The sequence below is a fragment of the Escherichia sp. AM3 genome (genome assembly GCF_032029835.1).
GTDB classification, from domain to species: domain Bacteria; phylum Pseudomonadota; class Gammaproteobacteria; order Enterobacterales; family Enterobacteriaceae; genus Escherichia; species Escherichia coli.
Genome location: NZ_JAVUPQ010000021.1, coordinates 1 through 56,269 on the forward strand (window position 1 = coordinate 1; position 56,269 = coordinate 56,269).

The following is a 56,269-nucleotide window of genomic DNA, read 5'->3' on the forward strand; positions in this document are numbered from 1 at the left end:
TTTTTCGTCTTGCGACGTTAAGAATCCGTATCTTCGAGTGCCCACACAGATTGTCTGATAAATTGTTAAAGAGCAGTGCCGCTTCGCTTTTTCTCAGCGGCGCGGGGTGTGCATAATACGCTTTCCCGCTACAGAGTCAAGCATTTATTTTTGCTTTCTCTGCCGGAGTTCTCAGGAGAACCCCGCTGACCCGGCGGCGTGTTTGCCGTTGTTCCGTGTCAGTGGTGGCGCATTATAGGGAGTTATTCCGGCCTGACAAGAGGAAATTTAAAATAATTTTCTGACCGCGCAACATTCAACCAAATCAGCCTAAAACTGCCAGTTTTTCGAGCGTTTCGAAGCCGTAACGCTGTAAAACGGGCAATAATTGTTCAGCTCCTGGCGTCATTGCCATACAAAAGGCAATATTCGCATCGGCAGATTTTGCATCCGGGGCTTCATGTTCTAACAACCAGGCCGTTCGGCGAGCAATCGCTGCGCCAGAATCCACCAGCCGGGTTCCCTCTGGCAGCACTTGTAACAGTTCTTCTTGTAGTAGAGGGAAATGGGTGCAACCCAATACAACGGTATCTGGCGGCTCTTTCATTCTTAACCACGGGCGTAGGATACGTTTTAGTGCATCCAGAGAAACATCTTCGCCATGTAGCTTCGCTTCAGCCAACTCAACCATCTCTGCCGAGCCCAGCATTTCTATCTGGCATTCATTAGCGAAACGCGCGATCAGCTCATGAGTATAAGAACGTTTAACTGTTCCGCGGGTTGCCAGTAATCCGACAATGCCATTTGCCGTCAGACGTGCAGCAGGTTTAATCGCCGGCACGACACCAACAACCGGGAAGTCGAACTTTTCGCGTAATGCAGGAAGTGAAACGGTACTGGCAGTGTTGCAAGCGACCACAGCCAGCGCAAGGGGATAACGTTCTTGCACCGCGGTGACAATTGCCACCACTCGCTCAACAATAAACGCTTCGCTTTTTTCGCCATACGGGAAAGCGACGTTATCGAAAGCATAAATGTAATGGAGATCCGGTAAGAGATGCCGGATCTCGTCATAGACCGACAACCCACCGACGCCGGAGTCAAACACCAGCACGGTGGGACGTGGTTCAGAAGGTGTAGCTGCCAGACAAGGTGTATTCCCGTCCTGCAGTTTGGTAGCCATAGACTGTCTCATAATCTTTGTCGAACAGGTTGGCTATTTTACCACGAACTGTCAGGTGAGAGGTGACCGGATACGCAACCGCAAGATCCCACAAGCTCACACCGCCCATTTTAACGGTTTGATAAGGATAAGATGAGTAATCCTTATCATAGCGAGTGCCTAAATACTGATAAGTAATACCCCAGTCGAAGTCATACAACTGCCAGTCGAGCTGGTATTTCACCTGCTGTTTAGCACGGCGTAACAACGGCGTGTCGGTAATCGCATTGCGCGCATCGACATAATCATAACTCACAGTATGCGTCAGTGGTCCGGTATCAAAATTGGCGGTCGCCTCGACGCCCTTAATCCGCGCTTTCCCTTCGTTGTAATATTTCAGGGTGTGATCATCATAATCGATCAAGTCACTGACATCGTTACGATATCCGGAAATACGCCAGTTCACCCCAGCGGTTAAGCCTTCAAACGCGCCTTCCCACTGTTTGCTTTTCTCCGGGTCCAGATTCGGATTTCCGTAGAAGCCATACAGTTGCCCCAGATTTGGTGCCTTATAAGATGTCCCGTAGGAAGCAATGAAGCGATAACCTTCGATGAATTCCCAACCGGCGCTGGTTTGCCAGGTTCCATGACGACCAAACTGTGAGTTATCGTCGCTGCGTGCTGCGCCTTCAAAGGTAAAATCGCCGACTTGTTGCAGCCCGGTCAGATAGATGCCGGTATTACGTTGATCATATCCATCCTCAACATAACCTGTACCCGGCGTCGTAGTCTGTTTCTGCCAGTCGACACCCGCACCAATACTACCGTGACCAACGATGACATTGTTTGCCCACTGGACGGTGTATTGCTTCATCTCATCGAGCGTCGCCGACGAATCATAACGACCATAATGGGGATCGTAGTTGTAATCTTTGCTATGGCTATAGCTGGTAATGAGTTGTGATTTAATCAGTTCGCCGTTATAGCGCAGCCCGGCGTCCCAACTTTGGCTATAGAGTTTACGGGTATCGAGCAACGGTGAACCGGGAGAATAATACGCGTCATAATTGGTACGGTTATCATAGCCATAGCCGCGCACAAAGCCGCTCCAGGCATCAGTAAAGTTATGCTCCAGCGCGCCATAAAGCGTTTTACTTAAAAAACCATCGTTATCTGTCTGCGCTTGCGTTCCGGTATTACCATAGGCAACAACATCATAACCATGAGTATGGGCATAATCGCCCAACAGCGTTACCCGTGTCTTATCCCCCAGTTGTTGCTGCGTAGAGACATCATAGTTCTGATAACTATTGCTTCCCCACCCTGCTGAAATTTCCGTTCCGGGTTCATCGCGCGTCGTGATGATATTCACCACCCCGCCTATTGCATCGGAACCATAAACAGCGGAGCGCGGCCCACGGATATATTCAACACGCTGGACAAGCGCAATAGGGAACTGGCTAAGGTCGGCAGAACCACTCACCCCCGCCAGATTCAGGCGTACGCCATCAATTAACACCAACACATGACTGGCATTTGTACCGCGAATAAAAATAGATGAGAGCTGACCTGAACCGCCGTTTTGGGTGATATCGACGCCCGGAAGACGGCGCAGCACATCATTGACCGAGGTCGACTGCCAGCGGTCGATATCCTGACGGGTCACAACGGTGGTTGGTGCAAGCACAGTGCTGCGCGGCTGTTCAAAACGGTTAGCAGTAACGACGAGAGTATCCGGGCTGGTATCCTGTGCCCAAGCGGAAAATGCCGTGACGGAACACGCCGTCAGCAGCGAAGCTTTTTTAATCATTGTAAAGCATCCACAATAGAAGAAGGATGCCGCAGGTTTCATCAATATTACGCGATGATGAGAACCAGATGCGACGTTGGCCGGCAGGTCTTCGGGCTTGGAGGGGTATCTAAGATACTAAGAGATGATGACTTCCCACCGGATGGCAGTGTCCGCATAACGCAATCATCGCACCTTTCCTTACCGCTGCGCGTCAGCTCCAGATTCGCACTGGATTCCCTATTAACTCACAGGACCGGCAAGTGGATGCTACAGGTTGTAACAAGTTACTGTCCAGACGTAGCTCACAAATAGGAATTCATCAAGATCTGGACATCTGATGAGCAATCCCTACAATCGCCGCGTACTTTAATTTTTCAGGATACATCATGACCCCCGAACACCTTCCAACAGAACAGTATGAAGCGCAGTTAGCCGAAAAAGTGGTACGTTTGCAAAGTATGATGGCACCGTTTTCTGACCTGGTTCCGGAAGTGTTTCGCTCGCCGGTCAGTCATTACCGGATGCGCGCGGAGTTCCGCATCTGGCACGATGGCGATGACCTGTATCACATCATTTTCGATCAACAAACCAAAAGCCGCATCCGCGTGGATAGCTTCCCCGCCGCCAGTGAACTTATCAACCAGTTGATGACGGCGATGATTGCGGGTGTGCGTAATAATCCCGTTCTGCGCCACAAGTTGTTCCAGATTGATTACCTCACTACGCTGAGTAATCAGGCGGTGGTTTCCCTGCTATACCATAAGAAGCTGGATGATGAGTGGCGTCAGGAAGCGGAGGCCCTGCGCGATGCACTGCGCGCGCAGAATCTGAATGTGCATCTGATTGGTCGGGCAACGAAAACCAAAATCGAGCTGGATCAGGATTACATCGATGAACGTCTGCCGGTCGCAGGGAAAGAGATGATCTACCGTCAGGTAGAAAACAGCTTTACCCAGCCGAACGCGGCGATGAATATTCAGATGCTGGAATGGGCGCTGGACGTAACCAAAGGCTCAAAAGGCGATTTACTGGAGCTGTACTGCGGCAACGGTAACTTTTCATTAGCGCTGGCGCGCAATTTTGATCGGGTATTAGCCACCGAAATCGCTAAGCCGTCGGTTGCTGCTGCGCAATACAACATCGCAGCTAACCATATTGATAACGTACAAATTATTCGTATGGCGGCAGAAGAATTTACTCAGGCGATGAATGGTGTGCGCGAGTTTAACCGCCTGCAAGGGATCGACTTAAAGAGTTATCAGTGCGAAACCATTTTTGTCGACCCACCGCGCAGCGGTCTGGACAGTGAAACCGAGAAAATGGTGCAGGCGTATCCGCGTATTTTGTACATCTCCTGTAACCCGGAAACGTTATGCAAGAATCTGGAAACATTAAGCCAGACGCACAAGGTCGAACGTCTGGCTCTGTTTGATCAGTTCCCCTACACGCACCATATGGAGTGCGGCGTATTACTGACCGCGAAGTAAAACCCATGCCGGATGCGCCAGCATCCGGCATAATACCGATTACTCAGCAACTTCCTGCTTACGGTTACGCATCTTCGCGCCAATCCAGAACACCATAATGACGGAGAGTACTGCCGGGAAGAAGTTAGAGCCGATATCCGGATATTCCGCACGAACTACCGTGCTGTACAGCAGTACGCCGAGAATAAAACAGGCAGCTGCCAGACCCGGCAAGCCTACCGGCATAGTGCGATTAAGATAACGTTGATGCAGGCAGTAAACCGTCAGCACCAGGGAAATAATCGGGAATACAGAAAATGGCACAATGGAGCTAAACAGCGCTGCGAAAGTACCATTAATCGATAAGCCAGCAACTAACGCCAGCAGCAGCGTACCTCTATCTTGATTTGCTTGTTTCATTACTCGTCCTTCACATTTCCCGGAATAATTGCGGTTTTCTCTTGTTCACGGCGATACCAGTAATAAGCCCCTTTCGAAATCATTCGCAGTTGCAGTACCAGTCGCTCTTCTAATTGCCGACGTTGTTCGACGCCGACGTCCAACGCCTCGGCACCCGCACTGAAGACAATTGTCACCATTGCTTCGGCTTGCGCTTCAGTAAACGCACGCGGCATATGGTTTTCGAGTTCCAGATAGTCCGCAAGTTCCGCAATGAAGTGCTGAATTTCACGCGCAACGGCGGCACGAAACGCAGCGGAGGTGCCGGAGCGTTCCCGCAATAATAACCGGAAGGCGTTAGGATTATTACCGATGAACTCCATAAATGTGGAGACCGAGGTGCGGATCACACTCCCGCCTTTGGCGATACGCTGACGCGCCTGGCGCATGAGTTGGCGTAGCATTAAACCGCTCTCATCAACCATGGTCAGACCCAGTTCGTCTACGTCGCGGAAATGCCGATAAAAAGAGGTGGGAGCAATGCCCGCTTCACGCGCCACTTCACGCAAACTCAGGCTGGCGAAGCTGCGTTCAGCACTTAATTGGCTAAATGCGGCTTCCACCAGCGAACGGCGGGTTTTTTCTTTTTGTTGCGCTCTTACGCCCATCACGATGTCTGAATCCTTGCCAAAAGTACTGCTGGCACTATACCAGAGAATGAACATACTGGATTGCTCCAGTATTGTGAATGAACGGTAACGCAATAAAACATATTTACTGCAATTCTTTGGCCGGTTCTTTTACGTACAGCGGAAACCTGCCGCTTAAACGGAGAGTATCGTCGATAAAAATCCAATAAAACGTCAGGGCAAAAGTAAGAAACAGACAAAGCAAAGGCCGCTCAGGATATAGCCAGATAAATGACGGGGATCAATTGGCTTACCCGCGATAAAATGTTACCATTCTGTTGCTTTTATGTATAAGAACAGGTAAGCCCTACCATGCCACATTCCTACGATTACGATGCCATAGTAATAGGTTCCGGCCCCGGCGGCGAAGGCGCTGCAATGGGCCTGGTTAAGCAAGGTGCGCGCGTCGCAGTTATCGAGCGTTATCAAAATGTTGGCGGCGGTTGCACCCACTGGGGCACCATCCCGTCGAAAGCTCTCCGTCACGCCGTCAGCCGCATTATAGAATTCAATCAAAACCCACTATACAGCGACCATTCCCGACTGCTCCGCTCTTCTTTTGCCGATATCCTTAACCATGCCGATAACGTGATTAATCAACAAACGCGCATGCGTCAGGGATTTTACGAACGTAATCACTGTGAAATATTGCAGGGGAACGCTCGCTTTGTTGACGAGCATACGTTGGCGCTGGATTGCCCGGACGGCAGCGTTGAAACACTAACCGCTGAAAAATTTATTATTGCCTGCGGCTCTCGTCCATATCATCCAACAGATGTTGATTTCACCCATCCACGCATTTACGACAGCGACTCAATTCTTAGCATGCACCACGAACCGCGCCATGTACTTATCTATGGTGCTGGAGTGATCGGCTGTGAATATGCGTCGATCTTCCGCGGTATGGATGTAAAAGTGGATCTGATCAACACCCGCGATCGGCTGCTGGCATTTCTCGATCAAGAGATGTCAGATTCTCTCTCCTATCACTTCTGGAACAGTGGCGTAGTGATTCGCCACAACGAAGAGTACGAGAAGATCGAAGGCTGTGACGACGGTGTGATCATGCATCTGAAGTCGGGTAAAAAACTGAAAGCTGACTGCCTGCTCTATGCCAACGGTCGCACCGGTAATACTGATTCGCTGGCGTTACAGAACATTGGGCTGGAAACTGACAGTCGCGGACAGCTGAAGGTCAACAGCATGTATCAGACCGCACAGCCGCACGTTTACGCGGTGGGCGACGTGATTGGTTATCCGAGCCTGGCGTCGGCGGCCTATGACCAGGGGCGCATTGCCGCGCAGGCGCTGGTGAAAGGTGAAGCCACCGCACATCTGATTGAAGATATCCCTACCGGCATTTACACCATCCCGGAAATCAGCTCTGTGGGCAAAACCGAACAGCAGCTGACCGCGATGAAAGTGCCATATGAAGTGGGCCGCGCCCAGTTCAAACATCTGGCACGTGCACAAATCGTCGGCATGAACGTGGGCACGCTGAAAATTTTGTTCCATCGGGAAACAAAAGAGATTCTGGGCATTCACTGCTTTGGCGAGCGCGCTGCCGAAATTATTCATATCGGTCAGGCGATTATGGAACAGAAAGGTGGCGGCAACACTATTGAGTACTTCGTCAACACCACCTTTAACTACCCGACGATGGCGGAAGCCTATCGGGTAGCTGCGCTAAATGGCTTAAACCGCCTGTTTTAACACTTTATCGAAATGGCCATCCATTCTTGCGCGGATGGCCTCTGCCAGCTGCTCATAGCGGCTGCGCAGCGGTGAGCCAGGACGATAAACCAGGCCAATCGTGCGGCGAGGTTCCGGCTTAATACACGGCAAATAAACAACCCCATCGCGTTTGCGCTCCGGCGGCACAGCCAGCGCAGGCAGTAAAGTGATCCCGCTACCTGCCGCCACCATGTTACGCAGTGTCTCCAGGCTGGTCGCGCGGAAGTGTGTATCTTCATCCGCCCCGGCTTCAAAGCAGAAACCCATTGCCTGATCGCGCAAACAGTGACCATCTTCCAGCATCAGCAGTTTTTCCCCTGCCAGATCGGCCATCGGTACGCATTCGCGGTTCGCCCACGGGTGATCTTCATAGATAGCCAGCAACATTGGCTCATCAAACAACGGCACTTCAATGAATGCTTCGCTCTCTTTCACCAGCGCGAGGATCACGCAATCGAGTTTGCCACTGTCCAGTTGCGCCAGTAACTGGTGGGTCTGTGCTTCATGCAGATACATTTCCAGCTTTGGAAAGGTCTGGTGCAGCATCGGGATAATATGCGGTAGCAGGTACGGTCCAACCGTGGGAATCAAACCAATATGCAGCGGTCCGGACATCGTCTCGCCCTGCTGGCTTGCCATCTCTTTAAGGACTTTCACCTCACGCAGCACGGTACGCGCCTGATCCACCAGCAGCATTCCCGCCTGGGTGAACAACACTTTACGGCTGGTCCGCTCCAGCAACATCACGCCCAACTCATCTTCCAGCTTACGAATTTGCCCGCTAAGCGTCGGCTGGCTAACGTGGCAGGAATCTGCCGCACGCCGAAAATGGCGGTGTTCAGCCAATGCCACCAGGTACTCAAGATCACGAATATTCATTATCCATCCTCCATCGCCACGATAGTTCATGGCGATAGGTAGAATAGCAATGAACGATTATCCCTATCAAGCATTCTGACTGATAATTGCTCACAGAAACGGAGCGGCACCTCTTTTAACCCTTGAAGTCACTGCCCGTTTCGAGAGTTTCTCAACTCGAATAACTAAAGCCAACGTGAACTTTTGCGGATCTCCAGGATCCGCTTTTTTTTGCCATAAAAAAGCCCGGCGATAAGCCAGGCTCAAATTTGTACATATAAATGTTCTTACCCCAACCGAGCCTGCGCAAAAGCAATCGCCTGCGCCACCTGCTGCGGTGAGACGCCGCCTTTTGCCGCACGCTTGTCGAGGCACGATTGCAGCGACAGAATCGGATAGACATCTTCGTCAATCACCTGACTGAATTTCTGCAACTCACTGAGCGGCAGATCTTCCAGCGGTTTGCCCTGACGAATGGCTTCCACCACCGCTTCACCAACAATATGGTGCGCCTCGCGGAACGGTACGCCTTTCGCCACCAGATAATCCGCCAGTTCGGTGGCGTTGGCGTAACCCTGCTGAGCCGCTTCCTGGCAACGTGGACGTTTCACCTGAATGCCGTCCAGCACCAGCGCCGCCATATGCAGGCAGTCCAGCCAGGTATCGAGCGCGTCGAACAGACCTTCTTTGTCTTCCTGCATATCTTTGTTGTAAGCCAGCGGCAAACCTTTCAGCGTCATCATCATGCCGGTTAACGCCCCCTGCACCCGACCGCATTTACCGCGAATCAGCTCCAGCGCATCCGGGTTTTTCTTCTGCGGCATTAATGATGAACCGGAAGTCACGCGGTCAGAAAGCTCCACAAACCCCGCTTCGCCGGTGTTAAAGAAAATCAGATCTTCAGCAAAACGCGACAGATGCACCATGCCGATAGCGGCAGCAGAAAGCAGTTCCAACACATGGTCACGGTCAGAAACGCTGTCGAGACTGTTACGGGTCGCCGAAGCAAAGCCCAGCCAGCCTGCTAACTGTTCACGGTCGATTTCATAGGCCGTTCCCGCCAGCGCGCCACAGCCTAGCGGGCTGACATCCAGACGCTTAAGCGCATCCTGCAAACGGCTTTCATCACGCGCCAGCATCTCAACATAGGCCAGGCACCAGTGCGCGAACGTCACCGGCTGGGCGCGTTGCAGGTGAGTGTAACCTGGCATTACCGCGTCCTGATTGTTTTGTGCGGTTTCCACCAGCGCCGATTGCAGCTGCCGGTTAGCCGTCAGTAACTCGCTAACGGTATCTTTGCACCACAGTTTCAGGTCAGTCGCTACCTGATCATTACGGCTACGCCCGGTATGCAGCTTTTTGCCTAACTGGCCCACTTTGTCGATCAGTTTGCCTTCCACCCAGCTATGGATATCTTCGGCGTCGCTTTCAAGGATTTGTTGTGGCCTGGCGCGAACATCTTCCAGCAACACGTTCAGCGCCTCTTCCAGTTGCGCCTGCTCTTCTGCGGTTAACACGCCTACCGTGACCAGGGCTTTGGACCAGGCCACAGAGCCAACAATATCCTGCTCCGCCAGACGGTAATCAAAGCGCAGTGAGTCGTTGAATTGTTTGAACCGTTGATCTGCTGCCTGGGTAAAACGCCCGCCCCAAAGTGCCATAACTCTGTTTCCTTATTTTGAAATTCAATGCCGGAAAGCTGCGCCTCCGGCCAACAAAACTTAAGCTAAAATCCGCGTACCCATCGGCATACCGTTAAACAGTGCCGGAAGCTGCTCCGCATGACGCCAGGAGGCGATATCTACCGGACGGCCCAGCGTGCGGGCCGCATCCAGCGCCGCGTTCACTTTCACTATCATGCCGTCAGTAATAATGCCCTGCTCAATCAGTTGTTCTGCTTTCGCGGCGGTCATTTCGGCAATGCGTTGCCCTTTGCCGTCGAGAATGCCGCTGACGTCGGAGAGCAAAATCAGATCCGCGCCCAGCGTTGCCGCCAGCGCCGTTGCCGCCTGGTCGGCATTGACGTTCATCAGTTGCCCTTCGTCTGTTACGCCAATGGAGCTGACCACCGGCAGATAACCGTTCTCCAGCAAGGAGTTGATAAGCTTAGGCGAACCTGGCTGCGCCAGTCCAACATGACCTAACTCTTCATCAAGCTGGGTCACTTTGACGCTGTCGCCGTCACCGAGAAACAAACCTACGGCCGCAATCTGATGTTTCTTCGCCCATGCCAACAGGGTTTTATTTGCCGTTCCCGCCAGTGCTCCGGTGATAATGTCTATCTGATCAGCAGGCGTCACCCGCAGGCCGTTTTTCTTTTTCACCGGCAGATTCAGCCCTTTCATCAGCTCATCCACCACGCAACCGCCGCCGTGCACAATCACCAGCGGACGCTGATGTGACTCACGATAATTCACCAGTGCGCTAAACAGACGTTCCAGCGCCTCTTCACTATCCAGCAGTACGCCGCCCAGTTTGATAATTAATGGATTCATCATTGCACCCTTAAATAAGAGACTGCGTTTCCGCATAGCCGAAACGAATATTGGCGCACTGTACCGCTTGTGCCGCCGCGCCTTTCAGTAAGTTGTCTTCGGTCGCCACAATAATCAAATGCTCGCCCTGAACGGCAAACCCGATATCGCAAAATGGCAGCCCAACGACATTTTTCAGCGCCGGAACGCCTTTGTCATACAGCCGCACCAGCGGTTTATGGGCATACGCCTGCTGTAACACTTGCGCGACTTGCGCCTGGGTCACACCCGATTTCAGGCGGCAGGTAATGGTTTCGAGAATGCCGCGCGGGAAATTGCCCAGATGTGGGGTGAAGATAACGTCAGCACCGAGGTGTGTGGCGATCTCTGGTTGATGGCGATGAGTAAAGACGCCATACGGTTGCAGGCTAACTTCACAAAAGCTGTTTGAAATGGCCGCTTTACGCCCTGCACCGCTCACGCCGCTGGTGGCGTTGATCACCGGCCACTGATTGAGGTCAAGAAGATCGGCATCAATCAACGGTTTCAGCGCCAGCTGTGCCGCCGTCGGATAACAGCCCGGCACCGCAATCAAATTCGCTTCTTTTAATTTATTACCGCACCACTCCGCCAGACCGTAGGCTGCCTGTTCCAACAGTTCCGGGTATTGATGGGTAAAGCCGTAATATTTTTCATAGAAGGTGGCGTCGTTAACACGAAACGCGCCGGAAAGGTCGAACACCACGCAGCCCGCTTCAAGAAACTGCGGCGCTAAATCGTGGCTAACTTCATGGGCGGTGGCGAGAAACACTACGTCCACCCCTGGGCTAAACTCGCTGATATCCGACATCGGCTGCAACGGCAGATCAACGATGCCTTTTAGCTGCGGATGCAAATCGGAGATTAACTTTCCCGCATCATTGCTTTGCGCTGAAACAGTCAAAGCGGTTATGTTCATATGCGGATGGCGATTTACATAGGTCACTAGCTCTGCGCCAGCGTAGCCGCTGGCACCCACAATCAGCGTATTCAACATCGGGGCTATTCACCTTCTTATGTCTGGTTGCCAGGTTAAACGTAAAACATTCACCTTACGGCTGGTGGGTTTTATTACGCTCAACGTTAGTGTATTTTTATTCATAAATACTGCATGAATATTGATACTATCATGACCAGAGGTGTGTCAACAATGAAAAACAAATTACCGCCATTTATCGAGATTTACCGCGCTCTGATTGCCACACCTTCAATAAGCGCCACGGAAGAGGCACTCGATCAAAGCAATGCAGATTTAATCACTCTGCTGGCGGACTGGTTTAAAGATTTGGGCTTCAATGTGGAAGTGCAGCCTGTTCCAGGAACTCGCAACAAATTCAATATGCTGGCAAGTATCGGACAGGGGGCTGGCGGCTTGTTGCTGGCGGGGCATACCGATACGGTGCCATTTGATGACGGTCGCTGGACGCGCGATCCGTTTACACTGACGGAGCATGACGGCAAGCTTTACGGCTTAGGCACCGCCGACATGAAAGGCTTTTTTGCGTTTATCCTTGATGCGCTACGCGATGTCGACGTCACGAAACTGAAAAAACCGCTCTACATTCTGGCGACTGCTGATGAAGAAACCAGTATGGCCGGAGCGCGTTATTTTGCCGAAACTACCGCCCTGCGCCCGGATTGCGCCATCATTGGCGAACCGACGTCACTACAACCGGTACGCGCACATAAAGGTCATATCTCTAACGCCATCCGTATTCAGGGCCAGTCGGGGCACTCCAGCGATCCAGCACGCGGAGTTAACGCTATCGAACTAATGCACGACGCCATCGGGCATATTTTGCAATTGCGCGATAACCTGAAAGAACGTTATCACTACGAAGCGTTTACCGTGCCATACCCTACGCTCAACCTCGGGCATATTCACGGTGGCGACGCTTCTAACCGTATTTGCGCTTGCTGTGAGTTGCATATGGATATTCGTCCGCTGCCTGGCATGACACTCAATGAACTTAATGGTTTGCTCAACGATGCATTGGCTCCGGTGAGCGAACGCTGGCCGGGTCGTCTGACGGTCGACGAGCTGCATCCGCCGATCCCTGGCTATGAATGCCCACCGAATCATCAACTGGTTGAAGTGGTTGAGAAATTGCTCGGAGCAAAAACCGAAGTGGTGAATTACTGTACCGAAGCGCCGTTTATTCAAACGTTATGCCCTACGCTGGTGCTCGGTCCGGGTTCCATCAATCAAGCTCATCAGCCTGATGAATATCTGGAGACGCGGTTTATTAAACCCACCCGTGAGTTGATTATCCAGGTAATTCACCATTTTTGCTGGCATTAAAACGTAGGCCGGATAAGGCGCTCGCGCCGCATCCGGCACCGTTGCCAAACTCCTGTGCCGCAATAATGTCGGATGCGATGCTTGCGCATCTTATCCGACCTACACCTTTGGTGTTATGTATGGCGATTTTTTAACATTTCCATAAGTTACGCTTATTTAAAGCGTCGTGAATTTAATGGCGTAAATTCCTGCTATTTATTCGTTTGCTGAAGCGATTTCGCAGCATTTGACGTCACCGCTTTTACGTGGCTTTATAAAAGACGACGAAAAGCAAAGCCCGAGCATATTCGCGCCAATGCGACGTGAAGGATACAGGGCTATCAAACGATAAGATGGGGTGTCTGGGGTAATATGAACGAACAATATTCCGCATTGCGTAGTAATGTCAGTATGCTCGGCAAAGTGCTGGGAGAAACCATCAAGGATGCGTTGGGAGAACACATTCTTGAACGCGTAGAAACTATCCGTAAGTTGTCGAAATCTTCACGCGCTGGCAATGATGCTAACCGCCAGGAGTTGCTCACCACCTTACAAAATTTGTCGAACGACGAGCTGCTGCCCGTTGCGCGTGCGTTTAGTCAGTTCCTGAACCTGGCCAACACCGCCGAGCAATACCACAGCATTTCGCCGAAAGGCGAAGCTGCCAGCAACCCGGAAGTGATCGCCCGCACCCTGCGTAAACTGAAAAACCAGCCGGAACTGAGCGAAGACACCATCAAAAAAGCAGTGGAATCGCTGTCGCTGGAACTGGTCCTCACGGCTCACCCAACCGAAATTACCCGTCGTACACTGATCCACAAAATGGTGGAAGTGAACGCCTGTTTAAAACAGCTCGATAACAAAGATATCGCTGACTACGAACACAACCAGCTGATGCGTCGCCTGCGCCAGTTGATCGCCCAGTCATGGCATACCGATGAAATCCGTAAGCTGCGTCCAAGCCCGGTAGATGAAGCCAAATGGGGCTTTGCCGTAGTGGAAAACAGCCTGTGGCAAGGCGTACCAAATTACCTGCGCGAACTGAACGAACAACTGGAAGAGAACCTCGGCTACAAACTGCCCGTCGAATTTGTTCCGGTCCGTTTTACTTCGTGGATGGGCGGCGACCGCGACGGCAACCCGAACGTCACTGCCGATATCACCCGCCACGTCCTGCTACTCAGCCGCTGGAAAGCCACCGATTTGTTCCTGAAAGATATTCAGGTGCTGGTTTCTGAACTGTCGATGGTTGAAGCGACCCCTGAACTGCTGGCGCTGGTTGGCGAAGAAGGTGCCGCAGAACCGTATCGCTATCTGATGAAAAACCTGCGTTCTCGCCTGATGGCGACACAGGCATGGCTGGAAGCGCGCCTGAAAGGCGAAGAACTGCCAAAACCAGAAGGCCTGCTGACACAAAACGAAGAACTGTGGGAACCGCTCTACGCTTGCTACCAGTCACTTCAGGCGTGTGGCATGGGTATTATCGCCAACGGCGATCTGCTCGACACCCTGCGCCGCGTGAAATGTTTCGGCGTACCGCTGGTCCGTATTGATATCCGTCAGGAGAGCACGCGTCATACCGAAGCGCTGGGCGAGCTGACCCGCTACCTCGGTATCGGCGACTACGAAAGCTGGTCAGAGGCCGACAAACAGGCGTTCCTGATCCGCGAACTGAACTCCAAACGTCCGCTTCTGCCGCGCAACTGGCAACCAAGCGCCGAAACGCGCGAAGTGCTCGATACCTGCCAGGTGATTGCCGAAGCACCGCAAGGCTCCATTGCCGCCTACGTGATCTCGATGGCGAAAACGCCGTCCGACGTACTGGCTGTCCACCTGCTGCTGAAAGAAGCGGGTATCGGGTTTGCGATGCCGGTTGCTCCGCTGTTTGAAACCCTCGATGATCTGAACAACGCCAACGATGTCATGACCCAGCTGCTCAATATTGACTGGTATCGTGGCCTGATTCAGGGCAAACAGATGGTGATGATTGGCTATTCCGACTCAGCAAAAGATGCGGGAGTGATGGCAGCTTCCTGGGCGCAATATCAGGCACAGGATGCATTAATCAAAACCTGCGAAAAAGCGGGTATTGAGCTGACGTTGTTCCACGGTCGCGGCGGTTCCATTGGTCGCGGCGGCGCACCTGCTCATGCGGCGCTGCTGTCACAACCGCCAGGAAGCCTGAAAGGTGGCCTGCGCGTGACTGAACAGGGCGAGATGATCCGCTTTAAATATGGTCTGCCAGAAATCACCGTCAGCAGCCTGTCGCTGTACACCGGGGCGATTCTGGAAGCCAACCTGCTGCCACCACCTGAGCCGAAAGAGAGCTGGCGTCGCATTATGGATGAACTGTCAGTCATCTCCTGCGATCTCTACCGTGGCTACGTACGTGAAAACAAAGATTTTGTGCCTTACTTCCGCTCCGCTACGCCGGAACAAGAATTGGGCAAACTGCCGTTGGGTTCACGTCCGGCGAAACGTCGCCCAACCGGCGGCGTCGAGTCACTACGCGCCATTCCGTGGATCTTCGCCTGGACGCAAAACCGTCTGATGCTCCCCGCCTGGCTGGGTGCAGGTACGGCGCTGCAAAAAGTGGTCGAAGACGGCAAACAGAGCGAGCTGGAGGCTATGTGCCGCGATTGGCCATTCTTCTCGACGCGTCTCGGCATGCTGGAGATGGTCTTCGCCAAAGCAGACCTGTGGCTGGCGGAATACTATGACCAACGCCTGGTAGACAAAGCACTGTGGCCGTTAGGTAAAGAGTTACGCAACCTGCAAGAAGAAGACATCAAAGTGGTGCTGGCGATTGCCAACGATTCCCATCTGATGGCCGATCTGCCGTGGATTGCAGAGTCTATTCAGCTACGGAATATTTACACCGACCCGCTGAACGTATTGCAGGCCGAGTTGCTGCACCGCTCCCGCCAGGCAGAAAAAGAAGGCCAGGAACCGGATCCTCGCGTCGAACAAGCGTTAATGGTCACTATTGCCGGGATTGCGGCAGGTATGCGTAATACCGGCTAATCTTCCTCTTCTGCAAACCCTCGTGCTTTTGCGCGAGGGTTTTCTGAAATACTTCTGTTCTAACACCCTCGTTTTCAATATATTTCTGTCTGCATTTTATTCAAATTCTGAATATACCTTCAGATATCCTTAAGGAATTGTCGTTACATTCGGCGATATTTTTTCAAGACAGGTTCTTACTATGCATTCCACAGAAGTCCAGGCTAAACCTCTTTTTAGCTGGAAAGCCCTGGGTTGGGCACTGCTCTACTTTTGGTTTTTCTCTACTCTGCTACAGGCCATTATTTACATCAGTGGTTATAGTGGCACTAACGGCATTCGCGACTCGCTGTTATTCAGTTCGCTGTGGTTGATCCCGGTATTCCTCTTTCCGAAGCGGATTAAAATTATTGCCGCAGTAATCGGCGTGGTGCTATGGGCGGCCTCTCTGGCGGCGCTGTGCTACTACGTCATCTACGGTCAGGAGTTCTCGCAGAGCGTTCTGTTTGTGATGTTCGAAACCAACACCAACGAAGCCAGCGAGTATTTAAGCCAGTATTTCAGCCTGAAAATTGTGCTTATCGCGCTGGCCTATACGGCGGTGGCAGTTCTGCTGTGGACACGCCTGCGCCCGGTCTATATTCCAAAGCCGTGGCGTTATGTTGTCTCTTTTGCCCTGCTTTATGGCTTGATTCTGCATCCGATCGCCATGAATACGTTTATCAAAAACAAGCCGTTTGAGAAAACGTTGGATAACCTGGCCTCGCGTATGGAGCCTGCCGCACCGTGGCAATTCCTGACCGGCTATTATCAGTATCGTCAGCAACTAAACTCGCTAACAAAGCTACTGAATGAAAATAATGCCTTGCCGCCGCTGGCTAATTTCAAAGATGAATCGGGTAACGAACCGCGCACCTTAGTGCTGGTGATTGGCGAGTCAACCCAGCGTGGACGCATGAGTCTGTACGGTTATCCGCGTGAAACCACGCCGGAGCTGGATGCGCTGCATAAAACCGATCCGAATCTGACCGTGTTTAATAACGTGGTTACGTCTCGTCCGTACACCATTGAAATCCTGCAACAGGCGCTGACCTTTGCCAATGAAAAGAACCCGGACCTGTATCTGACGCAGCCGTCGCTGATGAACATGATGAAACAGGCGGGTTATAAAACCTTCTGGATCACCAACCAGCAGACGATGACCGCCCGCAATACCATGCTGACGGTATTTTCGCGCCAGACCGACAAGCAGTACTACATGAACCAGCAACGTACGCAGAGTGCGCGTGAATACGACACCAACGTGCTGAAGCCGTTCCAGGATGTGCTGAATGACCCTGCGCCGAAGAAACTGATCATCGTTCATCTGCTGGGTACGCATATCAAATACAAATACCGCTACCCGGAAAATCAGGGCAAGTTTGATGGCAATACCGATCATGTTCCGCCAGGATTAAGCGCAGAAGAGCTGGAATCATATAACGATTATGACAACGCTAACCTGTATAACGATCATGTGGTTGCCAGCCTGATTAAAGACTTTAAAGCGGCAGACCCGAACGGATTCCTGGTTTACTTCTCTGACCACGGTGAAGAGGTTTACGACACGCCGCCTCATAAAACCCAGGGGCGTAATGAGGACAACCCGACGCGTCATATGTACACCATTCCGTTCCTGCTGTGGACGTCGGAAAAATGGCAAGCGACTCATCCCCGTGATTTCTCACAGGATGTCGATCGTAAATACAGCCTGGCGGAACTGATCCACACCTGGTCAGATTTGGCGGGCTTATCTTACGACGGTTACGATCCAACCCGTTCAGTGGTGAATCCGCAGTTCAAAGAAACTACCCGCTGGATTGGTAACCCGTACAAGAAAAACGCGCTGATCGATTACGACACACTGCCGTATGGCGATCAGGTGGGTAATCAGTAATTATCAGCCAGGCGCTATTTGCCGGATGCGACGCTTGACGCGTCTTATCCGGCCTACAGATCGCGGCGGTAGGCTGGATAAGGCGTTTACGCCACATCCGGCAATACAACTGCCGCAATGTTTACATCGAACTCCCCTCAGGCCACACTTTTCAGGTGGCCTTTTTTAATAATGCCAGTTACTGTTTTCCCGTCTACATACCTAAGGGAATAACATGTATCACGACGTCAGCTATCTGCTCTCCCGCCTGATCAACGGCCCGCTGTCCCTGCGCCAGATTTACTTTGCCAGCAGTAACGGCCCGGTGCCCGATCTTGCGTATCAGGTCGATTTTCCACGGCTGGAAATTGTGCTGGAAGGTGAGTTTGTTGATACCGGCGCTGGAGCAACGTTAGTTCCCGGCGATGTGCTGTACGTTGCCGCTGGTGGCTGGAATTTCCCACAATGGAAAACACCCGCTACCACCTTTAGCGTGCTGTTTGGCAAACAGCAACTCGGCTTCAGCGTCGTGCAATGGGATGGCAAACAATATCAAAATCTGGCGAAGCAACACGTCGCCCGGCGCGGCCCACGCATAGGTTCTTTTCTGCTACAAACGCTCAATGAAATGCAAATGCAGCCGCAGGAGCAGCAAACGGCAAGGCTTATCGTCGCCAGCCTGCTTAGCCACTGCCGCGATTTGCTTGGCAGCCAAATCCAGACCGCCTCACGCAGCCAGGCACTATTTGAAGCTATTCGCGATTATATCGACGAACGCTATGCCTCCGCGCTTACCCGCGAATCTGTTGCGCAGGCGTTTTATATTTCGCCAAATTACCTCTCGCACCTGTTTCAAAAAACGGGGGCCATTGGTTTTAACGAATACCTGAATCACACGCGACTGGAGCACGCTAAGACGTTATTGAAAGGCTATGACCTGAAGGTAAAAGAAGTGGCGCACGCCTGCGGCTTTGTCGACAGCAACTACTTCTGCCGTCTGTTTCGTAAAAACACCGAACGCTCGCCGTCGGAATATCGTCGGCAGTACCACAGCCAACTGACAGAAAAACCGACTACTCCAGAATAAGATGGGTTTGCTGCGGCGCAGAAAGCACTTTGCGCACCGCGCTCATTACCCGCTGCGGCTCACGCAGGAATGCGTAGATGCTGCATTGCACATAGCGGCAATGTTCAAATCGCTCGGCACCGGCAAGCTCGATATCCGTAATCAACAGAGCAACATCCGCCCGACGGATATCCTCGTCCGCTAAACGATTCTCCGTTCCCAGCGCGCCCTGAGTTTCAATGCTGACTCCCCACTTCTCTAACAGGCACAACTTTTCCAGCCGTTCCGCCGCCATATAAGTATGCGCCACGCCACTGACGCAGGCGGTTACTGCCACCAGGTATGCCATTTTAACCTCCCACGGTAACCTGAAATCCGGCCCGTTCTGCCATTTCGCGCATCGTTGTCACATCGGCTGACGACGGCGCAGGCACCTCTTTCATCGACCATGTTTTCCCCAGCAGGCGGTATTTCGGTTCGCCGTACTGATGAAACGGTAACAGATGGATCTGCCTGATTTTCAGCGGGATCAGTACATCCAGCGCCTGCTGCATATTCTCCCGGCTGAGCGTGAAACCAGGGATCAACGGTAAACGCGGGATCACGTTGACACCCTCACTCACCAGCAAACGCAGATTCTCCAGCACGCGTGGCAGGTTCATCTTCACCACATCCCGCGCCTGAGTCGCGTCCATAATTTTTAAATCGAACAGCACTTCATCGCACAATTTCGCCAGCGGTAACAGCTTGCTTGCTGGCGCGTCTCCGGCAGTTTCAATGGCGCATGACACACCCCACAGCCGCAGTCGCTGTAAAAAACGGGTAGCAAACTCCGCCTGCATTAACACTTCGCTGCCAGAAAGCGTGACGCCGCCGCCGGACGTGCGAAAAAAAATGTCATCTTTCATCACTTCCCGTTCCAGAGCGTCAAGGCTGATATCGCGACCAATCCGTTCAAACGCCCCGGAGGGGCATTCATCCGCATCACGCAAACATTTCGCACAGTGCAGACATTTCGCCTCTCTGCGTACCGTCTGGATTTTGCCGGAGATCGACTCCGGATTAGCACACCACGGGCAAAGATGCGGACAGCCTTTAAAAAAGACCACCGTACGAATGCCCTCACCGTCATTCAGTGAATAACGCTGAATGTTGAAAATGCGCGCCACATCATTGCGGCGCGTTTCCACAACGTTACAGCTGATGCGCTGTCCGGCGGATGATGTCATCCTGGATCTCCTTCGACAGTTCGACAAAGAAGGCGCTGTATCCGGCAACGCGCACCACCAGCCCGGCATAATCTTGTGGGCGCTGTTGCGCTTCCCGCAACGTGTCGGCGTTCACCACGTTAAACTGAATATGTTGTAACTTAAGCTGGGTAAACGCCCGTAAGAAGTCGGCCAGTTTGCGTAATCCCGCTTCACCTTCCAGGGTCGCCGGAGTGAATTTCACGTTCAGCAATGTACCGTTAGACAGCAGTGTGTTATCGAGCTTACTGACTGACTTCAGTACCGCCGTTGGCCCTTGTGCGTCCTGACCCAGCATAGGTGACAAGCCGCCGTCTGCCAGCTGTTCTCCGGCAAAACGACCGTCTGGCGTCGCGCCAACCACCGATCCCAACGGAACGTGAGCAGAAACGGTATACGATCCCGGCGTGAAGTAGCCGCCGCGCGGGTTCTGGTATTTTTCCACTTCTTTGCAGTAGTGGCGCAACAGTTCGGCGCTAATGTTATCCACCTCGTCGATATCGTTACCGTATTTCTCAAAGCGGTTAATTAAGCGAGCGCGGACTTTTTCGCCTTCTGGCGTTGCAAAGTTGGCTTTTAATACCGACAGCAATTCGTCAAAACTTAAACGCTGTTGATCAAAAACCATCCCTTTCAACGCATGGAGAGAATCGCTCAGGTTGGCGATACCGATCCCCTGTACGCCGGAGAAGTTATAACGCGCGCCGCCATCGGTAATATCGCGGCCTTTTTCCAGACAATCGCTGATAAAAGACGAGAGCAGCGGTACAGGTGCCCAGTCGCGATGGCCGATATCGCAAATATTACTGCCTTCAACCATCAGGGTGATGTAGTGGCTGATCTTGGCACGGATCTGTTCCAGTAAACCTTCATAAGTCAGCGCGGCATTGCCTTCATTTTCATGCAGGCAGATTTCCATCACTTTCAGCAGGTTAAACATCGCGATGTCATGCAAGCCGTAGGTTCTGCCGGGAATAGATAATTCCACACAGCCCACTACGGAATAGTCGCGCGCATCTTCCAGCGAAACGCCACGGTTGAGGAACGCTGGCACCACCACTTCATCGTTAAAGATTTGCGGAATACCGGTGCCGAGGCGAATGGTTTCGGCGGTTTTCATCAGGAACGGCGTGTCGATCAAGGCGTTAGTGCGCACGCCGAGGTTCGGTTGCGGTAATTGCACGCTTTGATAGGCGTCAAGGCAAAGGAACGAAAGCACGTTCACCGCGCTACGTCCGTTCTCGGTTAACCCGCCGAGCAGTGCGGTATAGCCGGTCGGGAAACCGGCGAAATAACGCGCGCTGCTGGTGGAGCGCAACAGCACGATGTCGTTGCATTTCACCCATAAAGATTCGAGCAGTTCTTTCAGGAACGCCGCATCTTCGCCCTGGGTTAATGATGTCTGATAGAACGGCAACATATACTGGTCGAAGCGCCCCAACGATAGCGAACTGGCGTTGGATTCGTATTGCAGAATGATGTTCATGTACCAGAATAACTGGCACGCCTGCCAGAACGTCTGCGGCTTATGTTGCGCGTTATGGCGGGAGATCTCCGCAATAGTCAGCAGCTCTTCGCGACGCTGGGCATCTGTGCAGTTTGCCGCCATCGTTTCCGCCAGTTCGGCGTAACGCAAAATGTGTTTCTGCGAGGCTTCCAGCAGTAACAGCGCTGCCTGATAAAAGTGATTCTCCGGCTGTTGCTGACAATGTTGCTGCATCTGTGCTACCAGCTCCCCCAGCCCGTGATTCAGCAGGCGTGGGTAATCAATAATAATGTGCCCCTGGCCTTTATCTGTCTGGTTGATGCTGAAAATCTGCGTGCTGGTCGCGGCTTTTACTTCATCTGTCATCTGCCCGTTGATGAAATCTTTCATCGAACGTTTTTCCCAGTACGGGAACAACTCTTCGCGGTAGATACGTTTATCTTCTTCGCTGATAGCAAAGCGGTCCTGCGGACGCGTCGGGAATTGATCCAGCTCTTTCAGCAGCCAGTAAGGGTCCATTTCCGGCGACATAATCCCGGCGCGCGGTTTTACGGTGCGGTTACCGGCAATCAGTTCTTCATCACGAATCGAAATTTCAACATGTTCAAGGATATACGCTGTTGCTTTCGCCCGGCGCAATATCACCGGTTCGCCTTCGGTTTGCCGATGGCTGGCGGTATAAAGCAGCGCCCGCTCCAGCGAGATTTCACGGGTATTGGCAAACAGTGCAGTTTTGAGGCGAGAGATACGATTCGTCATGAGGAACTCCTGTGGGAAAGCGAACCCGCCCTTACGGGCGGGATAAGAACTTAAGCGGTTTGCGCCAGGTGAGCTTCAATTTTGCTCATAATGGCATCAGCACGTTTTACCGCATCGCTGATGTTGACGCGCACGATGGTCTTGCCAGCAAAACGCTCTTCAAACTTGATGCCGATATCTTTAGTCAGAATCACCATATCGGCGCTCGCCACGTCTTCCGCAGTCAGTTCATTTTCCAGACCAATTGAGCCCTGGGTTTCTACTTTCACTTCCCAGCCTTTCGCTTTCGCGGCACTTTCCAGCGCTTCTGCTGCCATATAGGTATGGGCAACACCTGAAGGACATGCGGTTACTGCAATAATTTTCGTCATGGCTTGTTCCTCAATTAATTAATTTCAAAATCCAAATCCAGGTCGTCTTCTTTTTCATCAGTCGAAGACCCATTTTTACGCGCCAGACTTTTCAGCACGTTCACACAAACAGCCGTCACCACTGCTCCGACAGCCACTGCGGCGATATAACCCAGCTTGCCTTCAACCACCGGCAGTACAATCAGACCACCCCAGCCTGCATAGCACTGCGCACCGACCAGCGCCGCAGTTACCGCACCCCATCACCAGCGCCGCTTTACCAGTTTCGCGCTCTTCTGCGGAGAAATTTTTACGACCAATCAGCGTCGCCAGCCCCATCCCCAGCGGTGGAACACAAATCCCAACAGCGGCAATAGCCACCACGGTATAAACACCCTGAGCAACGCAAATCAGCATGAAGGCATAGGCCACTTTGTTAACCGGACCGCCCATATCGAACGCCAGCATCAGACCCATGATCACCGCCAGCATAACAATGCTGCCCTGCTGCATCCCCTGAAGCCACTGAGTCAGGCTGTTGGTCAACGCCCCTACAGGCTCGCCCAAGCCCCACATCATGATGCCTGCGGTAATCAGTGTGCCGACGATAGGAATGATGAAGATAGGCATCACCGAGCGCAGAACTTTATGCACCGGAATTTTCTTCAGGTAATGCACCACGATGCCGCCGATAATCCCGGCGATCAGCGCACCAAAGAAGCCCGCACCAAAGCTGTTACCAACCCAGGCCCCGATAGCGCACGGAGCCAGCGCAGAACGCTCTGCAATGGAGTAACCAATGTAAGCGGCGAGGAAAGGCACCATCAGCGTCAAACCCGCAACGCCGATATCAAACAGTTTTTTCAGATTCGGATCGGCTACGGCATCCGGCACTGCGCCTTTGCCATACAACATGACGGAAACCGCCAGCAAAATACCGCCCGATACCACGAAGGGAATCATGTGTGAAACGCCCGTCATTAAATGCTGACGGGTATTTTTCAGGATCTGCACCAACTCATTCATAAGCTGCTCCCGGGCTTGCAAAAGCCCATGTCCATATTTTTGATGGAGGAAACAATAGGCAATCGCAGGCGGAGCAAACAGTGGATAAAAAGGCCATTTACTGGACTTTTGTAATATCAGTACAAAAATGCGATCCGCCTCATAACTTGCGATAATCCGGAAGCATGCCGCAAAACGGCGTCTTGTGAGACGCGTCGCAAATTGACGGTTACATTACATTTGTCCAGCTTTTGGCAGATTTGTCACATGGCAGGCCGTTGCCGTGCGCTCTTATCCTGTAAACAGAAAACCGTACCGGGAGAGAGGCAATGGCCCTGATTGTGGAATTTATTTGTGAGCTACCTAACGGCGTACATGCACGTCCGGCAAGCCACGTTGAAACGCTGTGTAATACTTTTTCATCACAAATTGAGTGGCATAACCTGCGCACTGACCGTAAAGGCAACGCCAAAAGCGCCCTGGCGCTGATTGGCACCGACACGCTGGTGGGCGATAATTGCCAGTTACTGATTTCCGGGGCCGACGAACAGGAAGCGCACCAGCGTTTAAGCCAATGGCTGCGCGATGAATTCCCCCACTGCGATGCGCCGCTGGCGGAAGTTAAATCTGACGAACTGGAACCACTGCCGGTTTCATTGACCAATCTGAATCCGCAAATTATCCGCGCCCGCACCGTGTGCAGCGGTAGCGCAGGCGGCATTCTGACGCCGATCTCTTCTTTAGATCTCAATGCGCTGAGTAATCTTCCCGCTGCCAAAGGCGTTGACGCCGAACAATCCGCACTGGAAAACGGCCTGACGCTGGTACTGAAAAACATTGAGTTTCGTCTGCTGGATAGCGACGGTGCTACCAGCGCGATTCTGGAAGCGCACCGATCCCTGGCTGGCGATACTTCCCTGCGCGAACATTTACTGGCAGGCGTCAGCGCCGGATTAAGCTGCGCCGAAGCGATTGTCGCCAGTGCGAATCACTTTTGCGAAGAGTTCGCCCGTTCCAGCAGCAGCTACCTGCAAGAACGTGCCCTGGACGTACGCGACGTCTGCTTCCAGTTACTCCAGCAAATCTACGGTGAGCAACGCTTCCCGGCACCGGGCAAACTGACGCAGCCCGCCATTTGTATGGCTGATGAACTGACTCCCAGCCAGTTCCTCGAACTGGATAAAAATCACCTCAAAGGTCTGTTACTGAAAAGTGGCGGCACCACCTCACATACCGTAATTCTTGCCCGTTCGTTCAACATTCCGACACTGGTTGGTGTGGATATTGATGCCCTCACTCCGTGGCAGCATCAAACGATTTATATCGACGGCAACGCTGGGGCGATTGTGGTTGAGCCAGGGGAAGCCGTAGCTCGTTATTATCAGCAAGAAGCCCGCGTACAGGACGCCCTTCGTGAGCAACAGCGTGTCTGGCTGACCCAACAAGCCCGTACCGCTGACGGTATCCGTATTGAAATTGCCGCTAACATCGCTCACTCCGTGGAAGCGCAGGCCGCATTCGGCAATGGTGCGGAAGGCGTTGGTTTGTTCCGCACTGAAATGCTCTATATGGATCGCACCAGTGCACCGGGTGAAAGCGAGCTGTACAACATTTTTTGTCAGGCGCTGGAGTCTGCCAACGGACGCAGCATTATTGTGCGCACTATGGACATTGGCGGTGATAAACCCGTTGATTATCTGAACATTCCGGCAGAAGCTAACCCGTTCCTCGGTTATCGCGCGGTGCGTATTTATGAAGAATACGCGTCGTTGTTTACCACACAACTACGGTCAATCCTGCGCGCCTCTGCTCACGGCAGCCTGAAAATCATGATCCCGATGATCTCCTCAATGGAAGAGATCTTATGGGTGAAAGAAAAACTGGCGGAAGCCAAACAGCAACTGCGTAACGAACACATTCCGTTTGATGAGAAGATCCAGCTCGGCATTATGCTGGAAGTGCCGTCGGTGATGTTCATCATCGATCAATGCTGCGAAGAGATTGATTTCTTTAGTATTGGTAGTAATGACCTGACGCAATATCTGCTGGCGGTGGATCGCGATAACGCTAAGGTTACTCGTCACTACAACAGCCTGAATCCGGCATTCTTGCGGGCGCTCGATTACGCCGTGCAGGCGGTGCATCGCCAGGGCAAATGGATTGGTCTGTGCGGTGAGCTGGGAGCGAAAGGTTCCGTGCTGCCGTTGCTGGTCGGTTTAGGGCTGGATGAACTCAGCATGAGCGCACCGTCAATTCCGGCGGCGAAAGCGCGAATGGCGCAACTTGATAGCCGTGAGTGCCGCCAGTTGCTCAACCAGGCAATGGCCTGCCGTACTTCGCTGGAAGTGGAACATCTGCTGGCGCAATTCCGCATGACCCAACAGGACGCACCGCTGGTCACCGCCGAGTGCATCACGCTGGAAAGTGACTGGCGCAGCAAAGAAGAAGTGCTCAAAGGCATGACCGATAACCTGCTGCTGGCGGGCCGCTGCCGCTATCCGCGTAAACTGGAAGCCGACTTATGGGCGCGCGAGGCCGTTTTCTCTACCGGTCTGGGCTTTAGTTTTGCCATTCCCCACAGCAAATCAGAACACATTGAGCAATCCACCATCAGCGTAGCGCGTCTGCAAGCGCCGGTGCGCTGGGGCGATGATGAAGCGCAATTCATCATTATGTTAACCCTGAACAAACACGCTGCGGGCGATCAGCATATGCGCATTTTCTCGCGCCTCGCTCGCCGCATCATGCACGAAGAATTCCGTAACGCGCTGGTTAACGCCACCTCTGCCGACGCTATCGCCAGCCTGCTGCAACATGAACTGGAACTGTAAAAGGAAACATCATGGAACTGTATCTGGACACCGCTAACGTCGCAGAAGTCGAACGTCTGGCACGCATATTCCCCATTGCCGGGGTGACAACTAACCCGAGCATTATCGCTGCCAGCAAGGAGTCCATCTGGGAAGTGCTGCCGCGTCTGCAAAAAGCGATTGGTGATGAGGGCATTCTGTTTGCTCAGACTATGAGTCGTGACGCGCAGGGTATGGTGGAAGAAGCGAAGCGCCTGCGCGACGCCATTCCGGGCATTGTGGTGAAAATCCCGGTGACTTCCGAAGGTCTGGCCGCCATTAAGTTGCTGAAAAAAGAGGGTATTACTACACTTGGCACCGCTGTATATAGCGCCGCACAAGGGTTATTAGCCGCACTGGCAGGGGCAAAATACGTTGCTCCGTATGTTAACCGCGTAGATGCCCAGGGCGGGGACGGCATTCGTACGGTTCAGGAGCTGCAAACGCTGTTAGAAATGCACGCGCCAGAAAGCATGGTGCTGGCGGCCAGCTTTAAAACGCCGCGTCAGGCGCTGGACTGTTTACTGGCAGGATGTGAATCCATCACCCTGCCCTTAGATGTAGCGCAACAAATGCTCAACACCCCTGCGGTAGAGTCAGCTATAGAGAAGTTCGAACACGACTGGAATGCCGCATTTGGCACTACTCATCTCTAAAGGAGCAATTATGGACCGCATTATTCAATCACCGGGTAAATACATCCAGGGCGCTGATGTGATTAATCGTCTGGGCGAATACCTGAAGCCGCTGGCAGAACGCTGGTTAGTGGTGGGTGACAAATTTGTTTTAGGTTTTGCTCAATCCACTGTCGAGAAAAGCTTTAAAGATGCTGGACTGGTAGTAGAAATTGCGCCGTTTGGCGGTGAATGTTCGCAAAATGAGATCGACCGTCTGCGTGGCATCGCGGAGACTGCGCAGTGTGGCGCAATTCTCGGTATCGGTGGCGGAAAAACCCTCGATACTGCCAAAGCACTGGCACATTTCATGGGTGTTCCGGTAGCGATCGCACCGACTATCGCCTCTACCGATGCACCGTGCAGCGCATTGTCTGTTATCTACACCGATGAGGGTGAGTTTGACCGCTATCTGCTGTTGCCAAATAACCCGAATATGGTCATTGTCGACACCAAAATCGTCGCTGGCGCACCTGCACGTCTGTTAGCGGCGGGTATCGGCGATGCGCTGGCAACCTGGTTTGAAGCACGCGCCTGTTCCCGTAGCGGCGCTACCACTATGGCGGGCGGCAAGTGTACCCAGGCGGCGCTGGCACTGGCAGAACTGTGCTACAACACTCTGCTGGAAGAAGGCGAAAAAGCGATGCTTGCTGCCGAACAGCATGTAGTGACTCCGGCGCTGGAGCGCGTGATTGAAGCGAACACCTATTTAAGCGGTGTAGGCTTTGAAAGTGGTGGTCTGGCTGCGGCGCACGCAGTGCATAACGGCCTGACCGCTATCCCGGACGCGCATCACTATTATCACGGTGAAAAAGTGGCATTTGGTACGCTGACGCAGCTGGTTCTGGAAAACGCACCGGTTGAGGAAATCGAAACCGTAGCTGCACTTAGCCATGCGGTAGGTTTGCCAATAACTCTCGCTCAACTGGATATTAAAGAAGATGTCCCGGCGAAAATGCGAATTGTGGCAGAAGCGGCATGTGCAGAAGGTGAAACCATCCACAACATGCCTGGCGGCGCGACGCCAGATCAGGTTTACGCCGCTCTGCTGGTAGCCGACCAGTACGGTCAGCGTTTCCTGCAAGAGTGGGAATAACCTACTCCAAACTCCCGGCTTGTCCGGGAGTTTGAACGCAAAATTGCCTGATGCGCTACGCTTATCAGGCCTACGCAATCTCTGCAATATATTGAATTTGCGTGCTTTTGTAGGCCGGATAAGGCGTTCACTCCGCATCCGGCACTCTGTGCCAGTAATCTGAAACTCCCACGTTGTTCAGGAATTTTTTATCCGCTTCTGGACATTTTCTCTACAGAACAATCGTTAGCCCGGAAGGTCGAATCTGTGACTCTTATTTTCACGGACGAACCAGATGAAAGCTTCACTGGCGCTGCTCAGCCTGCTAACGGCATTTACCAGCCACTCCTTAAAATCTCCCGCCGTTCCACCAACCGTGGTACAAATCCAGGCCAATACCAACCTTGCCATCGCAGACGGTGCCAGACAGCAAATTGGCAGCACGCTATTTTACGATCCGGCGTATGTGCAGCTTACTTATCCTGGCGGTGATGTTCCGCAAGAACGCGGTGTATGTTCCGATGTGGTGATCCGCGCATTGCGCAGCCAGAAGGTCGATTTGCAGAAACTGGTTCACGAAGATATGGCGAAGAATTTTGCTGAGTACCCGCAAAAATGGAAGTTAAAGCGCCCGGACAGCAACATCGATCACCGTCGGGTGCCTAATCTGGAAACCTGGTTTAGCCGCCATGATAAAACACGCCCCACCAGCAAGAACCCCAGTGACTATCAAGCGGGCGATATTGTCTCCTGGCGACTGGATAACGGGCTGGCACATATTGGGGTGGTTTCAGATGGCTTCGCCCGCGACGGTACGCCGCTGGTGATACATAACATTGGCGCAGGCGCGCAGGAAGAAGATGTGCTGTTTAACTGGCGGATGGTGGGGCATTATCGTTATTTTGTTAAATAAGAGATCGCCCCACATGAAGAAAAAATTCAGATCCTTTTTACACTGACGGCTTCTTTTTTCTTACGGCTCACCAGCGCCAGTGCCAGCACAATCAGCACAATACCGCTACCTTCAACGGCCCCCGGATTCTCGCCGAGCAGCCACCAGGAAAAGAGTACGCCGCAAACGGGAACGGCCAGTGTGCTTAAGCTGGCAATACTGGCAGGCAAGTTTTTCAATACAAACAACCATAAGCTCCACGCCAGTGCCGTCGCCAGAATCGCACTGTAGGCCAGCGCCCAGAACACGGTGGGCTGCCAGTCAATTTCACGTTGCGGCACCAGTAAAGCGACCACACTCATCACCAGCGCCGCATACAGCATCTGCCAGGATGTTAACGACAATAAATCCACGCGCGGATGACGGGCATACAGACGTTTAGCAACAATCGCGCTCGCCCCCCAACTGACGCCGGAGAGGATTGCCAGCATGGCACTTTTCATCGAAGAGAAATCGAGTTGCCACGGCTGCAACACCAAAAATAAGCCGAAAGCGGCAATCAGAATCGCGAAATATTGCCCACGTCGCAGGCGTTCACCGAGAAACAACGCGGCGAAAATCACCACCCAGAACGGCATGGTATAGCTCAGGATCGCCACCTTCCCCGCACCTCCGCTGACCAACGCCCACTGCGCCAGACCAACCATCCCGCAGGTTTGTAACAGGGCAATGGCTAAGGTGTATTTAAACGGTGTCGGGCGCATTCCGCGACCACGTAATAAAAGGACGATGAATAAAACGAGAGCGCCGAAAATGCAGCGTAAGGCGGTAAAGTCGAAGGCACCGATGTAACTGGTGACTTGCTTCATGAAAATCCAGCTATAACTCCAGATAAGTGTGAGCACAACCAGGCCACTGATTGCCAGTGGGTTGCTCTTTCCTGCGGCAGACATGAGAGATCCAGTGTGTAGTTTTCGTTCGCCCACTATACGCTGGTAAAGAACGTTCAGCGACTGCCAGCAAGCAGCCGCTGAACGGGGTCAGATTACAGCAGGTCGAAACGGTCGAGGTTCATCACTTTCACCCATGCCGCCACGAAGTCTTTAACAAACTTCTCGTGGGCATCGCTACTGGCGTAAACTTCCGCCACCGCACGCAGGACGGAGTTAGAACCAAACACCAGATCCGCACGGCTGGCCGTAAATTTCACTTCGCCGGTTTCACGGTCACGGCCTTCGAACAGCTCTTTCGATTCGTCGGTCGCTTTCCACTCGTAACGCATATCCAGCAAGTTCACGAAGAAGTCATTGCTCAATACGCCAACGCGGTCAGTGAAGACGCCGTTTTTGCTGCCATCGAAGTTGGCACCCAGTACACGCATGCCGCCCACCAGCGCAGTCATTTCCGGCGCGGTCAGCGTCAGTTGCTGTGCTTTGTCGATCAGCAGTGACTCGGTGGTGGAAACGTCCAGACGAGCGCGATAGTTACGGAAACCGTCAGCAATTGGCTCCAGCAGCTCAAACATCTCAATGTCAGTCTGATCCTGACGCGCATCAACGCGACCCGGCGCAAACGGTACATGAATGCTCAAACCTGCGGCGCTTGCGGCTTTCTCAACACCAACCACACCAGCCAGCACTATGATATCCGCCAGCGAGGCTTTACCAGACTCTTTCTGGATTTTCTCCAGAACAGGCAGAGCACGAACGGCTGCGGCGTTCACATCCCAGTCGCGCTGCGGCATTAATGCCAGACGCGCACCGTTGGCACCACCGCGTTTGTCGCCACCACGGAAGGTAGAAGCAGATGCCCAGGCCACCGATACCAGCTCACTAACAGACAGACCAGAATCCGCAATCGCGAATTTCAGATCGATAATGTCCTGCTCGGTCGGGTTGTAGATCGGCTGCGGCAGCGGATCTTGCCAGATCAGATCTTCTTTCGGCACTTCCGGCCCGATGTAGCGAGATTTCGGCCCCATATCCCTGTGCGTCAGTTTGAACCAGGCACGGGCAAAGGCTTCGTTGAACGCCTGCGGATCGTTGAGGAAACGACGAGAGATCTTCTCGAACTCAGGATCAAAACGCAGCGTCAGGTCGGTCACCAGCATTGTCGGTTTACGTTTCTTCGACGGATCAAACGGATCCGGGATAATTTCCGGTGCGTCTACCGCTTCGAACTGGATTGCGCCAGCCGGGCTGCGGGTCTGTACCCACTCATACTTGAACAGGTTCTCGAAGAAATAGTTGCTCCACTGGGTCGGCGTCTGGGTCCAGACTACTTCCAGACCAGAGGTAATGGCATCTGCGCCAACGCCGCTGCCGTAAGTGCTCGCCCAACCTAAACCTTGTTCTTCAATCGGTGCAGCTTCTGGATCAGGACCTACATTTGATGTCGGACCGGCACCGTGGGTTTTACCCAGCGTATGACCACCCGCAATCAGCGCCACGGTTTCTTCGTCGTTCATGCCCATGTTGCCGAAGGTCGCGCGGATAGCTGCTGCCGCAGAAAGCGGTTCGCCGCTGTGATCCGGGCCTTCCGGGTTAACGTAAATCAGACCCATCTCGGTTGCACCCAGCGGTGCTTTCGCCAGCGCTTCCGGATGACGGTGAGTCAGCCAGGCTTTTTCATCACCCCAGTTAACATCCAGATCCGGTTCCCAGACGTCTTCACGACCGGCACCAAAACCGAAGGTACGGAAGCCGGAGTTTTCTAGCGCCACGTTACCCGCGAGGATAAACAGGTCGGCCCAGGAGATTTTCTGACCATATTTCTGTTTGATTGGCCACAACAGGCGACGCGCTTTATCGAGGCTTACGTTATCCGGCCAGGAGTTCAGCGGTGCAAAACGTTGCTGACCACGACCCGCGCCACCGCGTCCATCGATTGAACGGTAAGTCCCCGCGCCGTGCCAGGCCATACGAATAAACAGACCGGCGTAACTGCCCCAGTCGGCTGGCCACCACGGTTGAGATTCTGTCAACAGGGCTTTCAGATCTTTTTTCAGGCCGTAGTAATCTAATTTGCTGAATTCTTTGCGGTAGTCAAAGTCCTCACCCAGTGGGTTAGAACGATTAGAATGTTGGTTTAACAGGTCAACACGAAGTTGATTTGGCCACCAGTCGCGAGTGGTTGTTCCCGCCCCCGCACTCTGGTCGTGACCGCCCTGATGGAACGGGCATTTGCCAGTGGCTGTGGTGTTATGGATATCGTCTGACGTGCTCATCAATGTGCTCCCCTCTACAGTGTTACCGTTACGATACATAGCGTTAGAGAGAAGTTATAATTGAATTAATCCACGGATGCGATAGTTGAGATCTTACATATTGTTGGTTAAAGAGATGTAGATCAAATTGATCTTAATTAAGCTTTTTTGATTATGTCCGAATTCGGACAAATGCTTTATAAAAAAGGGTTTTAGCTTCATATCCTTCAAGTAATGAGGGAGAAAACAAGGCTGATAACCTTATTTTCCCGCCCTCATTTCGAGGCAGCATTTTGTGCTCTGTTTAAAATTTGTGATCACTGTGTGATTTTCACAAAAGCCACACTATTTATAAACCAGGTCGAACCCCCAGCGTATGGCAAATCGCGTAACTCATTTCAGCACGGTTAAGCGTATAGAAGTGGAAATCTTTCACTCCTTCACGGCTTAAAATCTTCACCATATCCATGGCAATATTCGCGCCAACCAGTTTGCGGGTTTCGGCATCATCATCCAGACCGTCGAACATTTGCGCCATCCACGCCGGAATACGCACGTTGGTCATATCGGCAAATTTCTTCGCCTGTTTAAAGTTAGATACCGGCAAAATTCCCGGAATAATTTCCACATCAATGCCCGCCGATACACAGCGGTCACGAAAACGCAGGTAGCTTTCGACATCGAAGAAGAACTGAGTAATCGCGCGGTTGGCTCCGGCATCCACTTTGCGTTTCAGATTAAGCAAATCCGCCTGAGCGCTTTTTGCTTCCGGGTGAACTTCCGGATACGCCGCCACGGAGATATCGAAATCTGCCACTTCTTTTAATAGCGTCACCAGGTCAGAAGCATACATTTCTGGCTTACCACTTCCCGGCGGCAGATCGCCACGCAGCGCCACGATATGACGAATACCGTTATTCCAGTAGTCGCGTGCAATGGTGCGCAGCTCGTCGGGCGTCGCATCAATGCAAGTAAGATGCGGTGCCGCTTCCAGACCAGTGCGATCTTTAATGCCTTTAATAATGCTGTGAGTACGGTCGCGCTCGCCGGAGTTCGCGCCATAGGTCACCGATACAAACTTCGGTTTCAGGCTGCTAAGGCGATCGATGGAGTTCCACAGGGTCTGCTCCATTTCACTGGTACGCGGCGGGAAAAACTCGAACGAAACGTTAATCTGCCCCTGGACTTCTGCCAGGCTCTGATTCAGGGCATCCCGCTGGCTGGCGTGAAAAAAGCTCATACCTTACCTCATCAATCGCTTGTAGTTATATGTTGTGTTGTGCACATCTATCCGTTTAGACGTCCAGATGTAAAGATGAAGGAAAAGCCGAAGGGCGTCAACCGAAAAATGACCAATGATGGTGAGGAAAAATCAGGGAAGATGAAAAAACTTCAGGATGGTAAGAAAAAGAAAATCCGGTATGCAAAGCAAACCGGACTGCAAATATAAACTAACCATGTACTTATTGCTTCTTGCCGGATTCGTCGTAAACGCTTAATCCGACCTAATCCTATGATAATTCAATATATTTCATTAGAAACCATAAACCCGAAAACATGAGTACCGGGCATTATTAAATTTCTGAAATTACAACAACTGTGCCAGCCGGTTGATATCCGACTGAATCGCCCCGGCGGTGACGTCGCGCCCAGCGCCAGGTCCGCGGATCACCAGAGGGTTATCGCGATACCAGCGGCTTTCGATGGCAAAGACGTTATCGCACGGCAGCAGTGATGCCAACGGATGATCTTCACGCACCGCTTCCACGCCTACACGCGCTTTACCGTTGGCATCGAAACGCGCCACGTAGCGCAGCACCAGCCCCATTTCGCGGGCCGCTTCCAGCCGTTGCACCATCTGCTCGTTCAGTTCATCGCCATTTTCAAAGAAATGGTCGATGCTGCCGCCTTCGCAATGAGCAGGCACCAGCGATTCCACACGTACCTGATCCGGTTCGATGTTGTAACCTGCTTCACGCGCCAGAATCACCAGCTTGCGCATCACGTCTTTGCCAGAGAGATCGTCACGCGGGTCAGGTTCGGTTAAGCCCTGCTGCCACGCCTGATCCACCAGCTCGGTAAACGGCACGCTACCGTCGAATTGCAGGAACAGCCAGGAGAGCGTGCCGGAGAAGATCCCGCTGATCGACAAAATAGTATCGCCGCTGTCGATCAGATCGCGCACGGTGTGGTTGATCGGCAAGCCCGCACCGACGGTGGCATTGTACAGCCAGTGACGCCCGGTTTTTTCGAAGGCGTCGTGGATCTGGCGATATTTATTGCTGTCGCTGGCTCCCGCCAGTTTGTTGGCGCTGATAACGTGGAAACCGTGGCTGGCGAAATCAAGATACTGATCAGCAAGCTGCTGGCTGGCGGTAACGTCCAGCACCACTAAATCATCATACGGATGGGCGCGCATCCACAGGAACAACGACTCTTCATCCTGCTCAACCGCTTCATCGTTGAAGAAGGCTAATGCGCGGCTGGCGTCCAGCCCGTCATAGCTCAACAGGCTGCGGCGGCTGTCCACCACACCTGCCAGCACAAACTCAAAGCCGGTACGTGCCGAAAGCGTGCTCTGCTCACGGGCGAACAGTTCCAGCCAACGGGAACCGATATTGCCCTTACCGAACAATACCAGGCCGATGCGTTTTTCTGCGCGGAAGACGGACTGATGCAGCCCCTGAATCAGGCTTTCGGTCGGGCCGGTGCGCAGTACTGCCACCAGGCTGATGCCGTCATCGGACTGCCAGGTAAATTCGACCGGCTGGCCTTTCAGTTGCTGCCAGAAGCGGTGGCAATGCAGCGGGTTACGGGTGACGCCTGCACCGACCATCGCCACCAGCGCCAGCCCCTGACGCAGGCGCAGTTCGCCAGGTAATCCCGCTTCGTCGAGGATTTTCAGCGCACTGTCGGCCACTTCTGAGGTGTAGCAAAATTGCAGCAACTGGCGATCGTTATGTACGCCAACCGCCAGCGGGCGTACCTGCGCGCGTTTCAGGATTTGGTCGATCTCTTTATGCGCCAGTTTGAAATCCTGACTGGCGGGCACCTGAAACTCAATCAAACAGACATCATCGTGGCTGGTGACAATACGCGCACCAGTACCGGAGGCCAGCACGCGTTCAATGCGCGTGGAACCTTGATCCGGCGTGTAGCTACAGCGCAGTTGCAGGTCGATTTCGCTGCCAGAAACCGGCTGTAAAGTACGGGCGTGAAGAACGGGAGCCGCCAGGCGCGCCAGTTCGCTGGCCTCATCCAGACGCAGCAACGGCAGCAGGCAGGCATCTTTCACTTTACGCGGGTCGGCACTGTATACCCCGGCGACGTCGCTCCAGATGGTTACGCGAGAAACACCCGCCAGCGCACCGATTTGTGTCGCGGAATAGTCGGAACCGTTACGCCCCAGCAGCACCGTTTCACCGGCGTTGTTGCGGCTGATAAATCCGGTCACCACCAGACGTTTGCCCGGATGTTGCACCAGCAGCTGTTGCAGCAACGGGTAAGAAAGCCCTTCATCAACCTGCGGTTGTGCGGCGCGTTCAGCGCGTAAAAACTCGCGGGCATCAAGCCAGGCCGCTGGCAGCCCTTGTTGATTAAGTACCGCAGACATCAGGCGCGCCGACCACACTTCACCGTGGCCCACCACTTCCGCATACACCGCATCGTTAATACCACTGTCGAGCAACGCCGCCAGGCGTTCCAGATCGCTGACAAAAGCGCTAATGAGGCTATCGGCTTCTTCAGCGGGTAGCAGACCGCTAATCAGATCGCACTGATAGCGACGCAGCGTTTGTTGAACCTGATGCGCAGAGAGACGATCGGTCTGGCTTAGTTTCAACCAGTTAATCAACTGGTTAGTGGTGCTACCGGCGGCGGAAACCACCATCATATCGTCAGGCTGAGAGTACTCCGCCATAATGCCCGCGACACGCAAATAACACTTCACATCAGCCAGACTACTGCCACCAAATTTATGCAGCTGACGACCTTTCGCCCCTGCCTGCGCAATCACACTCATTTTTACCCCTTGTTTGCAGCCCGGAAGCCATTTTCCAGGTCGGCAATTAAATCTTCGCCATCTTCAATACCGGTGGAGATACGCAGCAGCGTCTCGGAGATCCCGGCGGCAGCACGCGCTTCTGGTGCCATGCCTGCATGTGTCATGGTTGCGGCGTGAGAGATTAAACTTTCCACTCCCCCTAATGATTCCGCCAGCGTAAACAACGACAGCCCGCCCAGGAAACGACGCAGCGTCTGCTCATCGCCATCCAGTTCAAAACTCAACATTGCGCCAAAGCCTTTTTGCTGGCGCGCGGCAATTTCATGCCCCTGATTTTCCGGCAGCGACGGGTGATACAGTTTTTTCACCAACGGCTGGGTTTGCAGATATTTCACAATCGCCTGCGCGTTACGCTGCGCCAGCTCCATACGCGGCACCAGCGTTCGCAACCCACGTAGCAGCAGATAGCTGTCAAACGCGCCGCCCGTCACGCCAATATTGTTTGCCCACCAGGCCAGTTCAGTGACAACGTCCGGGTCTTTAGCAATCACCACGCCGGCCACTACGTCTGAGTGACCGTTCAGATATTTCGTGCATGAATGCAACACCAGATCGGCACCTAATGCCAGCGGATTTTGTAATGCCGGGCTTAAGAAGGTGTTATCCACCACGCTCACCGCCCCGACTTCCCTTGCCAGATGGCAGATTTTCGCAATATCCACGACGCGTAACAATGGATTACTTGGGCTTTCTACCAGTACCAGTTTGGGTTTTTCTGCCAGCGCTGCCCGTAATGCCTGTTCATCGCCTTGATCAACAAACAACACGCGATAGCAACCACGTTTCGCCAGGCTGTCGAACAGGCGATAGCTACCGCCGTAGCAGTCGTGCGGCGCAACCAGCAAATCGCCAGGTTTCAAAAAGACGGTGGTTACCAGATGGATGGCTGACATGCCGGTATTGGTGAGCACTGCACCGGCACCACCTTCCAGTTCTGCCAGCGCACGCTGAACCACATCGCGCGTTGGGTTGCCGCGACGCGAGTAATCATGCGCGCGCGGTTCATTAAATCCGGTAAAGTTATAGGTGCTGGAAAGATGGATCGGTGGGACAACGCAACCATACTGTTCGTCGTCATTTAACCCGCTACGCACTGCGATGGTGGCCTGTTTACGCGTCATGTGATGAAGTTCCCTGGGCTTTGTCGGTGAAATGTCAGGCACCAGAGTAAACATTGTGTTAATGGACGTCAATACATCTGGACATCTAAACTTCTTTGCGTATAGATTGAGCAAATCCCAAATAGCCGTTAAAATTATATGCATTATCACGCCGACAGGTGCATTACACGATGTCACGGTAACGCCTGTACGGTAAACTATGCGGGTTTACGGTCAGTACCCACATCAACTGTGTGGTCTGGTCTCAATTTATTGACGAAGAGGATTAAGTATCTCATGGCTGAATGGAGCGGCGAATATATCAGCCCATACGCTGAGCACGGCAAGAAGAGTGAACAAGTCAAAAAGATTACGGTTTCCATTCCTCTTAAGGTGTTAAAAATCCTCACCGATGAACGCACGCGTCGTCAGGTGAACAACCTGCGTCACGCTACCAACAGCGAGCTGCTGTGCGAAGCGTTTCTGCATGCCTTTACCGGGCAACCTTTGCCGGATGATGCCGATCTGCGTAAAGAGCGCAGCGACGAAATCCCGGAAGCGGCAAAAGAGATCATGCGTGAGATGGGGATTAACCCGGAGACGTGGGAATACTAAAGCAAAAAAGAGCGGCGCGGAGTGGAATCGCCTGATGCGCTACGCTTATCAGGCCTACGTCATATTGCAATTTATTGAATTTGCACGAACTTGTAGGCCGGATAAGGCGTTCACGCCGCATCCGGCATAAACAACGAGCACGTTGTCTGCGACCCACCGCTTTTTATACATGGACGTTTAACTATGAAAAACAGGCTGCTGATCCTCAGCCTGCTGGTTTCTGTACCTGCCTTTGCCTGGCAACCACAAACCGGCGACATCATCTTTCAGATCTCTCGCTCATCGCAAAGTAAAGCGATCCAACTGGCGACCCATTCCGATTATAGCCACACCGGTATGCTGGTGATACGCAACAAAAAGCCCTACGTTTTTGAAGCGGTCGGCCCGGTGAAATACACCCCGCTCAAGCAGTGGATCGCCCATGGTGAAAAGGGCAAATACGTTGTTCGCCGCGTTGAAGGCGGACTGAGTGTTGAACAACAGCAAAAACTGGCGCAAACGGCAAAACGTTATCTCGGTAAACCGTATGATTTCAGCTTCTCATGGAGCGACGATCGCCAGTACTGTTCGGAAGTGGTGTGGAAGGTTTACCAGAACGCGCTGGGAATGCGCGTGGGCGAGCAGCAGAAGTTGAAAGAGTTCGATCTCAGCAACCCGCTGGTCCAGGCTAAGCTCAAAGAACGCTACGGCAAAAATATTCCGCTTGAGGAAACGGTAGTTTCACCACAAGCCGTTTTCGACGCGCCACAACTCACCACAGTCGCCAAAGAGTGGCCGCTGTTTTCGTGGTAATGGATGATGAAAAAAATAATTCCCGCCGTAGTCTGTTTGTTGCTTTGTAGTTGCTCGACCTTTCCGCAAGCTGTCGCTCCGGTAAACAATGACTTTGCAGGTCAGCATAATATTTATATTGTCAGTCACGGCTGGCATACCGGAATTGTGGTGCCCGCCGCAATCGTTAATCGTGTTTTACCGCAACTCGACGCGAGATTTGCGCAACCAAAATGGTATGAAATCGGCTGGGGCGATAAAGGCTTTTATCAGGCACAGGAAATTACCAGTCGCCTGACATTGCAGGCGATGTTCTGGTCTACTGGCGCAGTAATGCATGTGGTGGCGTTCTCTGCCCCACCTGAACGCTATTTTCCTGGCAGTGAAGTTAAGCCACTGACAATTAACAACGGTCAACTTGCGACCTTAATGCTATTTATTGGCCGCAGTTTTTCCCGTAGCGAGGCGGGAAATGTTATTCCACTCAAAAAAGGCATTTATGGTGACAGCCAGTTTTATGCCGCCAATGGTCGCTATGGGATTTTAAATACCTGTAATAAATGGACGGCAAAAGGGTTACAAAGCGCGGGGATAGAGATTGAATCGGCTTTAAAATTGACGGCGGGGAGTGTGATAAGCGCAATGCCTTAACGATTGTCAGGCACAAAAAAAGCGCCGTGCGGCGCTTTTTTCGGAAATCCGGTCTTATTTGCTGCCCGGGATGTTGAAACGCTTGTTGAAGCGGTCAACACGGCCACCGGTAGCAACATCACGCTGTTTGCCAGTGAAGAATGGGTGGCACTTGCTGCACACGTCGAGGTTCAGGTCATGACCAACGGTGGAGCGGATTTTCATTACGTTACCGCAAGAGCAGCTAGCAGTAATTTCTTCGTATTTCGGGTGAATATCTTTTTTCATGGGAAAACCTCGGTTTAAGGCCGCGTCGCTCTTCCAGCCCTAACGCCAGACACCACGCGATGTTAAAAGTATAGCTTCAATACGATCATTTCGTACGAAGGCGCGAAATCATACAGAAATTAACCAGCGTATGCAAACTGATCCGCACTCTTCTACGGCAATGTGTATACTAACCCACCGAATTTCAAGTCAGGATGATGCTATGCCCGTTGCCCACGTTGCCTTGCCCGTTCCGCTTCCTCGTACCTTTGACTATCTGCTGCCAGAAGGCATGACGGTTAAAGCCGGGTGTCGCGTGCGCGTGCCGTTTGGCAAACAGCAGGAGCGCATCGGGGTTGTGGTGTCAGTTAGCGATGTCAGTGAGCTGCCGCTTAACGAGCTGAAAGCGGTAGTGGAAGTGCTGGACGTTGAGCCGGTATTTACTCACTCCGTCTGGCGGTTACTGCTCTGGGCGGCAGATTACTATCATCATCCGATTGGCGATGTGCTGTTTCATGCCTTGCCGATTTTACTGCGCCAGGGGCGGCCTGCGGCGAACGCGCCGATGTGGTACTGGTTTGCCACTGAACAAGGCCAGGCGGTGGATCTGAACAGCCTGAAACGCTCCCCCAAGCAACAACAGGCGCTGGCGGCGTTACGGCAAGGCAAAATCTGGCGCGACCAGGTCGCCACGCTCGAATTTAATGATGCCGCGTTGCAGGCGCTACGCAAAAAAGGTCTGTGTGATTTAGCAAGTGAAACACCAGAGTTTAGCGACTGGCGAACGAACTATGCCGTTTCTGGTGAGCGGTTGCGATTGAATACCGAACAGGCCACCGCCGTTGGCGCAATTCATAGCGCGGCAGATACTTTTTCTGCCTGGCTGCTGGCGGGCGTTACCGGTTCCGGTAAAACGGAGGTTTATCTCAGCGTACTGGAAAACGTGCTCGCTCAGGGCAAACAGGCGCTGGTGATGGTGCCGGAAATCGGCCTGACACCGCAAACTATCGCCCGTTTTCGTGAACGTTTTAATGCCCCCGTGGAAGTTCTGCATTCCGGCCTGAACGACAGCGAGCGTCTTTCGGCGTGGCTGAAAGCGAAAAATGGTGAGGCGGCGATTGTGATCGGCACCCGCTCCGCGCTGTTTACGCCGTTTAAAAATCTCGGCGTGATTGTCATTGATGAAGAGCACGACAGCTCCTACAAGCAGCAGGAAGGCTGGCGCTATCATGCCCGCGACCTGGCGGTGTATCGTGCGCACAGCGAGCAAATCCCGATTATTCTTGGCTCCGCAACGCCCGCGCTGGAAACGTTATGCAACGTCCAGCAGAAAAAATACCGCCTGCTGCGCCTGACCCGTCGGGCAGGGAATGCGCGTCCGGCAATTCAACATGTGCTGGATTTAAAAGGTCAGAAGGTGCAGGCAGGTCTGGCTCCGGCGTTAATCACTCGTATGCGCCAGCATTTACAGGCTGATAACCAGGTCATTCTCTTTCTTAACCGCCGTGGCTTTGCGCCTGCACTGCTGTGCCACGACTGTGGCTGGATTGCCGAATGCCCACGTTGCGATCACTACTACACGCTGCATCAGGCGCAGCACCATCTGCGCTGCCACCACTGTGACAGTCAGCGTCCGGTGCCGCGCCAGTGCCCTTCCTGCGGTTCCACGCACCTGGTCCCCGTGGGGCTGGGCACCGAACAGCTTGAACAGACGCTCGCGCCGTTGTTCCCCGGCGTGCCCATTTCTCGTATCGACCGCGATACCACCAGCCGCAAAGGGGCGCTGGAACAGCAACTGGCAGAAGTACATCGCGGCGGCGCGCGGATTTTGATTGGTACACAAATGCTGGCGAAAGGTCACCATTTCCCGGATGTGACGCTGGTTGCATTACTGGACGTGGACGGCGCGCTGTTTTCTGCCGATTTTCGCTCGGCAGAGCGTTTCGCTCAGCTTTACACCCAGGTCGCCGGTCGTGCCGGGCGTGCGGGTAAACAGGGCGAAGTGGTGCTGCAAACGCACCATCCGGAACATCCTCTGTTGCAAACGTTGCTCTATAAAGGCTACGACGCCTTTGCCGAACAGGCGCTGGCTGAGCGGCGAATGATGCAGCTACCGCCGTGGACCAGCCATGTGATTGTGCGTGCGGAAGATCATAACAATCAGCACGCGCCATTGTTCCTGCAACAACTGCGTAATCTGATCCTCTCCAGCCCACTGGCAGACGAGAAACTGTGGGTTCTCGGTCCGGTTCCGGCTCTGGCACCTAAACGTGGCGGTCGCTGGCGCTGGCAGATATTGTTGCAGCACCCTTCCCGCGTGCGCTTGCAACACATCATTAACGGTACGCTGGCGCTCATCAATACAATACCGGATTCCCGTAAGGTGAAATGGGTGCTGGATGTTGATCCGATTGAGGGTTAAACCGCTCACGATGCGAGGCGGATCGAAAAATTCAATATTCATCACACTTTTCATGAAAATTCTGTAACCGTTTTCACGCGCTATCTGCTAAAAATGTTGCCGATGTGAAGTAAACATGGATGTAGTACGCCTGACGTGCCAGGCGAGGAGTGAGTGTGAAAGCGAAGAAGCAGGAAACTGCCGCGACCATGAAAGACGTTGCCCTCAAGGCAAAAGTCTCTACAGCGACCGTCTCCCGAGCATTAATGAATCCCGATAAAGTCTCCCAGGCCACCCGTAATCGGGTTGAAAAAGCGGCCCGGGAAGTGGGTTATTTACCGCAGCCTATGGGGCGCAACGTCAAGCGTAATGAATCCCGCACCATTCTGGTGATTGTCCCGGATATCTGCGATCCCTTCTTTAGCGAAATTATTCGCGGTATCGAAGTTACGGCGGCAAATCACGGATATCTGGTGCTGATTGGCGACTGTGCGCATCAAAATCAGCAGGAAAAAACCTTTATCGATTTGATCATCACCAAGCAAATTGATGGCATGTTGTTGCTGGGTTCAAGGCTGCCGTTTGATGCCAGCATTGAGGAACAGCGTAATCTGCCGCCGATGGTGATGGCGAACGAATTTGCACCGGAGCTGGAGCTGCCTACAGTTCATATCGACAATCTGACCGCCGCATTTGATGCAGTAAATTATTTATATGAGCAAGGGCATAAACGGATTGGCTGTATAGCCGGTCCCGAAGAGATGCCGCTGTGTCACTACCGCCTGCAAGGCTATGTTCAGGCGCTGCGTCGCTGCGGCATTATGGTTGATCCGCAATACATCGCCCGTGGCGACTTCACCTTCGAAGCCGGAAGCAAAGCGATGCAGCAGCTGCTTGATCTTCCACAACCGCCTACTGCTGTCTTCTGCCATAGCGATGTGATGGCGCTCGGCGCACTTTCTCAGGCAAAACGCCAGGGGCTGAAAGTCCCGGAAGACCTTTCCATAATCGGTTTTGATAACATCGACCTGACGCAATTTTGTGATCCGCCGCTGACAACCATCGCGCAGCCGCGTTACGAAATCGGTCGGGAAGCTATGCTGTTATTGCTTGATCAAATGCAGGGGCAACACGTTGGCAGTGGCTCTCGTTTAATGGACTGCGAACTTATCATCCGGGGATCAACACGCGCGTTACCTTAAAGTAAACCTTTAAGACTGCCGTGACTGGTCAAAGGCCCGCCGCTTAAGTAACATGGCGGGCTGACGAACGAATAAATACAGCGAAACGATAGTGGCACAACGAGATTATGTACGCCGCAGCCAACCGGCACCTTCGCGGCGAAAAAAGAGCACCTCACGGAAAAAGCAACGAAATCTGCCTGCGGTTTCTCCCGCTATGGTCGCTATTGCTGCCGCCGTTCTTGTGACCTTTATCGGTGGTCTGTACTTCATTACGCATCACAAGAAAGAAGAGTCCGAGACGCTGCAAAGCCAGAAAGTGACCGGAAACGGACTACCACCAAAACCAGAAGAACGCTGGCGCTACATTAAAGAGCTGGAAAGTCGCCAGCCGGGAGTGCGTGCGCCCACAGAACCTTCTGCCGGTGGTGAAGTGAAAACGCCGGAGCAACTGACACCAGAACAACGTCAGCTTCTTGAACAAATGCAGGCTGATATGCGCCAGCAGCCAACGCAGCTGGTTGAAGTTCCGTGGAATGAACAGACGCCGGAACAGCGTCAGCAAACGCTACAGCGCCAACGTCAGGCGCAGCAATTAGCGGAACAGCAACGCCTGGCTCAGCAGTCGCGTACGACTGAACAAAGCTGGCAGCAGCAGACGCGTACGTCGCAAGCCGCACCGGTACAGGCGCAACCGCGCCAGTCTAAACCGGCTTCTTCTCAGCAGCCGTACCAGGATCTGCTGCAAACTCCTGCGCACACGACTGCGCAGTCGAAGCCGCAGCAAGCTGCGCCAGTTGCTCGTGCCGCTGACGCGCCAAAACCGACGGCGGAGAAAAAAGACGAACGCCGCTGGATGGTGCAGTGCGGTTCGTTCAGAGGCGCGGAACAGGCAGAGACGGTACGTGCTCAGCTGGCGTTCGAAGGCTTTGACTCGAAAATCACCACCAACAATGGCTGGAATCGTGTGGTCATTGGCCCGGTGAAAGGCAAAGAGAACGCAGACAGCACCCTCAATCGGTTGAAGATGGCGGGTCATACAAACTGCATTCGGCTCGCCGCCGGGGGTTGAAACCCTCAAAATCCCCCCCATCTATAATTGCATTATGCCCCGTACTTTTGTACGGGGTTTGTACTCTGTATTCGTAACCAAGGGGTCAGCTCGTGACAACTATAGTAAGCGTACGCCGTAACGGCCATGTGGTCATCGCTGGTGATGGTCAGGCCACGTTGGGCAATACCGTAATGAAAGGCAACGTGAAAAAGGTCCGCCGTCTGTACAACGACAAAGTCATCGCGGGCTTTGCGGGCGGTACTGCGGATGCTTTTACGCTGTTCGAACTGTTTGAACGTAAACTGGAAATGCATCAGGGCCATCTGGTCAAAGCCGCCGTTGAGCTGGCAAAAGACTGGCGTACCGATCGCATGCTGCGCAAACTTGAAGCACTGCTGGCAGTCGCGGATGAAACTGCATCGCTTATCATCACCGGTAACGGTGACGTGGTGCAGCCAGAAAACGATCTTATTGCTATCGGCTCCGGCGGCCCTTACGCCCAGGCTGCGGCGCGCGCGCTGTTAGAAAACACTGAACTTAGCGCCCATGAAATTGCTGAAAAGGCGTTGGATATTGCAGGCGACATTTGCATCTATACCAACCATTTCCACACCATCGAAGAATTAAGCTACAAAGCGTAAGGATCTCCCATGTCTGAAATGACCCCACGCGAAATCGTCAGCGAACTGGATAAGCACATCATCGGCCAGGACAACGCCAAGCGTTCTGTGGCGATTGCTCTGCGTAACCGCTGGCGTCGCATGCAGCTCAACGAAGAGCTGCGCCATGAAGTGACCCCGAAAAATATCCTGATGATCGGCCCGACCGGTGTCGGTAAAACTGAAATCGCCCGTCGTCTGGCTAAGCTGGCGAATGCGCCGTTCATCAAAGTTGAAGCGACCAAATTCACCGAAGTGGGCTACGTCGGTAAGGAAGTGGATTCTATTATTCGCGATCTGACCGATGCCGCCGTGAAAATGGTACGCGTCCAGGCTATCGAGAAAAACCGTTATCGCGCTGAAGAACTGGCAGAAGAACGTATTCTCGACGTGCTGATCCCACCTGCTAAAAACAACTGGGGACAGACCGAACAGCAGCAGGAACCGTCCGCTGCTCGTCAGGCATTCCGCAAAAAACTGCGTGAAGGCCAGCTTGATGACAAAGAAATCGAGATCGATCTTGCCGCAGCACCGATGGGCGTTGAAATTATGGCTCCTCCGGGCATGGAAGAGATGACCAGCCAGCTGCAGTCCATGTTCCAGAACCTGGGCGGCCAGAAGCAAAAAGCGCGTAAGCTGAAAATCAAAGACGCCATGAAGCTGCTGATTGAAGAAGAAGCGGCGAAACTGGTGAACCCGGAAGAGCTGAAGCAAGACGCTATCGACGCTGTTGAGCAGCACGGGATCGTGTTTATCGACGAAATCGACAAAATCTGTAAGCGCGGCGAGTCTTCCGGTCCGGATGTTTCTCGTGAAGGCGTTCAGCGTGACCTGCTGCCGCTGGTAGAAGGTTGCACCGTTTCCACCAAACACGGGATGGTCAAAACTGACCACATTCTGTTTATCGCTTCTGGCGCGTTCCAGATTGCGAAACCGTCTGACCTGATCCCGGAACTGCAAGGTCGTCTGCCAATCCGCGTTGAACTGCAGGCGCTGACCACCAGCGACTTCGAGCGTATTCTGACCGAGCCGAATGCCTCTATCACCGTGCAGTACAAAGCACTGATGGCGACTGAAGGCGTAAATATCGAGTTTACCGACTCCGGTATTAAACGCATCGCGGAAGCGGCATGGCAGGTGAACGAATCTACCGAAAACATCGGTGCTCGTCGTTTACACACTGTTCTGGAGCGTTTAATGGAAGAGATTTCCTACGACGCCAGCGATTTAAGCGGTCAAAATATCACTATTGACGCAGATTATGTGAGCAAACATCTGGATGCGTTGGTGGCAGATGAAGATCTGAGCCGTTTTATCCTATAATCGCGTTCAATCATTTTCATCATTGTTTGATGGGGCTGAAAGGCCCCATTTTTATTGGCGCGTATTATGACTGAACAACAAATTAGCCGAACTCAGGCGTGGCTGGAAAGTTTACGACCTAAAACCCTCCCCCTCGCCTTTGCTGCAATTATCGTCGGGACAGCGCTGGCATGGTGGCAAGGTCACTTCGATCCGCTGGTCGCCCTGCTGGCACTAATTACCGCCGGGCTATTACAGATCCTTTCTAACCTCGCCAATGATTACGGCGATGCGGTAAAAGGCAGCGATAAACCTGACCGCATTGGGCCGCTACGCGGCATGCAAAAAGGGGTCATTACCCAGCAAGAGATGAAACGGGCGCTCATTATTACCGTCGTGCTCATCTGTCTCTCCGGGCTGGCACTGGTTGCAGTGGCATGCCATACGCTGGCCGATTTTGTCGGTTTCCTGATTCTTGGCGGGTTGTCGATCATTGCCGCTATCACCTACACCGTGGGCAATCGTCCTTATGGTTATATCGGTCTGGGTGATATTTCCGTACTGGTTTTCTTTGGCTGGTTGAGTGTCATGGGGAGCTGGTATTTACAGGCTCATACATTGATTCCGGCACTGATCCTTCCGGCGACCGCATGCGGCCTGCTGGCAACGGCAGTACTGAATATTAATAACCTGCGTGATATCAATAGCGACCGCGAAAATGGCAAAAACACGCTGGTGGTGCGCTTAGGTGAAGTGAACGCGCGTCGTTATCATGCCTGCCTGCTGATGGGCTCGCTGGTGTGTCTGGCGCTGTTTAATCTCTTTTCGCTGCATAGCCTGTGGGGCTGGCTGTTCCTGCTGGCGGCACCATTACTGGTGAAGCAAGCCCGTTATGTGATGCGGGAAATGGACCCGGTGGCGATGCGACCAATGCTGGAACGTACTGTCAAGGGAGCGTTACTGACTAACCTGCTGTTTGTTTTAGGGATATTCCTAAGCCAGTGGGCAGCATAACTGACAAATATCAATTAACAATTGATGATTTTGCCAACAGCCCACATAGCGCGATATACTGAAAATTCTCGCAGCAACTGAATGTTAAGCCTATGAAATACGATACTTCCGAGCTTTGTGACATCTATCAAGAAGATGTTAACGTCGTGGAACCGCTGTTCTCCAACTTTGGCGGACGGGCGTCGTTTGGCGGACAAATAATCACGGTAAAATGTTTCGAGGACAACGGGTTGCTGTACGATCTGCTCGAACAGAATGGCCGTGGTCGTGTTCTTGTCGTCGATGGCGGTGGTTCTGTTCGTCGCGCACTGGTCGATGCTGAACTGGCGCGTCTGGCAGTACAAAATGAATGGGAAGGTCTGGTCATTTACGGCGCGGTGCGTCAGGTAGATGACCTGGAAGAGTTGGATATCGGCATCCAGGCGATGGCGGCAATTCCGGTTGGTGCCGCTGGCGAAGGCATTGGCGAAAGCGATGTCCGCGTCAATTTTGGCGGTGTCACCTTCTTCTCCGGCGACCATCTTTATGCCGACAATACCGGGATTATTCTTTCAGAAGATCCGCTGGATATTGAATGATAAGAAAGGCACCGCAAGGTGCCTTTTTTCTGCGTTACCTGTTGGCCTACACAGTAAAGAAATTACGCGGAAGATGAAGCGTAATCAGACCTCTTCCATGCGACCCAGCAGGGCCTGCAGACGTTCCTGCCAGCCGTTCTGCTGTTCTTTCAGATGGTTGTTCTCACGCTCCAGCTCTTCGCGCTGATGCTGGGCATTTTGAACTTCCTGCGACAGTGAGTTGTTTTTTTCTTTCAGCTCTTCGATTTCCATCTGCAACAGAGTGATGGTATCAATCGCCTGCTGTACTTTTGCTTCCAGTTTCTCAAACACTTCTAATGACATTGTCATACCTCTCCTGAATTGCAAGGCGTTGATGGATAAAAATCCTCGTCCCGATTACCGGTGACGCCTTAATAAATACGAGCGCACTTTAGTTAGCTCCGATTGTATGAAGCCGCGCCATCGCTGTCCAGCGGCACGCCTTGCAGATTACGGTTTGCCACACTTTTCATCCTTCTCCTGGTGACATAATCCACATCAATCGAAAATGTTAATAAATTTGTTGCGCGAATGATCTAACAAACATGCATCATGTACAATCAGATGGAATAAATGGCGCGATAACGCTCATTTTATGACGAGGCACACACATTTTAAGTTCGATATTTCTCGTTTTTGCTCGTTAACGATAAGTTTACAGCATGCCTACAAGCATCGTGGAGGTCCGTGACTTTCACGCATACAACAAACATTAACTCTTCAGGATCCGATTATGAGTCAAACATCAACCTTGAAAGGCCAGTGCATTGCTGAATTCCTCGGTACCGGGTTGTTGATTTTCTTCGGTGTGGGTTGCGTTGCAGCACTAAAAGTCGCTGGTGCGTCTTTTGATCAGTGGGAAATCAGTGTCATTTGGGGACTGGGGGTGGCAATGGCCATCTACCTGACCGCAGGGGTTTCCGGCGCGCATCTTAATCCCGCTGTTACCATTGCATTGTGGCTGTTTGCCTGTTTCGACAAGCGCAAAGTTATTCCTTTTATCGTTTCACAAGTTGCCGGCGCTTTCTGTGCTGCGGCTTTAGTTTACGGGCTTTACTACAATTTATTTTTCGACTTCGAGCAGACTCATCACATTGTTCGCGGCAGCGTTGAAAGTGTTGATCTGGCTGGCACTTTCTCTACTTACCCTAATCCTCATATCAATTTTGTGCAGGCTTTCGCAGTTGAGATGGTGATTACCGCTATTCTGATGGGGCTGATCCTGGCGTTAACGGACGATGGCAACGGTGTACCACGCGGCCCTTTGGCTCCCTTGCTGATTGGTCTACTGATTGCGGTCATTGGCGCATCTATGGGCCCATTGACAGGTTTTGCCATGAACCCAGCGCGTGACTTCGGTCCGAAAGTCTTTGCCTGGCTGGCGGGCTGGGGCAATGTCGCCTTTACCGGCGGCAGAGACATTCCTTACTTCCTGGTGCCGCTTTTCGGCCCTATCGTTGGCGCGATTGTAGGTGCATTTGCCTACCGCAAACTGATTGGTCGCCATTTGCCTTGCGATATCTGTGTTGTGGAAGAAAAGGAAACCACAACTCCTTCAGAACAAAAAGCTTCGCTGTAATATGACTACGGGACAATTAAACATGACTGAAAAAAAATATATCGTTGCGCTCGACCAGGGCACCACCAGCTCCCGCGCGGTCGTAATGGATCACGATGCCAATATCATTAGCGTGTCGCAGCGCGAATTTGAGCAAATCTACCCAAAACCAGGTTGGGTAGAACACGACCCAATGGAAATCTGGGCCACCCAAAGCTCCACGCTGGTAGAAGTGCTGGCGAAAGCCGATATCAGTTCCGATCAAATTGCAGCTATCGGTATTACGAACCAGCGTGAAACCACTATTGTCTGGGAAAAAGAAACCGGCAAGCCTATCTATAACGCCATTGTCTGGCAGTGCCGTCGTACCGCAGAAATCTGCGAGCATTTAAAACGTGACGGTTTAGAAGATTATATCCGCAGCAATACCGGTCTGGTGATTGACCCGTACTTTTCTGGCACCAAAGTGAAGTGGATCCTCGACCATGTGGAAGGCTCTCGCGAGCGTGCACGTCGTGGTGAATTGCTGTTTGGTACGGTTGATACGTGGCTTATCTGGAAAATGACTCAGGGCCGTGTCCATGTGACCGATTACACCAACGCCTCTCGTACCATGTTGTTCAACATCCATACCCTGGACTGGGACGACAAAATGCTGGAAGTGCTGGATATTCCGCGCGAGATGCTGCCAGAAGTGCGTCGTTCTTCCGAAGTATACGGTCAGACTAACATTGGCGGCAAAGGCGGCACGCGTATTCCAATCTCCGGGATCGCCGGTGACCAGCAGGCCGCGCTGTTTGGTCAGTTGTGCGTGAAAGAAGGGATGGCGAAGAACACCTATGGCACTGGCTGCTTTATGCTGATGAACACTGGCGAGAAAGCGGTGAAATCAGAAAACGGCCTGCTGACCACCATCGCCTGCGGCCCGACTGGCGAAGTGAACTATGCGTTGGAAGGTGCGGTGTTTATGGCAGGCGCATCCATTCAGTGGCTGCGCGATGAAATGAAGTTGATTAACGACGCCTACGATTCCGAATATTTCGCCACCAAAGTGCAAAACACCAATGGTGTGTATGTGGTTCCGGCATTTACCGGGCTGGGTGCGCCGTACTGGGACCCGTATGCGCGCGGGGCGATTTTCGGTCTGACTCGTGGGGTGAACGCTAACCACATTATACGCGCGACGCTGGAGTCTATTGCTTATCAGACGCGTGACGTGCTGGAAGCGATGCAGGCCGACTCTGGTATCCGTCTGCACGCCCTGCGCGTGGATGGTGGCGCAGTAGCAAACAATTTCCTGATGCAGTTCCAGTCCGATATTCTCGGCACCCGCGTTGAGCGCCCGGAAGTGCGCGAAGTCACCGCATTGGGTGCGGCCTATCTCGCAGGCCTGGCGGTTGGCTTCTGGCAGAACCTCGACGAGCTGCAAGAGAAAGCGGTGATTGAGCGCGAGTTCCGTCCAGGCATCGAAACCACTGAGCGTAATTACCGTTACGCAGGCTGGAAAAAAGCGGTTAAACGCGCGATGGCGTGGGAAGAACACGACGAATAATGTAAATGCCGAATGAAGCGTTTATGCCGCATCCGGTAGTCCCGAAACGTGCGGGGGCAACCCCGCACACATCAATAATCCCTCCCTTCCCCTGTGCTACACTTCGCGCCATTCCTTACTGCTTAGAGTTTGCTATGAGACGAGAACTTGCCATCGAATTTTCCCGCGTCACCGAATCAGCGGCGCTGGCTGGCTACAAATGGTTAGGACGCGGCGATAAAAACACCGCGGACGGCGCGGCGGTAAACGCCATGCGTATTATGCTCAACCAGGTCAACATTGACGGCACCATCGTCATTGGTGAAGGTGAAATCGACGAAGCACCGATGCTCTACATTGGTGAAAAAGTCGGTACTGGTCGCGGCGACGCGGTAGATATTGCTGTTGATCCGATTGAAGGCACGCGCATGACGGCGATGGGCCAGGCTAACGCGCTGGCGGTGCTGGCAGTAGGCGATAAAGGCTGCTTCCTCAATGCGCCGGATATGTATATGGAGAAGCTGATTGTCGGGCCGGGAGCCAAAGGCACCATTGATCTGAACCTGCCGCTGGCGGATAACCTGCGCAATGTAGCGGCGGCGCTCGGCAAACCGTTGAGCGAACTGACGGTAACGATTCTGGCTAAACCACGCCACGATGCCGTTATCGCTGAAATGCAGCAACTCGGCGTACGCGTATTTGCTATTCCGGACGGCGACGTTGCGGCCTCAATTCTCACCTGTATGCCAGACAGCGAAGTTGACGTGCTGTACGGTATTGGTGGCGCGCCGGAAGGCGTAGTTTCTGCGGCGGTGATCCGCGCATTAGATGGCGACATGAACGGTCGTCTGCTGGCGCGTCATGACGTCAAAGGCGACAACGAAGAGAATCGTCGCATTGGCGAGCAGGAGCTGGCACGCTGCAAAGCGATGGGCATCGAAGCCGGTAAAGTATTGCGCCTGGGCGATATGGCGCGCAGCGATAACGTCATCTTCTCTGCCACCGGTATTACCAAAGGCGATCTGCTGGAAGGCATTAGCCGCAAAGGCAATATCGCGACTACCGAAACGCTGCTGATCCGCGGCAAGTCACGCACCATTCGCCGCATTCAGTCCATCCACTATCTGGATCGCAAAGACCCGGAAATGCAGGTGCACATCCTCTGATTGATTTGATCGATTGAGCCTTCCAGTCCTTCGGGACTGGAATTTTTTTGTTCGGAGAACGAAGATAAGGCAAGTCAATCAAAACAGGAGAAAAACATGGCTGATTGGGTAACAGGCAAAGTCACTAAAGTGCAGAACTGGACCGACGCCCTGTTTAGTCTCACCGTTCACGCCCCCGTGCTTCCGTTTACCGCCGGGCAATTTACCAAGCTTGGCCTTGAAATCGACGGCGAACGCGTCCAGCGCGCCTACTCCTATGTAAACTCGCCCGATAATCCCGATCTGGAGTTTTACCTGGTCACCGTCCCCGATGGCAAATTAAGCCCACGACTGGCGGCACTGAAACCAGGCGATGAAGTGCAGGTGGTTAGCGAAGCGGCAGGATTCTTTGTGCTCGATGAAGTGCCGCACTGCGAAACGCTATGGATGCTGGCAACCGGTACAGCGATTGGCCCTTATTTATCGATTCTGCAACTAGGTAAAGATTTAGATCGCTTCAAAAATCTGGTCCTGGTGCACGCCGCACGTTATGCCGCCGACTTAAGCTATTTGCCACTGATGCAGGAACTGGAAAAACGCTACGAAGGAAAACTGCGCATTCAGACGGTGGTCAGTCGGGAAACGGCAGCGGGGTCGCTCACCGGACGGATACCGGCATTAATTGAAAGTGGGGAACTGGAAAGCACGATTGGCCTGCCGATGAATAAAGAAACCAGCCATGTGATGCTGTGCGGCAATCCACAGATGGTGCGCGATACACAACAGTTGCTGAAAGAGACCCGGCAGATGACGAAACATTTACGTCGCCGACCGGGCCATATGACAGCGGAGCATTACTGGTAAGCGGTTACTTATCGATAAACGGCACGATGAGCAAATCCGCACTCATCTTATTGATCATCCCGCGATATGCCGGCATCAAACGGTTGATAAATGAGTGATGATGACCACAGACAAGGAGGTCGCACTGCTCTTTTTGCATAATTTCCAGCAGTGTTTCCGGCATTTCTCCGCGTTCAATACGCAGTTTTGTCTTCGGCCATTGAATATTTTTCGTCAGTTTATACAGCTTGTTATCCGACTTATTCTTCAACAATTGAAGAATATCTTCTGTTGCAGGGAAGTAGATACCCGGATACAACTCGCTTAAGCCATCATCAATATGAATTAACGTCAGGTGAGCGTCATTATGTCTGGCGAGCTCCAGGGCTTTATTCACCAGTAAGGCATCTTCTTCATTCCCGGAAATTGCCACGCCAATGTGTTTATAAGCCATGTTTAACTCCTTCTAAAGCAACTCCATCAAGCTAACGAACGCAGTGATAACTCAAAAATAATCATCTCGGCCTGGCATGAGAAAGTGAAGGCCGCATCAAGCTCAACTTGCCCCTCCAGATCCTTAATCTTATAGGCCACGCTGGCCCCTTCATCTGCAGAGGATGTAGCGGCGGCAAGCTCTTTCAGTTTGGTCATAAAAGACTCTGCTTCTTCGCGGGTGGCAAAAAAGCGCGAAAACTTACTGGTACAGTTGTCGTTATCAATCACCGTACCGATATCAATCGCACATCCTTTAGTACTGCATTTATCTACGACATCTTTCATAGGGCACCTCTGTATATTCGCCTCTCTGTCGATTACGACTTAAGAATAATGCGCCGTTAAGGGAAGAACAAACAAGTAATGATCTTATGGATTACCATTTTTTTTGATATTGCTTAAGGTGAAGAGTTCAGAAGGATTTTCCGGGCATTGTCATTTTCATCGTGGAAATAACAATCCCGGAAAAAAATAGCAGTAAGAGATATATTAAAGGTTAATTACTTGATTTATTGTCGGCTTTATACTTCACATCCTGGGTATCTTTACCATATTTATTTTCGCCTTGTGTGCCAACAAACGCACCAAGATCGATAAGCATCATCACCAGAATCAACGTCGGGACAAAACGCCCCACCGCCCATTGCCAGACACCCGGTAAAATCGCCCAGTTACCCGCCAGCAGCATCCACGCCACAATCATCAGAAATGCCCATGCGCCGGAACGCCCGCGATCATGCAAGCGCTTAACGGTTACTGCCGCTGTTGGCCAGAGCAAGCACACAAGGCAAAACGCCGCGGTCTGAATATCGAGTAAATTTTTACCCGCCAGTGAGAAAAGCACCAGCATGCCTGCGAACCACAGGCCTATCCAAATCCAGAAATCACGGCGTCCAATACGCCCTTTAAATGAGAATAACCATTGCTGTATGGTCATGTAAGTTCCTTGATGGTTGTCTTTTCCAGGATTCTACCCTTTTGACAAGGGCGACAGATATCGTTTTAATCGGAGCCAGTCATAACAAAAGGTACTGTCAATGAAGCCAGGGTGTACGCTGTTTTTTCTCTTATGTTCTGCATTAACCGTTACAACAGCGGCGCATGCACAAACACCAGATACGGCAACGACCGCGCCTTATCTGCTGGCTGGAGCCCCTACTTTCGATCTCTCCATCAGCCAGTTTCGAGAAGACTTTAACAGCCAGAATCCCAGCCTGCCACTGAACGAATTTCGTGCCATCGACAGCAGTCCCGACAAAGCCAATCTCACTCGTGCTGCAAGTAAAATTAATGAGAACTTGTATGCTTCTACAGCGCTGGAGCGCGGTACCTTAAAAATCAAAAGCATTCAAATGACCTGGCTACCCATCCAGGGGCCAGAGCAAAAAGCCGCGAAAGCGAAAGCTCAGGAATACATGGCAGCGGTGATCCGCACACTCACCCCATTAATGACCAAAACACAAAGCCAGAAAAAACTGCAGTCGCTACTAACGGCGAGGAAAAACAAACGTTATTACACCGAGACAGAAGGTGCACTGCGTTATGTTGTCGCGGACAACGGCGAAAAGGGGCTGACCTTCGCTGTTGAACCGATTAAGCTGGCGCTATCTGAATCGCTTGAAGGTTTGAATAAATGACAAAAAGCAAAGCCTTTGTGCCGATGAATCTCTATACTGTTTCACAGACCTGCTGCCCTGCGGGGCGGCCATCTTCCTTTATTCGCTTATAAGCGTGGAGAATTAAAATGCGACATCCTTTAGTGATGGGTAACTGGAAACTGAACGGCAGCCGCCACATGGTTCACGAGCTGGTTTCTAACCTGCGTAAAGAGCTGGCAGGTGTTGCTGGCTGTGCGGTTGCAATCGCACCACCGGAAATGTACATCGATATGGCGAAGCGCGAAGCTGAAGGCAGCCACATCATGCTGGGTGCGCAAAACGTGGACCTGAACCTGTCCGGCGCATTCACCGGTGAAACTTCTGCCGCTATGCTGAAAGACATCGGCGCTCAGTACATCATCATCGGCCACTCTGAACGTCGTACTTACCACAAAGAGTCTGACGAACTGATCGCGAAAAAATTCGCGGTGCTGAAAGAGCAGGGCCTGACTCCGGTTCTGTGCATCGGTGAAACCGAAGCTGAAAACGAAGCGGGCAAAACTGAAGAAGTTTGCGCACGTCAGATCGACGCGGTACTGAAAACTCAGGGTGCTGCGGCATTCGAAGGTGCGGTTATCGCTTACGAACCTGTATGGGCAATCGGTACTGGCAAATCTGCAACTCCGGCTCAGGCACAGGCTGTTCACAAATTCATCCGTGACCACATCGCTAAAGTTGACGCTAACATCGCTGAACAAGTGATCATTCAGTACGGCGGCTCTGTAAACGCGTCTAACGCTGCAGAACTGTTTGCTCAGCCAGATATCGACGGCGCGCTGGTTGGCGGTGCTTCTCTGAAAGCTGACGCTTTCGCAGTGATCGTTAAAGCTGCAGAAGCGGCTAAACAGGCTTAAGTCTGACAGGTGCCGGATTTCATATCCGGCACTTACTTTCCTTAACTCTTCGCCGGTGATGCTGCCAACTTACTGATTTAGTGTATGATGGTGTTTTTGAGGTGCTCCAGTGGCTTCTGTTTCTATCAGC

At 52.6% G+C, this 56,269-nt stretch carries 49 protein-coding genes, 1 pseudogene and 1 riboswitch; of the genes and pseudogenes, 27 read left to right on the plus strand and 23 right to left on the minus strand.

The genetic code is table 11. The annotated features are described in order from the left end of the window. Nucleotides 1-304: 304 nt before the first annotated feature. Together murI and btuB are read right to left on the minus strand one after the other, a co-directional pair. Nucleotides 305-1,162, minus strand: a complete 858-nt coding sequence (gene murI / locus RTW80_RS10615; RefSeq protein WP_000201820.1) for a glutamate racemase — start codon at nucleotides 1,160-1,162, stop codon at nucleotides 305-307. Beyond that, nucleotides 1,107-2,951, minus strand: coding sequence for a TonB-dependent vitamin B12 receptor BtuB (btuB, locus tag RTW80_RS10620; protein ID WP_000591359.1), 1,845 nt, complete (start codon nucleotides 2,949-2,951; stop codon nucleotides 1,107-1,109). The genes murI and btuB overlap by 56 nt, the downstream gene beginning before the upstream one ends. 64 nt (nucleotides 2,952-3,015) lie before the next feature. Continuing rightward, a riboswitch (cobalamin riboswitch) is annotated at nucleotides 3,016-3,206 on the minus strand. Nucleotides 3,207-3,319: 113 nt separating this feature from the next. On the opposite strand from btuB, the gene trmA reads away from it, so the two are divergent. Beyond that, nucleotides 3,320-4,420, plus strand: a complete 1,101-nt coding sequence (gene trmA / locus RTW80_RS10625; protein WP_000187022.1) for a tRNA (uridine(54)-C5)-methyltransferase TrmA — start codon at nucleotides 3,320-3,322, stop codon at nucleotides 4,418-4,420. Between the two features lie 39 nt (nucleotides 4,421-4,459). Here the strand turns inward: trmA and RTW80_RS10630 are convergent, their stop codons facing one another. After that, nucleotides 4,460-4,819, minus strand: coding sequence for a YijD family membrane protein (locus RTW80_RS10630; RefSeq protein ID WP_000806411.1), 360 nt, complete (start codon nucleotides 4,817-4,819; stop codon nucleotides 4,460-4,462). Further along, nucleotides 4,819-5,469, minus strand: coding sequence for an HTH-type transcriptional repressor FabR (gene fabR / locus RTW80_RS10635; protein ID WP_001309117.1), 651 nt, complete (start codon nucleotides 5,467-5,469; stop codon nucleotides 4,819-4,821). Before fabR ends, RTW80_RS10630 begins: the two co-directional genes overlap by 1 nt. 330 nt (nucleotides 5,470-5,799) lie before the next feature. Between fabR and sthA the strand changes: the two genes are divergently transcribed. Continuing rightward, nucleotides 5,800-7,200, plus strand: a complete 1,401-nt coding sequence (gene sthA, locus RTW80_RS10640; RefSeq protein WP_001120800.1) for a Si-specific NAD(P)(+) transhydrogenase — start codon at nucleotides 5,800-5,802, stop codon at nucleotides 7,198-7,200. Here sthA and oxyR read toward each other — a convergent pair. The 4 genes from oxyR to argC all read right to left on the minus strand — a co-directional run bounded on the left by oxyR (nucleotide 7,183) and on the right by argC (nucleotide 11,589). Further along, the gene (gene oxyR / locus RTW80_RS10645; RefSeq protein WP_001025939.1) at nucleotides 7,183-8,100 is read right to left on the minus strand and encodes a DNA-binding transcriptional regulator OxyR; all 918 of its coding nucleotides are present in this window, start codon (nucleotides 8,098-8,100) and stop codon (nucleotides 7,183-7,185) included. The genes sthA and oxyR overlap by 18 nt on opposite strands. A 266-nt stretch (nucleotides 8,101-8,366) precedes the next feature. After that, nucleotides 8,367-9,740, minus strand: a complete 1,374-nt coding sequence (gene argH / locus RTW80_RS10650; RefSeq protein WP_001230087.1) for an argininosuccinate lyase — start codon at nucleotides 9,738-9,740, stop codon at nucleotides 8,367-8,369. A 60-nt stretch (nucleotides 9,741-9,800) separates the two neighbouring features. Then, nucleotides 9,801-10,577, minus strand: coding sequence for an acetylglutamate kinase (gene argB / locus RTW80_RS10655; protein ID WP_001302318.1), 777 nt, complete (start codon nucleotides 10,575-10,577; stop codon nucleotides 9,801-9,803). 7 nt (nucleotides 10,578-10,584) lie between these two features. Next, a complete protein-coding gene (gene argC / locus RTW80_RS10660; RefSeq protein WP_000935370.1) occupies nucleotides 10,585-11,589 on the minus strand; it encodes an N-acetyl-gamma-glutamyl-phosphate reductase in 1,005 nt (334 codons plus the stop codon). A 153-nt stretch (nucleotides 11,590-11,742) separates the two neighbouring features. On the opposite strand from argC, the gene argE reads away from it, so the two are divergent. From argE to RTW80_RS10680, 4 genes are all read left to right on the plus strand, one after another. Next, nucleotides 11,743-12,894: an acetylornithine deacetylase gene (gene argE / locus RTW80_RS10665; RefSeq protein ID WP_001301272.1), complete on the plus strand. Its 1,152-nt coding sequence runs from the start codon at nucleotides 11,743-11,745 to the stop codon at nucleotides 12,892-12,894. 351 nt (nucleotides 12,895-13,245) lie between these two features. Then, complete coding sequence (gene ppc / locus RTW80_RS10670) at nucleotides 13,246-15,897, plus strand: phosphoenolpyruvate carboxylase (protein WP_001005579.1); 2,652 nt, start codon at nucleotides 13,246-13,248, stop codon at nucleotides 15,895-15,897. 181 nt (nucleotides 15,898-16,078) lie between these two features. After that, nucleotides 16,079-17,812, plus strand: a complete 1,734-nt coding sequence (locus RTW80_RS10675) for a phosphoethanolamine transferase CptA (protein WP_000556295.1) — start codon at nucleotides 16,079-16,081, stop codon at nucleotides 17,810-17,812. A gap of 214 nt (nucleotides 17,813-18,026) precedes the next feature. Continuing rightward, nucleotides 18,027-18,878, plus strand: a complete 852-nt coding sequence (locus RTW80_RS10680; protein ID WP_000274624.1) for an AraC family transcriptional regulator — start codon at nucleotides 18,027-18,029, stop codon at nucleotides 18,876-18,878. On the opposite strand, the gene RTW80_RS10685 is transcribed toward RTW80_RS10680, so the two are convergent. From RTW80_RS10685 to RTW80_RS10705, 5 genes and pseudogenes are all read right to left on the minus strand, one after another. Continuing rightward, complete coding sequence (locus RTW80_RS10685) at nucleotides 18,865-19,206, minus strand: PTS fructose-like transporter subunit IIB (protein WP_000323846.1); 342 nt, start codon at nucleotides 19,204-19,206, stop codon at nucleotides 18,865-18,867. The two genes, RTW80_RS10680 and RTW80_RS10685, sit on opposite strands and share 14 nt — an antisense overlap. Nucleotide 19,207: 1 nt before the next feature. Continuing rightward, entirely contained in the window at nucleotides 19,208-20,086 is an 879-nt protein-coding gene (locus RTW80_RS10690; RefSeq protein WP_063119348.1) for a [formate-C-acetyltransferase]-activating enzyme, read from the minus strand. Beyond that, nucleotides 20,052-22,349, minus strand: a complete 2,298-nt coding sequence (locus tag RTW80_RS10695) for a formate C-acetyltransferase (protein WP_000184830.1) — start codon at nucleotides 22,347-22,349, stop codon at nucleotides 20,052-20,054. The genes RTW80_RS10690 and RTW80_RS10695 overlap by 35 nt, the downstream gene beginning before the upstream one ends. 50 nt (nucleotides 22,350-22,399) lie before the next feature. Then, a complete protein-coding gene (locus RTW80_RS10700; protein WP_000161265.1) occupies nucleotides 22,400-22,720 on the minus strand; it encodes a PTS fructose-like transporter subunit IIB in 321 nt (106 codons plus the stop codon). A gap of 14 nt (nucleotides 22,721-22,734) precedes the next feature. Continuing rightward, nucleotides 22,735-23,725, minus strand: a pseudogene (locus RTW80_RS10705) (PTS fructose transporter subunit EIIC). 308 nt (nucleotides 23,726-24,033) lie between these two features. On the opposite strand from RTW80_RS10705, the gene ptsP reads away from it, so the two are divergent. The 4 genes from ptsP to RTW80_RS10725 all read left to right on the plus strand — a co-directional run bounded on the left by ptsP (nucleotide 24,034) and on the right by RTW80_RS10725 (nucleotide 29,215). Next, complete coding sequence (gene ptsP / locus RTW80_RS10710; protein WP_032247391.1) at nucleotides 24,034-26,535, plus strand: phosphoenolpyruvate--protein phosphotransferase; 2,502 nt, start codon at nucleotides 24,034-24,036, stop codon at nucleotides 26,533-26,535. Nucleotides 26,536-26,546: 11 nt separating this feature from the next. Further along, nucleotides 26,547-27,209 (plus strand): fructose-6-phosphate aldolase, encoded by a 663-nt coding sequence (fsa, locus tag RTW80_RS10715; RefSeq protein WP_000424841.1) that lies wholly within the window; start codon nucleotides 26,547-26,549, stop codon nucleotides 27,207-27,209. Between the two features lie 10 nt (nucleotides 27,210-27,219). Then, nucleotides 27,220-28,323, plus strand: a complete 1,104-nt coding sequence (gene gldA, locus RTW80_RS10720; RefSeq protein ID WP_000374004.1) for a bifunctional L-1,2-propanediol dehydrogenase/glycerol dehydrogenase — start codon at nucleotides 27,220-27,222, stop codon at nucleotides 28,321-28,323. A 274-nt stretch (nucleotides 28,324-28,597) separates the two neighbouring features. Next, the gene (locus RTW80_RS10725) at nucleotides 28,598-29,215 is read left to right on the plus strand and encodes a DUF1287 domain-containing protein (RefSeq protein ID WP_000647891.1); all 618 of its coding nucleotides are present in this window, start codon (nucleotides 28,598-28,600) and stop codon (nucleotides 29,213-29,215) included. A gap of 26 nt (nucleotides 29,216-29,241) precedes the next feature. Here RTW80_RS10725 and yijE read toward each other — a convergent pair whose 3' ends face one another. The 3 genes from yijE to metF all read right to left on the minus strand — a co-directional run bounded on the left by yijE (nucleotide 29,242) and on the right by metF (nucleotide 33,639). Beyond that, nucleotides 29,242-30,147, minus strand: a complete 906-nt coding sequence (yijE, locus tag RTW80_RS10730) for a cystine transporter YijE (RefSeq protein WP_001271242.1) — start codon at nucleotides 30,145-30,147, stop codon at nucleotides 29,242-29,244. Between the two features lie 92 nt (nucleotides 30,148-30,239). After that, a complete protein-coding gene (gene katG / locus RTW80_RS10735; RefSeq protein WP_001295695.1) occupies nucleotides 30,240-32,420 on the minus strand; it encodes a catalase/peroxidase HPI in 2,181 nt (726 codons plus the stop codon). Nucleotides 32,421-32,748: 328 nt separating this feature from the next. Next, the gene (metF, locus tag RTW80_RS10740) at nucleotides 32,749-33,639 is read right to left on the minus strand and encodes a methylenetetrahydrofolate reductase (RefSeq protein WP_000007523.1); all 891 of its coding nucleotides are present in this window, start codon (nucleotides 33,637-33,639) and stop codon (nucleotides 32,749-32,751) included. Nucleotides 33,640-33,714: 75 nt separating this feature from the next. Between metF and RTW80_RS10745 the strand changes: the two genes are divergently transcribed. Then, nucleotides 33,715-33,849: a hypothetical protein gene (locus RTW80_RS10745; protein ID WP_000660586.1), complete on the plus strand. Its 135-nt coding sequence runs from the start codon at nucleotides 33,715-33,717 to the stop codon at nucleotides 33,847-33,849. A gap of 138 nt (nucleotides 33,850-33,987) precedes the next feature. On the opposite strand, the gene metL is transcribed toward RTW80_RS10745, so the two are convergent. Together metL and metB are read right to left on the minus strand one after the other, a co-directional pair. Further along, on the minus strand, nucleotides 33,988-36,420 hold the full coding sequence (gene metL / locus RTW80_RS10750) for a bifunctional aspartate kinase/homoserine dehydrogenase II (protein ID WP_000110772.1): 2,433 nt from the start codon (nucleotides 36,418-36,420) through the stop codon (nucleotides 33,988-33,990). Between the two features lie 2 nt (nucleotides 36,421-36,422). After that, nucleotides 36,423-37,583: a cystathionine gamma-synthase gene (gene metB, locus RTW80_RS10755; protein WP_001295694.1), complete on the minus strand. Its 1,161-nt coding sequence runs from the start codon at nucleotides 37,581-37,583 to the stop codon at nucleotides 36,423-36,425. A 276-nt stretch (nucleotides 37,584-37,859) separates the two neighbouring features. Between metB and metJ the strand changes: the two genes are divergently transcribed. The 3 genes from metJ to RTW80_RS10770 all read left to right on the plus strand — a co-directional run bounded on the left by metJ (nucleotide 37,860) and on the right by RTW80_RS10770 (nucleotide 39,599). Continuing rightward, nucleotides 37,860-38,177: a met regulon transcriptional regulator MetJ gene (gene metJ, locus RTW80_RS10760; protein WP_000852812.1), complete on the plus strand. Its 318-nt coding sequence runs from the start codon at nucleotides 37,860-37,862 to the stop codon at nucleotides 38,175-38,177. A gap of 183 nt (nucleotides 38,178-38,360) precedes the next feature. Beyond that, a complete protein-coding gene (locus RTW80_RS10765; protein WP_000797341.1) occupies nucleotides 38,361-38,969 on the plus strand; it encodes a YiiX family permuted papain-like enzyme in 609 nt (202 codons plus the stop codon). Between the two features lie 6 nt (nucleotides 38,970-38,975). Next, nucleotides 38,976-39,599, plus strand: coding sequence for a TIGR02117 family protein (locus RTW80_RS10770; RefSeq protein ID WP_312719085.1), 624 nt, complete (start codon nucleotides 38,976-38,978; stop codon nucleotides 39,597-39,599). 54 nt (nucleotides 39,600-39,653) lie between these two features. Here RTW80_RS10770 and rpmE read toward each other — a convergent pair whose 3' ends face one another. Continuing rightward, nucleotides 39,654-39,866 (minus strand): 50S ribosomal protein L31, encoded by a 213-nt coding sequence (gene rpmE, locus RTW80_RS10775; RefSeq protein WP_000710769.1) that lies wholly within the window; start codon nucleotides 39,864-39,866, stop codon nucleotides 39,654-39,656. Between the two features lie 202 nt (nucleotides 39,867-40,068). Here rpmE and priA point away from each other — a divergent pair, with 202 nt between their 5' ends. From priA to rraA, 7 genes are all read left to right on the plus strand, one after another. Continuing rightward, nucleotides 40,069-42,267 carry a primosomal protein N' gene (gene priA / locus RTW80_RS10780; RefSeq protein ID WP_001300388.1) on the plus strand — a complete coding sequence of 733 codons (2,199 nt, stop codon included), beginning with the start codon at nucleotides 40,069-40,071 and terminating at the stop codon, nucleotides 42,265-42,267. Nucleotides 42,268-42,422: 155 nt separating this feature from the next. Further along, entirely contained in the window at nucleotides 42,423-43,448 is a 1,026-nt protein-coding gene (gene cytR, locus RTW80_RS10785; RefSeq protein WP_000644904.1) for a DNA-binding transcriptional regulator CytR, read from the plus strand. A 91-nt stretch (nucleotides 43,449-43,539) separates the two neighbouring features. Then, a complete protein-coding gene (gene ftsN, locus RTW80_RS10790; protein WP_000068828.1) occupies nucleotides 43,540-44,499 on the plus strand; it encodes a cell division protein FtsN in 960 nt (319 codons plus the stop codon). 92 nt (nucleotides 44,500-44,591) lie between these two features. Next, nucleotides 44,592-45,122, plus strand: coding sequence for an ATP-dependent protease subunit HslV (gene hslV, locus RTW80_RS10795; RefSeq protein WP_032247388.1), 531 nt, complete (start codon nucleotides 44,592-44,594; stop codon nucleotides 45,120-45,122). Nucleotides 45,123-45,131: 9 nt separating this feature from the next. Beyond that, nucleotides 45,132-46,463 (plus strand): HslU--HslV peptidase ATPase subunit, encoded by a 1,332-nt coding sequence (gene hslU / locus RTW80_RS10800; RefSeq protein WP_001293341.1) that lies wholly within the window; start codon nucleotides 45,132-45,134, stop codon nucleotides 46,461-46,463. 66 nt (nucleotides 46,464-46,529) lie between these two features. Then, nucleotides 46,530-47,456, plus strand: a complete 927-nt coding sequence (menA, locus tag RTW80_RS10805) for a 1,4-dihydroxy-2-naphthoate polyprenyltransferase (RefSeq protein ID WP_000139496.1) — start codon at nucleotides 46,530-46,532, stop codon at nucleotides 47,454-47,456. A gap of 92 nt (nucleotides 47,457-47,548) precedes the next feature. Further along, on the plus strand, nucleotides 47,549-48,034 hold the full coding sequence (gene rraA / locus RTW80_RS10810) for a ribonuclease E activity regulator RraA (RefSeq protein WP_000872908.1): 486 nt from the start codon (nucleotides 47,549-47,551) through the stop codon (nucleotides 48,032-48,034). Nucleotides 48,035-48,118: 84 nt separating this feature from the next. Here rraA and zapB read toward each other — a convergent pair whose 3' ends face one another. Continuing rightward, entirely contained in the window at nucleotides 48,119-48,364 is a 246-nt protein-coding gene (gene zapB / locus RTW80_RS10815; protein WP_001296623.1) for a septal ring assembly protein ZapB, read from the minus strand. Between the two features lie 424 nt (nucleotides 48,365-48,788). On the opposite strand from zapB, the gene glpF reads away from it, so the two are divergent. The 4 genes from glpF (at nucleotide 48,789) to fpr (ending at nucleotide 53,153) form a co-directional block, all read left to right on the plus strand. Then, nucleotides 48,789-49,634 (plus strand): glycerol uptake facilitator protein GlpF, encoded by an 846-nt coding sequence (gene glpF / locus RTW80_RS10820; RefSeq protein ID WP_000084258.1) that lies wholly within the window; start codon nucleotides 48,789-48,791, stop codon nucleotides 49,632-49,634. Between the two features lie 22 nt (nucleotides 49,635-49,656). Continuing rightward, nucleotides 49,657-51,165, plus strand: a complete 1,509-nt coding sequence (glpK, locus tag RTW80_RS10825) for a glycerol kinase GlpK (protein ID WP_000136788.1) — start codon at nucleotides 49,657-49,659, stop codon at nucleotides 51,163-51,165. Nucleotides 51,166-51,299: 134 nt separating this feature from the next. Then, nucleotides 51,300-52,310, plus strand: a complete 1,011-nt coding sequence (gene glpX, locus RTW80_RS10830) for a class II fructose-bisphosphatase (RefSeq protein ID WP_001250644.1) — start codon at nucleotides 51,300-51,302, stop codon at nucleotides 52,308-52,310. 96 nt (nucleotides 52,311-52,406) lie between these two features. Beyond that, nucleotides 52,407-53,153, plus strand: a complete 747-nt coding sequence (fpr, locus tag RTW80_RS10835) for a ferredoxin--NADP(+) reductase (protein WP_000796332.1) — start codon at nucleotides 52,407-52,409, stop codon at nucleotides 53,151-53,153. A gap of 4 nt (nucleotides 53,154-53,157) precedes the next feature. Here fpr and uspD read toward each other — a convergent pair whose 3' ends face one another. The 3 genes from uspD to RTW80_RS10850 form a co-directional block, all read right to left on the minus strand. Further along, nucleotides 53,158-53,586 carry a universal stress protein UspD gene (uspD, locus tag RTW80_RS10840; RefSeq protein WP_000323556.1) on the minus strand — a complete coding sequence of 143 codons (429 nt, stop codon included), beginning with the start codon at nucleotides 53,584-53,586 and terminating at the stop codon, nucleotides 53,158-53,160. A 26-nt stretch (nucleotides 53,587-53,612) separates the two neighbouring features. Further along, a complete protein-coding gene (locus RTW80_RS10845; RefSeq protein ID WP_000655989.1) occupies nucleotides 53,613-53,912 on the minus strand; it encodes a DUF406 domain-containing protein in 300 nt (99 codons plus the stop codon). A 211-nt stretch (nucleotides 53,913-54,123) separates the two neighbouring features. Then, complete coding sequence (locus RTW80_RS10850) at nucleotides 54,124-54,564, minus strand: DUF805 domain-containing protein (protein WP_000155257.1); 441 nt, start codon at nucleotides 54,562-54,564, stop codon at nucleotides 54,124-54,126. 100 nt (nucleotides 54,565-54,664) lie between these two features. On the opposite strand from RTW80_RS10850, the gene RTW80_RS10855 reads away from it, so the two are divergent. Together RTW80_RS10855 and tpiA are read left to right on the plus strand one after the other, a co-directional pair. Continuing rightward, complete coding sequence (locus RTW80_RS10855) at nucleotides 54,665-55,264, plus strand: YiiQ family protein (protein ID WP_032247387.1); 600 nt, start codon at nucleotides 54,665-54,667, stop codon at nucleotides 55,262-55,264. 107 nt (nucleotides 55,265-55,371) lie between these two features. Next, nucleotides 55,372-56,139: a triose-phosphate isomerase gene (gene tpiA / locus RTW80_RS10860; protein WP_001216325.1), complete on the plus strand. Its 768-nt coding sequence runs from the start codon at nucleotides 55,372-55,374 to the stop codon at nucleotides 56,137-56,139. Nucleotides 56,140-56,269 lie beyond the last annotated feature (130 nt).

Bases quoted from the DNA above. Each gene is read 5' to 3' on its own strand.
- murI (WP_000201820.1), bottom strand. From the start codon at position 1,162: ATGGCTACCAAACTGCAGGACGGGAATACACCTTGTCTGGCAGCTACA.
- btuB (WP_000591359.1), bottom strand. From the start codon at position 2,951: ATGATTAAAAAAGCTTCGCTGCTGACGGCGTGTTCCGTCACGGCATTT.
- trmA (WP_000187022.1), top strand. From the start codon at position 3,320: ATGACCCCCGAACACCTTCCAACAGAACAGTATGAAGCGCAGTTAGCC.
- RTW80_RS10630 (WP_000806411.1), bottom strand. From the start codon at position 4,819: ATGAAACAAGCAAATCAAGATAGAGGTACGCTGCTGCTGGCGTTAGTT.
- sthA (WP_001120800.1), top strand. From the start codon at position 5,800: ATGCCACATTCCTACGATTACGATGCCATAGTAATAGGTTCCGGCCCC.
- oxyR (WP_001025939.1), bottom strand. From the start codon at position 8,100: ATGAATATTCGTGATCTTGAGTACCTGGTGGCATTGGCTGAACACCGC.
- argH (WP_001230087.1), bottom strand. From the start codon at position 9,740: ATGGCACTTTGGGGCGGGCGTTTTACCCAGGCAGCAGATCAACGGTTC.
- argB (WP_001302318.1), bottom strand. From the start codon at position 10,577: ATGATGAATCCATTAATTATCAAACTGGGCGGCGTACTGCTGGATAGT.
- argC (WP_000935370.1), bottom strand. From the start codon at position 11,589: ATGTTGAATACGCTGATTGTGGGTGCCAGCGGCTACGCTGGCGCAGAG.
- argE (WP_001301272.1), top strand. From the start codon at position 11,743: ATGAAAAACAAATTACCGCCATTTATCGAGATTTACCGCGCTCTGATT.
- ppc (WP_001005579.1), top strand. From the start codon at position 13,246: ATGAACGAACAATATTCCGCATTGCGTAGTAATGTCAGTATGCTCGGC.
- RTW80_RS10675 (WP_000556295.1), top strand. From the start codon at position 16,079: ATGCATTCCACAGAAGTCCAGGCTAAACCTCTTTTTAGCTGGAAAGCC.
- RTW80_RS10680 (WP_000274624.1), top strand. From the start codon at position 18,027: ATGTATCACGACGTCAGCTATCTGCTCTCCCGCCTGATCAACGGCCCG.
- RTW80_RS10685 (WP_000323846.1), bottom strand. From the start codon at position 19,206: ATGGCATACCTGGTGGCAGTAACCGCCTGCGTCAGTGGCGTGGCGCAT.
- RTW80_RS10690 (WP_063119348.1), bottom strand. From the start codon at position 20,086: ATGACATCATCCGCCGGACAGCGCATCAGCTGTAACGTTGTGGAAACG.
- RTW80_RS10695 (WP_000184830.1), bottom strand. From the start codon at position 22,349: ATGACGAATCGTATCTCTCGCCTCAAAACTGCACTGTTTGCCAATACC.
- RTW80_RS10700 (WP_000161265.1), bottom strand. From the start codon at position 22,720: ATGACGAAAATTATTGCAGTAACCGCATGTCCTTCAGGTGTTGCCCAT.
- ptsP (WP_032247391.1), top strand. From the start codon at position 24,034: ATGGCCCTGATTGTGGAATTTATTTGTGAGCTACCTAACGGCGTACAT.
- fsa (WP_000424841.1), top strand. From the start codon at position 26,547: ATGGAACTGTATCTGGACACCGCTAACGTCGCAGAAGTCGAACGTCTG.
- gldA (WP_000374004.1), top strand. From the start codon at position 27,220: ATGGACCGCATTATTCAATCACCGGGTAAATACATCCAGGGCGCTGAT.
- RTW80_RS10725 (WP_000647891.1), top strand. From the start codon at position 28,598: ATGAAAGCTTCACTGGCGCTGCTCAGCCTGCTAACGGCATTTACCAGC.
- yijE (WP_001271242.1), bottom strand. From the start codon at position 30,147: ATGTCTGCCGCAGGAAAGAGCAACCCACTGGCAATCAGTGGCCTGGTT.
- katG (WP_001295695.1), bottom strand. From the start codon at position 32,420: ATGAGCACGTCAGACGATATCCATAACACCACAGCCACTGGCAAATGC.
- metF (WP_000007523.1), bottom strand. From the start codon at position 33,639: ATGAGCTTTTTTCACGCCAGCCAGCGGGATGCCCTGAATCAGAGCCTG.
- RTW80_RS10745 (WP_000660586.1), top strand. From the start codon at position 33,715: ATGAAGGAAAAGCCGAAGGGCGTCAACCGAAAAATGACCAATGATGGT.
- metL (WP_000110772.1), bottom strand. From the start codon at position 36,420: ATGAGTGTGATTGCGCAGGCAGGGGCGAAAGGTCGTCAGCTGCATAAA.
- metB (WP_001295694.1), bottom strand. From the start codon at position 37,583: ATGACGCGTAAACAGGCCACCATCGCAGTGCGTAGCGGGTTAAATGAC.
- metJ (WP_000852812.1), top strand. From the start codon at position 37,860: ATGGCTGAATGGAGCGGCGAATATATCAGCCCATACGCTGAGCACGGC.
- RTW80_RS10765 (WP_000797341.1), top strand. From the start codon at position 38,361: ATGAAAAACAGGCTGCTGATCCTCAGCCTGCTGGTTTCTGTACCTGCC.
- RTW80_RS10770 (WP_312719085.1), top strand. From the start codon at position 38,976: ATGAAAAAAATAATTCCCGCCGTAGTCTGTTTGTTGCTTTGTAGTTGC.
- rpmE (WP_000710769.1), bottom strand. From the start codon at position 39,866: ATGAAAAAAGATATTCACCCGAAATACGAAGAAATTACTGCTAGCTGC.
- priA (WP_001300388.1), top strand. From the start codon at position 40,069: ATGCCCGTTGCCCACGTTGCCTTGCCCGTTCCGCTTCCTCGTACCTTT.
- hslU (WP_001293341.1), top strand. From the start codon at position 45,132: ATGTCTGAAATGACCCCACGCGAAATCGTCAGCGAACTGGATAAGCAC.
- menA (WP_000139496.1), top strand. From the start codon at position 46,530: ATGACTGAACAACAAATTAGCCGAACTCAGGCGTGGCTGGAAAGTTTA.
- rraA (WP_000872908.1), top strand. From the start codon at position 47,549: ATGAAATACGATACTTCCGAGCTTTGTGACATCTATCAAGAAGATGTT.
- zapB (WP_001296623.1), bottom strand. From the start codon at position 48,364: ATGACAATGTCATTAGAAGTGTTTGAGAAACTGGAAGCAAAAGTACAG.
- glpF (WP_000084258.1), top strand. From the start codon at position 48,789: ATGAGTCAAACATCAACCTTGAAAGGCCAGTGCATTGCTGAATTCCTC.
- glpK (WP_000136788.1), top strand. From the start codon at position 49,657: ATGACTGAAAAAAAATATATCGTTGCGCTCGACCAGGGCACCACCAGC.
- glpX (WP_001250644.1), top strand. From the start codon at position 51,300: ATGAGACGAGAACTTGCCATCGAATTTTCCCGCGTCACCGAATCAGCG.
- fpr (WP_000796332.1), top strand. From the start codon at position 52,407: ATGGCTGATTGGGTAACAGGCAAAGTCACTAAAGTGCAGAACTGGACC.
- uspD (WP_000323556.1), bottom strand. From the start codon at position 53,586: ATGGCTTATAAACACATTGGCGTGGCAATTTCCGGGAATGAAGAAGAT.
- RTW80_RS10845 (WP_000655989.1), bottom strand. From the start codon at position 53,912: ATGAAAGATGTCGTAGATAAATGCAGTACTAAAGGATGTGCGATTGAT.
- RTW80_RS10850 (WP_000155257.1), bottom strand. From the start codon at position 54,564: ATGACCATACAGCAATGGTTATTCTCATTTAAAGGGCGTATTGGACGC.
- RTW80_RS10855 (WP_032247387.1), top strand. From the start codon at position 54,665: ATGAAGCCAGGGTGTACGCTGTTTTTTCTCTTATGTTCTGCATTAACC.
- tpiA (WP_001216325.1), top strand. From the start codon at position 55,372: ATGCGACATCCTTTAGTGATGGGTAACTGGAAACTGAACGGCAGCCGC.